This is a genomic window from Methanolobus vulcani (assembly GCF_006546655.1).
Classification (GTDB): domain Archaea; phylum Halobacteriota; class Methanosarcinia; order Methanosarcinales; family Methanosarcinaceae; genus Methanolobus; species Methanolobus vulcani_A.
The window spans coordinates 1-57,671 of record NZ_VIAQ01000008.1; the positions used below are offsets into that span (position 1 = coordinate 1).

44 protein-coding genes and 1 other RNA gene (1 of these 45 running past the window's edge) are annotated in these 57,671 nt (G+C 39.9%); 19 read left to right on the forward strand and 26 right to left on the reverse strand.

Features of this window, described 5'->3' with window-relative positions:
• Window positions 1-26: 26 nt before the first annotated feature.
• The 6 genes from FKV42_RS02510 to FKV42_RS02535 form a co-directional block, all read right to left on the reverse strand.
• Window positions 27-1,697, reverse strand: coding sequence for a coiled-coil domain-containing protein (locus tag FKV42_RS02510; RefSeq protein ID WP_196214023.1), 1,671 nt, complete (start codon window positions 1,695-1,697; stop codon window positions 27-29).
• Entirely contained in the window at window positions 1,694-2,731 is a 1,038-nt protein-coding gene (locus tag FKV42_RS02515; protein ID WP_154808676.1) for a rod shape-determining protein, read from the reverse strand. The genes FKV42_RS02510 and FKV42_RS02515 overlap by 4 nt, the downstream gene beginning before the upstream one ends.
• 233 nt (window positions 2,732-2,964) lie before the next feature.
• Window positions 2,965-3,858, reverse strand: a complete 894-nt coding sequence (locus FKV42_RS02520; protein WP_154808677.1) for a Ppx/GppA phosphatase family protein — start codon at window positions 3,856-3,858, stop codon at window positions 2,965-2,967.
• Window positions 3,855-5,927, reverse strand: coding sequence for a polyphosphate kinase 1 (gene ppk1 / locus FKV42_RS02525; RefSeq protein ID WP_154808678.1), 2,073 nt, complete (start codon window positions 5,925-5,927; stop codon window positions 3,855-3,857). Before ppk1 ends, FKV42_RS02520 begins: the two co-directional genes overlap by 4 nt.
• Window positions 5,928-6,083: 156 nt before the next feature.
• Window positions 6,084-8,003, reverse strand: a complete 1,920-nt coding sequence (locus FKV42_RS02530; protein ID WP_154808679.1) for a CHAD domain-containing protein — start codon at window positions 8,001-8,003, stop codon at window positions 6,084-6,086.
• Window positions 8,004-8,068: 65 nt separating this feature from the next.
• On the reverse strand, window positions 8,069-8,413 hold the full coding sequence (locus tag FKV42_RS02535; RefSeq protein WP_154808680.1) for a DUF362 domain-containing protein: 345 nt from the start codon (window positions 8,411-8,413) through the stop codon (window positions 8,069-8,071).
• A gap of 215 nt (window positions 8,414-8,628) precedes the next feature.
• Here FKV42_RS02535 and FKV42_RS02540 point away from each other — a divergent pair, with 215 nt between their 5' ends.
• The 3 genes from FKV42_RS02540 to FKV42_RS02550 all read left to right on the forward strand — a co-directional run bounded on the left by FKV42_RS02540 (window position 8,629) and on the right by FKV42_RS02550 (window position 15,873).
• Window positions 8,629-9,840, forward strand: a complete 1,212-nt coding sequence (locus FKV42_RS02540; RefSeq protein ID WP_154808681.1) for an MgtC/SapB family protein — start codon at window positions 8,629-8,631, stop codon at window positions 9,838-9,840.
• Window positions 9,841-9,849: 9 nt separating this feature from the next.
• Window positions 9,850-11,415, forward strand: a complete 1,566-nt coding sequence (gene pap, locus FKV42_RS02545; RefSeq protein ID WP_230375433.1) for a polyphosphate:AMP phosphotransferase — start codon at window positions 9,850-9,852, stop codon at window positions 11,413-11,415.
• 513 nt (window positions 11,416-11,928) lie between these two features.
• A complete protein-coding gene (locus FKV42_RS02550; protein ID WP_154808682.1) occupies window positions 11,929-15,873 on the forward strand; it encodes a PAS domain S-box protein in 3,945 nt (1,314 codons plus the stop codon).
• Window positions 15,874-15,915: 42 nt separating this feature from the next.
• Here FKV42_RS02550 and FKV42_RS02555 read toward each other — a convergent pair whose 3' ends face one another.
• From FKV42_RS02555 to FKV42_RS14070, 7 genes are all read right to left on the reverse strand, one after another.
• Entirely contained in the window at window positions 15,916-17,169 is a 1,254-nt protein-coding gene (locus tag FKV42_RS02555) for a CYTH domain-containing protein (protein WP_154808683.1), read from the reverse strand.
• A gap of 104 nt (window positions 17,170-17,273) precedes the next feature.
• Window positions 17,274-17,618 carry a GNAT family protein gene (locus tag FKV42_RS02560; protein ID WP_154808684.1) on the reverse strand — a complete coding sequence of 115 codons (345 nt, stop codon included), beginning with the start codon at window positions 17,616-17,618 and terminating at the stop codon, window positions 17,274-17,276.
• A gap of 29 nt (window positions 17,619-17,647) precedes the next feature.
• On the reverse strand, window positions 17,648-18,247 hold the full coding sequence (locus FKV42_RS02565; RefSeq protein ID WP_154808685.1) for a CheR family methyltransferase: 600 nt from the start codon (window positions 18,245-18,247) through the stop codon (window positions 17,648-17,650).
• Window positions 18,248-18,450: 203 nt separating this feature from the next.
• Window positions 18,451-18,942, reverse strand: coding sequence for a chemotaxis protein CheW (locus tag FKV42_RS02570; protein WP_154808686.1), 492 nt, complete (start codon window positions 18,940-18,942; stop codon window positions 18,451-18,453).
• A gap of 12 nt (window positions 18,943-18,954) precedes the next feature.
• A complete protein-coding gene (locus FKV42_RS02575) occupies window positions 18,955-22,710 on the reverse strand; it encodes a methyl-accepting chemotaxis protein (protein ID WP_154808687.1) in 3,756 nt (1,251 codons plus the stop codon).
• Window positions 22,711-22,919: 209 nt separating this feature from the next.
• A complete protein-coding gene (locus tag FKV42_RS14330; protein ID WP_394348034.1) occupies window positions 22,920-23,135 on the reverse strand; it encodes a chemotaxis protein CheW in 216 nt (71 codons plus the stop codon).
• 72 nt (window positions 23,136-23,207) lie between these two features.
• The gene (locus FKV42_RS14070; protein ID WP_230375435.1) at window positions 23,208-27,053 is read right to left on the reverse strand and encodes a methyl-accepting chemotaxis protein; all 3,846 of its coding nucleotides are present in this window, start codon (window positions 27,051-27,053) and stop codon (window positions 23,208-23,210) included.
• Between the two features lie 319 nt (window positions 27,054-27,372).
• On the opposite strand from FKV42_RS14070, the gene FKV42_RS02590 reads away from it, so the two are divergent.
• The 5 genes from FKV42_RS02590 (at window position 27,373) to FKV42_RS02610 (ending at window position 33,499) form a co-directional block, all read left to right on the forward strand.
• Window positions 27,373-28,434, forward strand: coding sequence for a PAS domain-containing protein (locus FKV42_RS02590; protein WP_154808690.1), 1,062 nt, complete (start codon window positions 27,373-27,375; stop codon window positions 28,432-28,434).
• Window positions 28,435-28,657: 223 nt separating this feature from the next.
• Window positions 28,658-30,382, forward strand: coding sequence for a sodium-extruding oxaloacetate decarboxylase subunit alpha (oadA, locus tag FKV42_RS02595; protein WP_154808691.1), 1,725 nt, complete (start codon window positions 28,658-28,660; stop codon window positions 30,380-30,382).
• 10 nt (window positions 30,383-30,392) lie between these two features.
• Complete coding sequence (locus FKV42_RS02600) at window positions 30,393-31,874, forward strand: acetyl-CoA carboxylase biotin carboxylase subunit (protein ID WP_154808692.1); 1,482 nt, start codon at window positions 30,393-30,395, stop codon at window positions 31,872-31,874.
• Between the two features lie 56 nt (window positions 31,875-31,930).
• The gene (locus FKV42_RS02605) at window positions 31,931-32,902 is read left to right on the forward strand and encodes a biotin--[acetyl-CoA-carboxylase] ligase (protein WP_230375437.1); all 972 of its coding nucleotides are present in this window, start codon (window positions 31,931-31,933) and stop codon (window positions 32,900-32,902) included.
• 75 nt (window positions 32,903-32,977) lie between these two features.
• Entirely contained in the window at window positions 32,978-33,499 is a 522-nt protein-coding gene (locus FKV42_RS02610) for an S-layer protein domain-containing protein (protein ID WP_196214024.1), read from the forward strand.
• A 54-nt stretch (window positions 33,500-33,553) separates the two neighbouring features.
• Here the strand turns inward: FKV42_RS02610 and FKV42_RS02615 are convergent, their stop codons facing one another.
• From FKV42_RS02615 to FKV42_RS02635, 5 genes are all read right to left on the reverse strand, one after another.
• Window positions 33,554-34,477 (reverse strand): coiled-coil protein, encoded by a 924-nt coding sequence (locus FKV42_RS02615; RefSeq protein ID WP_154808695.1) that lies wholly within the window; start codon window positions 34,475-34,477, stop codon window positions 33,554-33,556.
• Window positions 34,474-35,148 (reverse strand): hypothetical protein, encoded by a 675-nt coding sequence (locus FKV42_RS02620; protein WP_154808696.1) that lies wholly within the window; start codon window positions 35,146-35,148, stop codon window positions 34,474-34,476. The genes FKV42_RS02615 and FKV42_RS02620 overlap by 4 nt, the downstream gene beginning before the upstream one ends.
• A gap of 18 nt (window positions 35,149-35,166) precedes the next feature.
• Window positions 35,167-35,457, reverse strand: a complete 291-nt coding sequence (locus FKV42_RS02625; RefSeq protein ID WP_154808697.1) for a DUF424 domain-containing protein — start codon at window positions 35,455-35,457, stop codon at window positions 35,167-35,169.
• Between the two features lie 19 nt (window positions 35,458-35,476).
• Window positions 35,477-37,567, reverse strand: coding sequence for a minichromosome maintenance protein MCM (locus FKV42_RS02630; RefSeq protein ID WP_196214025.1), 2,091 nt, complete (start codon window positions 37,565-37,567; stop codon window positions 35,477-35,479).
• Between the two features lie 93 nt (window positions 37,568-37,660).
• The gene (locus tag FKV42_RS02635) at window positions 37,661-38,386 is read right to left on the reverse strand and encodes an RNA methyltransferase (RefSeq protein ID WP_154808699.1); all 726 of its coding nucleotides are present in this window, start codon (window positions 38,384-38,386) and stop codon (window positions 37,661-37,663) included.
• Between the two features lie 260 nt (window positions 38,387-38,646).
• On the opposite strand from FKV42_RS02635, the gene FKV42_RS02640 reads away from it, so the two are divergent.
• The 4 genes from FKV42_RS02640 to FKV42_RS02655 all read left to right on the forward strand — a co-directional run bounded on the left by FKV42_RS02640 (window position 38,647) and on the right by FKV42_RS02655 (window position 42,010).
• Window positions 38,647-39,438, forward strand: coding sequence for a respiratory nitrate reductase subunit gamma (locus FKV42_RS02640; RefSeq protein WP_154808700.1), 792 nt, complete (start codon window positions 38,647-38,649; stop codon window positions 39,436-39,438).
• A 1-nt stretch (window position 39,439) separates the two neighbouring features.
• Window positions 39,440-40,687, forward strand: coding sequence for a (Fe-S)-binding protein (locus FKV42_RS02645; protein WP_154808701.1), 1,248 nt, complete (start codon window positions 39,440-39,442; stop codon window positions 40,685-40,687).
• A 68-nt stretch (window positions 40,688-40,755) separates the two neighbouring features.
• Entirely contained in the window at window positions 40,756-41,397 is a 642-nt protein-coding gene (locus tag FKV42_RS02650; protein WP_154808702.1) for a DUF116 domain-containing protein, read from the forward strand.
• Window positions 41,390-42,010, forward strand: a complete 621-nt coding sequence (locus tag FKV42_RS02655; protein ID WP_154808816.1) for a DUF116 domain-containing protein — start codon at window positions 41,390-41,392, stop codon at window positions 42,008-42,010. The genes FKV42_RS02650 and FKV42_RS02655 overlap by 8 nt, the downstream gene beginning before the upstream one ends.
• 37 nt (window positions 42,011-42,047) lie before the next feature.
• Here FKV42_RS02655 and rnpB read toward each other — a convergent pair.
• An RNA gene (rnpB, locus tag FKV42_RS02660) (RNase P RNA component) lies at window positions 42,048-42,430 on the reverse strand.
• 189 nt (window positions 42,431-42,619) lie between these two features.
• Here rnpB and FKV42_RS02665 point away from each other — a divergent pair.
• Window positions 42,620-42,853 (forward strand): hypothetical protein, encoded by a 234-nt coding sequence (locus tag FKV42_RS02665; RefSeq protein WP_154808703.1) that lies wholly within the window; start codon window positions 42,620-42,622, stop codon window positions 42,851-42,853.
• A gap of 351 nt (window positions 42,854-43,204) precedes the next feature.
• On the opposite strand, the gene FKV42_RS02675 is transcribed toward FKV42_RS02665, so the two are convergent.
• The 3 genes from FKV42_RS02675 to FKV42_RS02685 all read right to left on the reverse strand — a co-directional run bounded on the left by FKV42_RS02675 (window position 43,205) and on the right by FKV42_RS02685 (window position 45,646).
• A complete protein-coding gene (locus FKV42_RS02675) occupies window positions 43,205-43,756 on the reverse strand; it encodes a TMEM165/GDT1 family protein (RefSeq protein ID WP_154808705.1) in 552 nt (183 codons plus the stop codon).
• A gap of 167 nt (window positions 43,757-43,923) precedes the next feature.
• Entirely contained in the window at window positions 43,924-44,130 is a 207-nt protein-coding gene (locus tag FKV42_RS02680; RefSeq protein WP_154808706.1) for a hypothetical protein, read from the reverse strand.
• Window positions 44,131-44,311: 181 nt separating this feature from the next.
• On the reverse strand, window positions 44,312-45,646 hold the full coding sequence (locus FKV42_RS02685; protein ID WP_154808707.1) for an RNA-guided endonuclease InsQ/TnpB family protein: 1,335 nt from the start codon (window positions 45,644-45,646) through the stop codon (window positions 44,312-44,314).
• A gap of 407 nt (window positions 45,647-46,053) precedes the next feature.
• Between FKV42_RS02685 and FKV42_RS02690 the strand changes: the two genes are divergently transcribed.
• The 5 genes from FKV42_RS02690 (at window position 46,054) to FKV42_RS02710 (ending at window position 53,571) form a co-directional block, all read left to right on the forward strand.
• Entirely contained in the window at window positions 46,054-49,695 is a 3,642-nt protein-coding gene (locus tag FKV42_RS02690) for a PAS domain S-box protein (protein WP_196214026.1), read from the forward strand.
• A gap of 378 nt (window positions 49,696-50,073) precedes the next feature.
• Window positions 50,074-51,216 (forward strand): methanogenesis marker 9 domain-containing protein, encoded by a 1,143-nt coding sequence (locus FKV42_RS02695; RefSeq protein WP_154808709.1) that lies wholly within the window; start codon window positions 50,074-50,076, stop codon window positions 51,214-51,216.
• 41 nt (window positions 51,217-51,257) lie between these two features.
• Window positions 51,258-52,214: a triphosphoribosyl-dephospho-CoA synthase gene (locus tag FKV42_RS02700; RefSeq protein WP_154808710.1), complete on the forward strand. Its 957-nt coding sequence runs from the start codon at window positions 51,258-51,260 to the stop codon at window positions 52,212-52,214.
• Complete coding sequence (locus FKV42_RS02705; protein ID WP_154808711.1) at window positions 52,214-52,801, forward strand: DUF447 domain-containing protein; 588 nt, start codon at window positions 52,214-52,216, stop codon at window positions 52,799-52,801. The genes FKV42_RS02700 and FKV42_RS02705 overlap by 1 nt, the downstream gene beginning before the upstream one ends.
• Window positions 52,802-52,866: 65 nt before the next feature.
• Entirely contained in the window at window positions 52,867-53,571 is a 705-nt protein-coding gene (locus FKV42_RS02710) for a dihydromethanopterin reductase (acceptor) (protein WP_154808712.1), read from the forward strand.
• A 23-nt stretch (window positions 53,572-53,594) separates the two neighbouring features.
• On the opposite strand, the gene FKV42_RS02715 is transcribed toward FKV42_RS02710, so the two are convergent.
• The 4 genes from FKV42_RS02715 to endA all read right to left on the reverse strand — a co-directional run bounded on the left by FKV42_RS02715 (window position 53,595) and on the right by endA (window position 57,319).
• Window positions 53,595-54,266 (reverse strand): CehA/McbA family metallohydrolase, encoded by a 672-nt coding sequence (locus FKV42_RS02715; RefSeq protein WP_154808713.1) that lies wholly within the window; start codon window positions 54,264-54,266, stop codon window positions 53,595-53,597.
• Between the two features lie 254 nt (window positions 54,267-54,520).
• Window positions 54,521-55,771 (reverse strand): GTPase HflX, encoded by a 1,251-nt coding sequence (gene hflX, locus FKV42_RS02720; protein WP_154808714.1) that lies wholly within the window; start codon window positions 55,769-55,771, stop codon window positions 54,521-54,523.
• A gap of 22 nt (window positions 55,772-55,793) precedes the next feature.
• Window positions 55,794-56,186: a DUF2209 domain-containing protein gene (locus FKV42_RS02725; RefSeq protein WP_154808715.1), complete on the reverse strand. Its 393-nt coding sequence runs from the start codon at window positions 56,184-56,186 to the stop codon at window positions 55,794-55,796.
• A gap of 74 nt (window positions 56,187-56,260) precedes the next feature.
• A complete protein-coding gene (gene endA, locus FKV42_RS02730) occupies window positions 56,261-57,319 on the reverse strand; it encodes a tRNA-intron lyase (protein ID WP_154808716.1) in 1,059 nt (352 codons plus the stop codon).
• 246 nt (window positions 57,320-57,565) lie between these two features.
• On the opposite strand from endA, the gene FKV42_RS02735 reads away from it, so the two are divergent.
• Window positions 57,566-57,671, forward strand: the 5' portion of a protein-coding gene (locus FKV42_RS02735; protein ID WP_154808717.1) for a glycosyltransferase. The gene runs 1,022 nt beyond the window's last position; only the first 106 of its 1,128 coding nucleotides appear in the window; the start codon lies at window positions 57,566-57,568; the stop codon falls past the right edge of the window.

Below are 57,671 nucleotides of genomic sequence, written 5' to 3' on the forward strand. Positions count from 1 at the left end.
CGAAGTTCTCTATAGTATTTATAGTATCACATGGGCTGTGTTTTGTCCATCAGTTCTATATTGGATTTTAGTATCTGTGAGAATACTTCGTTCTTCTTCACATCACATTTTGCTTCTTCAAGGTTTCTTTTAAGCTCTGTAACCGATGACTCAAGACTCTGTATATAGATTGTCTGCTGCTCAAGCTTATTATTTAGCTTCTTTATGTCAAGGTTCTGACGATGGATTGTGACATGATTGCCGATCTCATTATTTGTTTTCTCGATCATCTCGTCAAGTTCTTTTCTCTTATCTCCCATCTCGGCCAGCATTTTTTCCATCTCAGCCTCGAACTTTGAATTCTCGTTTCTCTTCTGGTCCAGATTCTCGCTTTCAGCTTTGATATCAGCTTTCTTTGCTTCAAGAGCTTTCATATCTTCCTGGAAAGCAAGTTCCTTTTCTTCGTGAGACCTCAGGTGCTCCTCATGCTTTAACTTGAGCTGTTCACGCTCAGCCTTGAACCCGTTTTTCATATCCTCAAAAGTCTTCTCGTAGGATTTGATCTTCTCTTCATGGTTCAGCTTGACCCTTTCATTTTCAGCCTCAAACTCAAGCTTTCTCTTCTCAAAGTTCTCCTCGCAGGCCCTGATCTCCTCTTCATGCTTTAATCTGATTTCTTCACGCTCAGCCTTGAACTCTGATTTCTTCTCATCGAAAGCCTTTATCTTCTCCTCAAAAGAAAGCTCCTTTTCCTGATGCTCTTTAAGCCTTTCTTCGTAGCTGGATACAGCACTCTCAAGTTCCTTTGCCTTGTTTCCAATATCCGAAATATCAGTCTGGATATGCTCTCTCATCTTTTCAATGGAAGATTGTTTCTCAGCAAGAAGTGATTCATCATCTTCTAGTTGTGTTTTAGCTGTCTGGATATCTGCCTTTTTTCTGTTGATCTCTTTTAGCTCTGAATAATATCCTGCCTTAATAACTTCAAGTGCTGCCTGGGAAGTTGCTTCACTGAACTCGATGGATAGCTCTTCTCCTTTTGAAAGCTGCTCCTCAAGTATCCTGCATTGTTCGTCCAGCTCAGACCTCTTTGCTGTGTATTGTTCAAATTCGGTTTTATAAGAGGATCTTAGGGAATCAAGTTCATCCATTTTAGTCTGGTATTCAGCAAAATCCTTCTCATGTTTCTGTCTGGATACTTCAAACTCTTTGATACGGGATTCAAGATTCTCGCGCTTCTTTTCAAACTCAGCGATCTCTTTTTCAAGATCATCTTTCTGATTCTGTGGAACAGCCTTCCTGGCTTTTTCTGTGGCTGATTTCAGGATTTCACACTTTTTTCGGAGTTGTTTTTCCTGCTGTGAATAATCGTTTTTTAGCTCATCGAGTTCTTTCTGTTTTTTCTCATACTCGCTAATATCTGCCTCATAGCGTTCTCTGATCCTAACAAGTTCTGCTTCCTTCTCAATAAGTCCCTCTATATTGAAATTGAAGCCTTCAGGGATATTGATTGTCTGAACTGTTTGAGTAGCATGATTGGTAAAAGTATCATCACTTCTTTCTGATGATGGCATATAATTCTGAGGACTTGAGGACGCAGTAGTATCTCCATTTTCATGTTCCTCTTTCATAACGGGTTTGCGGTAGATATTCGGGGTAAATCCCTTCGATGAATTTTCATTATCCTTATTCCTACCTGTTAAATTCAATGGATTCATACTATCATTTCCTTAGTTTTATTTTCAGCATTCAGCTGAGTCCAGAATTCCGGTGGCATATTCTTTGCAATTTCAAGAGCACCTTCTGAGATACCGTATACAGGATCTATGTCAGAAATGACTTTACCACCGCCAAGCACCCTCAGTTCGTTCTCGATGAAAGAATCAAGTCCCTCAAGGTCGCTGGTTCCTCCCAAAATATGGATGTTGTTCCTCAGTTTTTCACGCAGCTCCGGTTCAATATCAGATATCAGTTTAATAATTCCCGATACAATATCTGTCACAACGAACTCACACGCCAGTTGTAACTCTTCCATAATAGATTCCTGAACATTGCCACTTTCCAGAGGAACGTCAACAACACAGTTGTCTGAACCAGAACCCAGATGGCCGTGTTCTTCCTTCCATCCACTGGCAAGCTCCTCAGTTACCTTTGAATCTTCCCACCTTTCGCTGATAAGTTTCACGATCTCAGAATCAATGTCCTTTCCGGCACATGAGAGTCTCAGGCAATCATTTTCCCTGGGAACCTCACTGTCTATTATACAGATATCCGTTCTACTGTAGCCGATATCCACTATTATGGATTTGTCAGGAAGATTGTTCTTGTAGGATGCACAAAAGAGTTCATCAACAAGCATAGCACCTGAAAAAACCTCATTTGCAAGTTCAAGGAATTTGCGTTTGTATTCTTTGTTTGCATCTGAAGGAGTTCCAAGTATTGCAAAAGTATCTCTACTTGCATCAATATCATGCTTTTCAAGAATCGATCTCAGGAATTTTCTGCAAGCATCTATGTCTTCTTCTGTCCCAAGCTCACCTTTGAAAAGTTCTATTATATTCCCATCTGCCAGATCAAGCGCATCCTTTCCTGATATTACTTTTTGTTCCTGGCTGTTGCTGTTCTCATTGGAAAAAACAACTGTACTGCGTTCTGTGAATTTTTTACCTTCACTGGTACACACAGATGTTTTGAACATTCCTGCATCTATACCAATATACAGGCTGTTATCACTGGTTGTCTGATCTTCCATGTAATCAACTACTTGTTTTTAAGACCCACATGGAATTACAACAAAATACATGGGATCCATTTTCTTAATAAAAGTTGATTCGATTAAATCAGTATTTATATATTATGAACATAGGATTTGCCATCTATGGCTATATTTTTGCCAAATAAATTTCTATGTAATTAGAAAAAGGTACCAGCAAGCCATATGTTTCAAAAACAAACCATGTTCAAAAAACAGGGGAATTATGGGCGTTATTTTATATATGTATTCATATGTTTTTTATACAGTACATGTACTATTCCGTCAGCAAGACCCAGTTTTGGTACATGCATGTATTCAATGTCACCCCATTTCATAATGGAGTAATATATCTTAGAAGCAGGAACTATAACATCAGCCCTGTCAGGCTTTAAACCAAGTTTTATTATCCTTTGCTCCAGGGTAAATCCTTTCAGGTATTTTTTGAGCTGCTGAATGTCATCCCTTAAAAGGAGTGTACCGTCTTTTCTACCGGACATTCTGTAAAGTTTATTTATGTTGCCGCCACTTCCAATGGCATAATCAGGTGTGTGTTCATTGGTGACTTTCTTAACCCATTTCTTCATTTCATTCCAGTCATCCTTTGTCACAATACCTTCAAGCATTCGAATGGTTCCAATATTGAATGACCTGTATGCAAAGACCTCTTTTCCCTTAAACAGGATAAGTTCAGTACTTCCACCGCCAACATCCACATGCAGGTAAGTTGAATCGCTGCTTCCGATAATTTTCTCAATTCTGTTGGAATAGATTATTTTTGCTTCCTTCCTGCCGCTTATCACTTTCAGGTCAATGCCGCTTTTTTCCTTTATTTTGTCTATGATCTCGTCACTGTTATCTGCTTCCCGCATGGCTGAGGTGGCGCATGCCATGTAATCCAGTGGTTCATAGGCATCCATCAGGTATTTGAATCCCATCATGGTTTTTATGAGGCGTGCTTCTTTTTCCGGTGAGATATTATTGTGGATGAAAGCATCTTCACCAAGCCTGATTGGCATGCGTATAAACGATATCTTTTCAAAAACAGGCTCTATACCCTCAGAACCAACCTTTGACAGAAGAAGCCTGACAGCATTTGAACCAACATCTATGGCGGCAAATTTCATGAACTCTCCTCACTTTTCAGTTGCTTTTCAAGGAAAGCATATATGTCTTCCTGGGCACGGCAGGGTTTATGTTCATTTCTAACGTACTTGTTATTCTGGGTTTCGTTGATCATCCTGGCCTTTATATTGTCAGCGAACTGGATATTCATATGCTCTCTTAATTCATTTTTCAAAGAAACATCATATATTGGTGTTGCTACTTCTACACGCTTGTCAAGATTTCTTACCATCCAGTCAGCAGATGAGATGAAATATTTCTCTTCTTCATTGTTGCAGAAAATAAATATTCTGGAGTGCTCAAGATATTTGTCAACTATACTGATTACATCAATATTCTCACTTAGTCCTTCAACACCCGGAACAAGTGAACATATGCCTCTAATAACAAGCTTTATTTTGACACCTGCTTTACTGGCTTCATATAACTTGTTAATCATGTCACTGTCCACAAGGCTGTTCATCTTGGCATGGATGTATGCAGGTTTACCTTCTTTTGCGTTCTCAATTTCATTATCAATGAGTTTTTCAAATTTTTTACGCATTTGAAGTGGTGCAACAACAAGGTGTTCATAATCATAAATCTTGTAGTTATGCTCAAAGAAATCAAAGATTTTTTCAACCTCATGTGTGATGTCCTTATTTCTGGTCATCAACATGTGGTCACAGTAGAGTTTAGCAGTTGATTCATTGAAATTTCCGGTGCCTATGCAGGAATAGTGAACAGTATCTTCTCCTTCATTCCTGCTTATGTGGCAGAGTTTAGAATGCACTTTCAGACCAGGCACACCATCAATGATTCTTGCACCGGCATTTTCCAGTTTCTGTGTCCAGTAAATATTGGATTCTTCATCAAAACGTGCCTGAAGTTCAATAACAACAGTAACGGATTTCCCGTTTTTGATTGCGTTTATGAGTGCATTGACAACATTTGAATTGCGTGCAACCCTGTAAAGCGTGACTTTTATGCTTGTGACATTCGGGTCAATTGCAGCTTCTCTTAACAAATCTATGAAATAATCAAAAGATTGGTATGGATAGTGAAGAAGAATATCCTTTTCCCTGATAGCAGTAAGCATACTCTTATGACTTCTCAGGTCTTTATGTGGCAAAGGGTGCTTCTTTTCGTAATAGAATGATTCCGGTCCAATCTCCGGGAAACCCATGAAATCTTTTGCATTGTGATATTTACCACCTGGAACAAGGTTCTCGAAGTCCAGGATGTCCAGTCTTTTCAGAGTGAAATCAAGAAGATAATAAGGCATTTCCCTGTCATACACAAAACGCACTGGCTGGCCCTTTTTCCTTTCTTCAAGACTCTCTGATACCTTTTCAAAGAAACTCTTGGTTACATCATCATCAATATCAAGTTCAGCATCCCTTGTGAGTTTTATAGTGTATGCACCTATGGAATCATAATCAAAGGTTGAGAATATATCATCAAGTCCGAAACGGATGATATCATCAAGCATGATCACACATTTACGCCCGTCTGAATCCGGAAGATTGACAAAACGGGGAAGTACGTCTGCAGGAACTTCTATCAATGCAAATTTCGAGCTTTGAGGATCCCATTTCTTTCTGACATCGATAACCAGGTAAATTACCTGGTTTTTAAGGTAAGGGAAATCCGGAATATCCTTCAGCATTACAGGGATAAGACGTGGCCTGACCTTTTCCTGGAAATAGATTTTCAGGAATGTTTTCTGGTTATCATCAAGCTGGGTTTCATCAACGATAAAAATATTGTGAGTTTCAAGCTCCTTTGTCACGCTTGTGAAAGTTTTATCGAATTCATCTCTCAGTTCAAGTACGGTATTGTGCACCTCTTTCATAACTTTCTTCGGTGATACACCTACCATTGCTTTTGATTTTACACCTGCATCTATCATTCTTTGCAGGGTACCGACTCTCACACTGAAGAATTCATCAAGATTGGATGAGAATATTCCAAGGAATTTCAGACGTTCAAGTAAGGGGACACCGGGGTCCTTTGCTTCCTGTAACACTCTTGCGTTGAAAGAAAGCCAGCTGATTTCCCTGTTGACATATTCATTTACTTCATTTGACATAAAATTCATGTTTTTCAGTTTTGAAAACGTTAGAAAGCTGTTGTGTTTTGATAAAACAACAGTGATTCTATTATATAACACTTCATACAGTTTCATATATAGTAGTATATAGCACAATATAGCTTACATAATCAATACAATTCAAGTGGCAAGCGGTCAGGAGTTATAAATTCCTGCAATTGCCTGTGAAAACCTTACGCTGAAATCAGGGTCAATAACCTTAGACCATGCATCCGGGAATGAATCCAGCAAGGATACAAGTTCCTTTTTCCTGTATTCAATATATGCATCAACTCCGGGATAGTCCCTGATACTGACAGAGTCCTTCTTTCCGTGTGTCTCTCCCCACACGCCATATCTCTCAAAGTTCTCAAGCATTTCAAGTGCAACCACAGTATCATGCATGTCACCAAGATTATCCTGAAGGCCTTTGAGGTCTTTTATAAGGCTCTTTGATTCAGAACCAAGAACTTCCTTGAAGAACTCAATTGTATAACGCAGTATTTTCACATCTATTCTCAGCTGGTGGTACTTTTCAAGGTACGGATCAATTGTTGTGTCGTCAGTAAGTATATCACCATATGCTCTCACAGTTGCAAGCTGGGAATAAAGGAGCAAAGGCAGTACATCTGCAACTCTGGCTGGTATAGGTTCGCCATTTTTCTTTGCAGCTTTCATCTTCCATGCTTTCTTTTTCAGCAGATAATCTGCAAAGTTCTTTTTGAATTTATTATAACGTGATTCATCAAGGTACACAAGCATATTGCCACGATGCTTTGCTCTTTCAATGAGAATGGAATCTGTAAGAGGTTCAATTTCCATCACTCTCTCAGGTGGCTGTGCCGCAAGATAGTGATCGATCTTCTCAAGGAATACATCCATGTCACGTACTGTTCCCAGTGTCCTTCTTATGGATTTTACGTCCTTGTAATAGGAAGACATCTCTTTCATATTGAGATAGTCTTCAAGAACCTCTACAACAGAACGCATTCTCATTGCAGCAACTCTCATATCATGGAGTTCTTCAATATCCCTGCCAATCTTCGTACCTCTCTCATGTTCGATCATCTGGCCAAAGTTGTACATGAGGACTTTGCGTGCAGCTTCACGCATGGTATCGTCAGATTTGATATCTGTCTTTTTAAGTGACCTGAATTCTGCATAAGGAACAATAAAATCCTGTACATCAGCTGTTTCATTTGAAGAAAGCTCTTTTTCAGGCGAATATTCTGTTTTTTCGTCCTCTTTATCTTGAGTTTCTTCAATATCTTCAATCTCTTTTTCAATTTCAGGTTCAATAAGCTCAGCTATCTCGGGGAATTGTGTTGTTTCAAGATACGTAGTTTCTTCTTGTTCATCGTTGACATTACATATTTTTATGTCTTCGTCGCCGAATGCATCTATTGCAGTTTTAATTTCAGTAATGGAAATGGATTTTTCCTCATTGGGTTCCATAAACAGGGACTCCGGATGTTTTTCTTCTGAAGTGGTATTAATAAGGTAAGTATTTTCATTATCACTGGTGCCCGTAAGAAAAGCAGGCTCGTAGGTGCCAGATGTGATATTTGTCATTAGAATTCCTGCAAAGGTTGTAAGGACAGAACAATCATTGTGTTGCTTTTCAATAGGTTTAACATCATCTTTTTGCGGAGTAAGTTCCTGTTGTCTGGAATCTCCCAGTGCCTGCAGGAAATAATTTACAAAGATATTGATGAGCAGCAGGAAAATACCAATTGAATATGCTACTATTGCATAACTGACCTTTGGATAGACCCAGTTATCAGGGAAAGATGTCATGAAAACAAATAGTCCGATTGCGGATAATAACAGACCTGCAAGGAAAGAATAGTTTCGTGAAAGCTTCTGGCGTATTCCTGCGACATTGATTCCTGAAAGGATTAGAACCACACCAGTAGCAAGTAACATGCACACAACCAGAATGGTTTCTGTACCTGAACCACGGTTGAGCCTGCTAACGATGGCAAAAAGCAGTCCTGTCATGCATGACACCAGGCCTGCAAGAAAACCCAGTGATGCCGCTAAGGAGTATTTCTTTACAAATACATCCGATGACATTGTTCTCCCCTCAGCAAATATGATCTTCTCCTCATTATTCTGGTTATGTTTTCTATGATTGTAAATTAAAGTTTAATTCGTTTCAGTTCTTTTATCGTTCCGCGAATAATCTCCTGTTCGCGTTTAAGTTGTCGCAGCTGACTCTTGATCAGACGCTTCTTTGCACGCTTATTTTTAGATTTTTCAAGTGAGTTTTTTGCGGATTTAAGATTTTCATAGATTTTGAATTTCACAACGTCTTTGTCTTTGAGTATTGCTTTGACAGGGCATATTTTGATGCATTTTCCACAATTAATGCATTTTCCTTCTTCGATCAAGGCTTTTCCTTTTGCCATGTAAATGGCATCCACAGGGCATTTTTTAATGCACTTTTTACATGACACACATTTAACTTTATTAACCCATGGCATGATAGTTAAACCTCATTACTAATTTGTCAAGCAAATATAAAAATATGTAGTAATACATGTATTATAGTTAGTTATGCAGCCATCTGCATGCTACTATAATTGAACCCGCTTTGAGCAGGCATCAGAATAACTTCTTCAGGAGGGATGATATTATAAGTATTCAACCGGGCATTGATCCGTTATATGCCACTATACTGGAAAAAATTGTACTTTCAATGATGATAGGCATACTTATCGGTCTTGAAAGGGAACACTGGCGTGCTGACAAGAAGATATTCGCTGGTGTCAGGACTTTTTCCATAACGTGTATTGCCGGTACTCTTGCAGCATTCCTGGTTGATTATATTGGCATGTGGATACTCATACTGACAACATTGCTGGTGGTATTTGCCTCAGCTTCCCTGATTTACCTGGTCAATATCCTCAAGGGAAAATCAGGTCTTACAACAGCTATTGCGTTGTTCTGTACATACCTTTTGGGAATAATCGTTGCCGAGGGTCTTTATCTAATAGCCATAGTTACAGGTTTGCTAATAACTTTCCTGCTTATTGAGAAAAAACCACTTCATTCATTTGCAGAACACCTCTCTGATGAAGATATTAGCAGTGCACTCAAATTCCTTGCAGTTGCTTTTGTATTGTATCCTATAATGCCTGAAGAACCGATCTTTGGAATAATAAATCTCAAGCAATCCATACTTATTGTTGTGCTTGTTTCTTTCATTAGTTTTGTCAGTTATGTCTCCCTGAAAAAAATGGGTCCCAAAGGAGGCATCCCCTACTCAGGTTTCTTTGGAGGTTTCATTAGCAGTGAAGCAACAGTTGCAGCCCTTGCAGGCCTGTCAAAAAAAGGTCCTTTGCTAAAAGATTCGGTTCACATCGGTTCTTTATTGTCGGTTGTATCCATGATTATCAGTAACACTATAATTGCACTGATAGCAGACCCAACAGCTCAGACAGCTATGATCATGGCTCCTCCTTTCATTATAATGGGAATAGTGGCTCTTGCATTTGTGGCGATCAAATGGAAAAATACAATAAATCCTCAGGAGACGATCGAGATAGGGTCTCCTTTTGCTCTTGGTCCGGCATTTAAGTTCGGTGCTGTTTTTACAATTCTGCTCATTATTGCAAATTATGCAAATGTATATGGGGGAGCAGAAGGAACCTATATAACTGCACTGGGCGGTATAGTAAGTAGCTCTGCAGTTACTGCTTCCGTTGCAGCCCTTGCTTTTTCAGGTAATATCTCCATTCATACTGCCGGTATTACAGCTGTACTTGCAGGTCTTGTAAGCACTCTTAATAAGCCGCTATATATCAAAGTCAGCGGTTCACCGGAGTTTTTCAGGACAGCAATATTATCTTTCATAGTTATTGCACTGGCCGGAGCAGCCACCTTGCTTGTATGGAGTTTCTATATCTGATATATATAAATGAAAATAATTTCTCTCAATATAACTATATATTCAAAGATAATTGATAATGAAGATGATAATATGCTTGAAAATGTAGATCTTACCAAAACTCTTCCAAAGGATGAATATAAAATGCTAATGGAAGACCTGAAAATACGGATGGGGGAACTACAGCGAAAAGCGTGGAAAATGGATATTCCAATTATTATTGTTTTTGAGGGATGGCATGCTTCAGGTATGTCTGAGATCATCAACAGGTTTCTTCTTACATTAAATCCAATGGGCTTTAACCTGCACACCACCGGAAGACCCTGTTACCAGGAAGAACAGAAGCCTCTGTTGTGGCGTTTCTGGACAAAGATTCCGGAAAAAGGCAGAATGGTAATTTTTGACAGAAGCTGGTATCGCAGAATTATCATTGAACATAACAAGAAGGGTAAAACCAATAAGAATATGCAAAAATGCCTTTCCAATCTTAACTATTTTGAAAGACAGCTCACAGACGGCGGTTACCTTGTGATAAAACTGTTCCTGCACATAAGCAAGGAAGAACAGGATAAAAGATATCAGGAAATGAAGGATATAGGAATCCCCCAGTTTATTATTGAAGAGGAAGAAAGAGATTACCTGGATGGATATGATAAATATCTGCCACTAATTGAGGGGATCCTTGAAAAAACAGATCGCTCTTTTGCACCCTGGACAATTGTAGAAGCAAATGACAGGGATTTTGCAACCGTCAAAGTACTGGCAAAGGTCATAGAATCCATAGAATACAAGATACAGGATATTGAAAACAAGGCATTGGTGGAACAAAACCATAAGAATAACGATTGTATTATTCCCAATATCGACTCTTCCATTCTGGAAAAGATCGATCTTGATAAGAGTCTCACTTATGAGGAGTACAAGAAAGAAAAGAAAAAATGCCAGAAAAAACTGAAAACTCTACAGTATGACCTTTTTAGAAACAGGATATCACTTATTGTTGTATTTGAAGGCTGGGATGCCTCCGGTAAGGGCGGTAGTATCAGGCGACTTGTTAAGGAACTAAATCCAAGACTTTACCAGGTAACTCCTGTAGGTGTGCCCACTCCTGATGAACTTCGACGTCATTACCTGTGGAGATTCTACAACCAGATCCCTGAGGCTGGTCACATTGGAATATATGACCGAAGCTGGTACGGAAGAGTGCTGGTTGAGAGAGTTGAAGATCTCTGTAATTTTGAGGAATGGAAGCGTGCCTACAGGGAGATCAATGAATTTGAAGAAACTCTTTCCAATTACGGTACTATAATTGTCAAATTTTGGATGCACATTGATAAGGATGAGCAGCTTAAAAGGTTTAAACAGCGTGAAGATACAGAATATAAGCAATGGAAGATAACTCCTGACGATTGGCGCAATCGTGAGAAATGGGATCTCTATCTTGATGCTGCCGATGAGATGCTGAAAAAAACCAGTACTACATGGGCGCCCTGGACTATTGTGGAGTCCAATGACAAGTACTATTCCCGAATCAAAATTATGAACACGGTCATTGACCGTATTGAAAATACGCTAAGGGAACGCGGGCTTCAGTAATTATTTTAAGATACTTCACGACAATCCGGTTGATTGAGAAGTAGCAGATTATTCTTTATCCGTCTTCTTATCTGAAGCGAACAAGAATGCTCTGATTTATTTTCTATTTTCTTTTATTTCCATGCAAGAAAAGATTGATAAAGGCATGCATATAACTACATACAACTATTAACGATACTAATCAGGTACAACCTTGTATTTGCAAAAAATATTTGCAAGTGCATTTGGATTTTATGGCCTGGAAACGGGTAATATTCACATTTTTGTATCTGGTCATGTATTTTATATTAATCTGTGTATAAATTGCACTGGAAACAGGGGGGTACTTATGACCAATATAACCACTCAATATACAAAAATACTGATATAGACGGCAAATATATAATATAAGGTGTATTAATATGTGTGTTTCTATTCAAAAGATGAACTCCATGATATAGTATAATATCTTACATTTCAAAACCCCGGTGAAACAAGAATAAGTGGTTCTAAACAGCAGCGAATGAGGGAAAAATGAAAGATAAAACCAATTCCGAAGATTTCATATTTAATACAAAAACAGTTGGCACCCAGTTATTCAACAATGATTATGCAGTTATGTTACTTGTTGATCCTGAAAATCTGCACATTATTGATGCCAACAATGCTGCTTCCACTTATTACGGCTGGTCATCTGAAGAACTTTTACAGAAGAAAATGAGTCAAATAGATATACTGTCTGAAGAAGAGCTTAAAGCTGAAATTTCTAAAGCAAAAAAAGGACTTAAAAATCATTTTACTTTCAGGCATCAACTGCGTAATCATGAGATTCACGATGTTGAGATTTGTGCAATTCCGATAAATACTGACGAAAAAACCTTGCTATGCTTTATAGTTCAGGATGTAACTAAAACAAAACAGTTAGAAGAAGAACTTAACTTTGAGGAAGCCAGGTTAAGAAGCATCCATGAGATATTGGTATCAAAACACGACTCTATACAGGATTTCCTTGATTTTACTCTCAATGAAGCTATAAAACTAACGAATAGTAAAATTGGTTACATCTATTATTATAATGAAAAAAGAGAACAGTTCATTTTAAACACATGGTCTCAAGACGTTATGAAGAAATGTGAGATCACAGAACCTCAGACGATATATGATCTTAAGGAAACAGGTATTTGGGGCGAAGCGGTCAGGCAACGTAAAACGATAATTATAAATGATTTTCATGCTCCAAACCCTTTGAAAAAAGGCTATCCACAAGGCCATGTCAAACTTCATAAGTTCATGACTGTGCCAATTTTTAAGAACAACAAGATCGTTGCTGTGATCGGTGTTGCCAACAAAGAATCAAATTATAATGATAGCGATTCTCTGCAGCTTACTTTACTTATGGATTCCGTATGGAACATCATAGGAAAGATAGGAGCTGAGAATGCACTAAAAGAAAGTGAAATGAAATTCAGAGGACTTTTTGAAAACGATATTAGTGGTGTGGGAATCCACAAAATGGTTTTTAATGATAATGGTGACCCAATTGATTATATCTTCCTTGATGCAAACGAAGCATTCGGAAAACATACCGGACTGAAAGTAACCGATATCATAGAAAAACGTGTTACTGAAGTTCTTCCGGGTATTGAGGAAACTTCTTTGATAGAAACATATGGAAATGTCGTACTAACTGGAAAACCTGTTATTTTTGAAACATATTCACCACAATTGAATAAGCACTATAGTGTTAGTGCGCATAAAGTTGACAATGATTCTTTTGCTGCTGTATTCCAGGACATTACCGAGCGTAAACAAGCAGAAAATGCTATTATTGAGAGAGAGGAGCAATACAGGACTCTTTTCACAGAGGCGCCGATCTCAATAATAATACATGACAGGATAAGCGGAGAGATTATAGATGCCAATCCTAAAACCTGCGAAATGTATGGTTTTTCTTCACTTGAGGAGCTAAAAACAAATGATTTCTGGATCGAGCCACCATATTCTTTTGACGATGCACTGAGGTGGATACATAAAGCTGCAGATGAAGGAACTCAGGAATTTGAATGGTTCAACAGAAAGGTAACAGGAGAACCTTTTTGGGAGCATGTTCGATTGAGCCCTGTGACTATCAATGGTGTGGAAAGGGTCATGGCGACAACAATAGATATAACTGAACGTAAAAATGCAGAGATCGCACTAAAGAATAGTGAGGGACAACTGCGTACTTTAATAGATTCTATTCCTGATCTTGTATGGCTAAAAGATGTTAATGGAGTCTATCTTTCGTGCAATTATAAATTTGAACGCTTCTTTGGAGCAAAGGAAGAAGAGATATTTGGAAAAACGGATTATGACTTTGTTGATAAAGAGCTTGCAGATTTCTTCAGACAAAAGGATATTGAAGCATTAGAAGCTGGCCGACCTTCTGTTAATGAGGAATTGATCACCTATGCGGATGACGGTCACGAAGAAAATCTGGAAACCATTAAAAGCCCTATGTATGATTCCAGTGGAAAACTCATAGGGGTGCTTGGTGTTGGCAGGGACATTTCTGAAAGGAAAAAAGCTGAAAAGGATATTTCAGAAGAACGTAAACGTCTGTCTAACATCATTGAAGGTACAAATGTCGGGACCTGGGAATGGAATATACAGACCGGTGAAACTTTATTCAATGACCGATGGGCCGAAATAATTGGTTATACTCTGGATGAACTGACTTCACTTGATATTCAAACATGGAGGAAACTAGTCCATCCTCTGGATATGAAAAGAGCAGATATCCTTCTTAACAAACATTTTGCAGGTGTTTTAGAATACTATGAACACGAAGCACGCATACGACACAAGAATGGGGATTGGATATGGGTACATGACCGTGGTAAGGTTATAGAGTGGGATGAAGATAACAATCCGCTTCTCATGTATGGAACTCATTCAGACATTACAGAGAAAAAGAGAGCTGAAAAGAAAATCGAAGAAGAACGTACTAGAAGGAACATCTTCGTTGAACAATCAAATGATGGAATTGTTGTTGTTAATGACAAAGGTGAGGTTGTTGAGGCAAACCAGAAATATGCGAATATGCTGGGCTATTCTATGGATGAAGTTCTCCAATTACACGTATGGGACTGGGAATACATTTCATCACCTGAAGAAATTCTTGAGATAATAAACGATATTGATGAGTCCGGATTTACATTTGAGACATGCCACCGTCGTAAAAATGGGGCTTTGATCGATGTGGAAGTTAGTTCGAACGGAGCGATTATCGACGGTCAGAAACTGGCTTTTTGTGTTTGCAGGGACATTACTGACAGAAAGAGAGCGGAGGAAATGTTGAGGCAGGCTCAACAGAAGTACAGGCAGGCATATAAGTTATTGCAGGAAGTTATTGAAAGTCCAAGGGATGTTGTCATATTCGCCCTTGATAAAAATTATCATTACATTACTTTTAATGAAAATCATCAACATATAATGGAACATATATGGGGGGCCAGAATAGAAATTGGTTCCTGTATGCTGGATTACATCAAACATCCAGAAGACGTGGAAAAGGCAAAAGCTAACTTTGATAGAGTACTTGCAGGAGAAGCCTTCACAACTGTAGAAGACTATGGTGATTCCTTAGCCGAAAGAAAATGGTATGAGAATGTTTATAGTCCCCTTGAAGATGATGAAGGAAATATTATCGGGCTTACGTTGTTCATAACTGACATAACTGAAAGAAAGCAGGCTGAAATGGCTCTTCTTCAAGCCAAAGCCCTTGCTGAAGAATCCAATAAAATAAAATCAGAATTCATTGCAAATATGAGCCATGAACTCCGCACACCTCTTAATTCAGTTATTGGTTTCTCACAGGTACTAAATGATAAAATATTCGGGGAGTTGAATGACAAACAAACAGAGTATGTTGGCAATATAGTAAAAAGTGGAAATCATCTGTTAGAATTGATCAATGATATCCTTGATATTTCAAAAATAGAATCTGGCAGTATGGACTATGATCCCGAAACAATTGATCTTTATTTAGAGATATATGAGGTCATATCATTGATGGCTCCTCTTTTCAAAGAGAAAGAGCATGATTTTGAAGTCAATATTGAATATGAGAAACTGGAAATCAATGCTGATAAGTTAAAGATCAAACAGATAATTTTTAATCTTCTTAGCAATGCTATCAAATTCACACCTGAAAAAGGTAAAGTGCAGCTCAAATCTAAAATATTGGATGGCAATGTTCAGATATCCATATGTGATAATGGCATAGGTATTCCTCCAGACAAGCAAAAAGTTATATTTGATCCATTTAAACAGGTTAGTTCATTCATAAACCGCAGTCATGGTGGAACAGGGTTAGGGCTTGCAATTGTCAAACATTATATAGAGATGCATTCAGGAGAGATCCATGTTGAAAGCAATGTTGGCGAGGGTAGTACTTTTACTATTACAATACCAATAAATCAGATTAATGATCTGTAAGGATATCAACTTCAAAATGAAAACGAACGGGGGGAGCGGGCTTCAGTAATCTTCCCTGAAATATATGTCCCTATCAAAAAGAAGGCGCCAGAGGTCCGCTTTTGTGTCTGCTCTGTCTGCATCAATGCTGGCTCCTTTTCCGGTTATTTTTACGATGATATCTTCCTTTGTGAGATCGATCTCAGCAATTGTACTTCCCATTCTGCTGTAATCCAAACCATCAGCCATTCTTAGTATGGCTGCAAGTTTGAGCATATCATCCTGCATCTGTGAGGGAAGTGATAGGAATTCCTTTTTCATGGATAGTTTATCCAGTTTTCTCCGGTCTATTCTTTTCTTATGCAGGAATGTCATCCATGGAAGAAAAGCATAGAGTGGATATGGAAGTTCATCAGGGCATGTCTCTGAGAGAATATCCCTGCCAACCTTATGATGTTCCTTTGCATCGGTCATGACTCCGATATCGTGAACAATCGAGCTAATTCTTAGAGTATGCAGCAATTCATTGCGTAAATGATGTATGCTTTTCAGTTCATTAAAAAGCCTGTAGGAATTTTCTGCAACTCTCCTTGCATGTTCTCTCTCAATACCATATTCCTCTATCATTTCTTTGAGCGGAGAAATATTGACAGTTCTATTTTCACTGTCTATATTGTAGTTCAATATGTTTGCATTCTTCCTTACATTTTCCATAAAAAGTTCAAGGCCATTATCGAACTTTGAACTACTTCCAGGAGTAAGTCCCTCATCATCCCTGAGATATTCAGCTATTCTGTTCAGTTCTGCTTCAGTGCCTTCACCTGTAAGTTCCACTTCCAGTTCAAGATAACTTTTCTTGCTTTTCTCGCAGGTAAGAACCACATCGTCAAAGCTCATCTCTGCAATCTCTCTCTGGTCAATGCTCAGTGGGATATCTGTCCTTTTGTGCGTTACAGTAAACAAAGGAAACAGTTCTCCGGAGCTAATGATTGAAAGTACTCTTTTTTTGAGAATACAATTATCCCAATCTTTTACAGGCAGCTTCTCAGTAAGTGTGAACTCAACTTCTTCCCTCATATGTATAAGAGAAGTTGATGTTGAAAGTGATTTTAGTGTATAGGTTACTTTCTCCCCTTTCTCACGGCAGCGAAATGAAAAACCTGAAGCGTAAATAGCCATATCCATTGTATCAAGATAGGTATCAGTGAATTCTTTATCTACTGACTTGCCGGTGCTGAATCCTGCAACAGATGTGATACCTTTGAGTTTTTCAAAGATATCTCGTTCAGATATGAGGAACTTAGCTTCAATTTCCATACTGAGAAATATGTGTCAAAACTAAAAAGGTTTACTTACATTAATGCAGAAAAATAGAAATGAATAACTGTAATTGGATTTGAATGAATAATTAGAGCATTTAATCAGGTATTAGCTCCAGAAACCGGACATGTTTTCATGAATATGTAGGAGCCATCTCCTCTGTTGACAAATCCCATCTTTTCCCAGAAACCAATTGCTGTAGGTCTTACTCTGTCAGCAACAATAGTGCCAAATTGTGATTTGAAAAAGTCAATTGTTCTTTTTCCGTAATGTTTGCCTTCAAATTCCGGGAAAATGGTGATGGAGTAGATTATAAGGACGTTACCTTCCACCTTGCCCCTGGTTTTTCCTACTCTTTTATCTCTTCTGTCTATATTCATCCACCTGCATTCTGAACCCTTTGTAGGTGGAAGCAGCGTGAATTTTAGTTCCTGGGGCATGTTCATAACCTTTCTATCTGATGTGTAAAATATGACTAGTTCAGTTTACGGTACAATTGTGCGTTTGCAACTACCGGTTCGAAGTACTCCTGGAGTTCAGCTGGCATTTTCTGGGTTTGTTCTGTTGCGAAATAGCCACTGTCAAGTGAATCATGGAACATCTGCATGACTTCTACTCTTTCGGCTTCTGTGAAGTGCAGAAGGACATTTTTGCAGAGAATTAGGTTTAGTCCTGACCTTATCGGTTTCATGTCAAGAAGGTTATGCTTTTTAAAATCCACACTTCTTCTGATCTCATCGGATATCTGGAAGTGGTCTGACTCATCTGCTGCTGAGAAATACTTGTCAAATATTGGCTTTGGTATTCTCTGAACCATTTCTCTTGGGTAGATTCCTTCTTTGATAATGTCACCAAAGAGGTTACTGTTATCAATATCAGTTGCGTGTATTTTCACATTCCTGAAGGTCATTCCCATATTCTCTCTTAATACTATGGCCAATGAGTACGGTTCAGGGCCCATTGCACAACCTGCGTCCCATATATGTATATATCTCCGGCTTCTGAGCTCTGGAATTACGTAATCTCTGATCATTTCCAGCGTTTGCATGTCCCTGAAGAAATAAGTAAATGCCATAATTTTTCCTCTCCTATATTAAAAGAATTACGTGCTCATTTATATATTCTCGTTATTATATATACATAATGTTTCAAAGTCAATGAAGTATGATCATGCTTAATGATAATGGTAGGTAAATTAAGAGATTGAAAAACAAAGTAAAGAGTATTTTTGAGTAGATAAAAAAAGTCTAAAAAATAAAAAGAGAAAATCCTGCCTGATCAGGCAAGATTTGCTATCTCTGCAACTTCCTTCTTGTTCATGACCTTTGCAAGGTCAAGAAGGATCAGAAGGCGGTCATCAATCTTTCCAACACCGGTAATGTATTCGCGGCTGATGGTTGAAGTCACAAGTTCAGGTGCAGGATCAACACTTGATTTTGGAATTCTCAGGACCTCATTAACTGAATCGACTATCATTCCAACAACATTCTCGCCTATCTCAACGACAATGATGCGTGAATTAGAGTCAATTTCCTTTGAAGTAAGGTTGAATCTTTTATCAAGGTTAATGACAACGATAATCCTGCCACGAAGGTTGATTACTCCCTCAACGAATTCAGGAGATTGTGGGATCTGAGTGATCTCCGGCATCCTGATTATTTCCTGCACTTTCATTATCTCTACGCCAAATTCTTCGCCACCCAACTGGAAAACTACCATTTGTAATAATTCATCAGTCGGGCCATTTCCGGATATTGAAACATCTTCCATTTTTTCATCTCATTATACGAGGATATGTTCCTCGGTCTCTATTTCTTCCCTTTTCTCTGGGCTGGCAGTATTCCCGCCTTTCATGGAAACGGATTCTAAAATAAATTTATCAACTACAGCTTTCATATCACCTGCAAGACTTGAAAGGTCTTCTGCTGATCTGGAAAGTTCCTGCATTGTTGCGGTCTGCTGTTCGACAGCTGCGGATGCTTCTTGGGTTCCTGCAGCAGATTCTTCTGATATGGCACTTACTTCTTCAACAGAGGAAGTGACTTCTTCAATTGAAGCAGACTGCTCCTGAGCTGCTGCTGCAATATCCTGTACCATATGTGCGATGGTGTTTCCGGATTCGACTACATTCTGGATAATGGCAGCAGCTTCTTGAAGGGCAGTTGCTCCGAGCTCAACTTCTTCTGAACCCTGCTGCATTGATGTAACCGCATTCTGTGTTCCTTCCTGGATCTCACCAATAAGGCCTGATATCTGTTTAGCTGCATTACCTGAATCTTCAGCAAGCTTCCTTACTTCATCTGCAACCACAGCGAATCCACGACCATGTTCTCCTGCACGTGCTGCTTCAATAGCTGCGTTCAGTGCAAGAAGGTTGGTCTGGTCTGCAATATTGGTAATAAGGCTCACGATTTCACCAATCTGTTTGGATTTACCGTCAAGCTGCATAATTACATTTGATGATTCACCAGTAGCTTCTTTGATAGAATCCATCTTCATAACAAGATCTTTAGTAGTTAGACCAAGGGTGTTAATCAGCTCATTTGAATCCTTTGCAGTCTCGGCTGCTTTCTGTGAGTTAGTTGCAACTTCCTGCACTGTCATGGTCATATCAACCATTGCACGTGAGACTTCTTCAGTCTTTGATGCCTGGCTCTGTGCTCCTTTTGATATTTCAGATACAGTGTCAGATATCTGATACGAGGCAGATGTCATCTCTTCAACTGATGCTGACATCTCTTCGGATGTAGATGCAACATTTCTGGAGCTGTCAAGGACAATAGAAACAACATTATTCAATGACTTTCTTGCATTTTCGATACCATCTGTCAGCTTCTTGATGTCATTTTCAGCAACAATGGTAAGTGGTTTTGAGAGATCATTATTTGAAATTGCATCAAGAACGGCACTTGATTCTTCAATCAGACCCTGCAGCTTATCACCAAATGTATTAAGAGCATCAGCAAAGTTCTTGAAATCACCGTTAGCTTCTAATTCAAACCTTGCATTGAGAAGGCCCTGACTGTATTCATCGACTATGCGCATTGCTTCATTTACAGGCGCTGCCAGTGCATCAAATGCCACATTCACAGTGCTGATCGCATCACTGAAACGTCCTTCAAAACGAGAATAATCTGCTCTGTAAGCCAGATCTCCAGCTTCTGCTGCATTACCGAGTTTTATGAACTCATCAACTATGCCTTCTATGTTGCTCATCATTGTGATATAACATGGAATGAGTTCATCATTATCTGAGCGTTTTCCGATTTTCTTGAGATTCTCAAGGTCATTAAGATCACCCACTGCTATTTTCTTATTTATATCCATTACGTGGGTGATTCTGTCAAGAATACCGTTTGTAGCTGATGCCACTTCTGCATAGATTCCCTGGTAATTTCCTTCAACTTTTCTTGTATGGTCATTGTTAACCATGACCTGTAGGACTTCATTTGCTTCTACAAGACCGCCAAGACCATCAATACAATCATTGATATTATTCTTGAGCATATTGAAGTCTCCCTGATATTCCTCTGTGATCTTTTCAGGAATTTCTCCTCTGGATATCTGTGCAACATAATCTGCAGCTACGTTCAATGGATCAATGACTGCATCAAGTGTATCATTAACTCCCTGTACAATTATCTGGTAATCTCCCAGATGCTTGGACGCATCTGCTCTTGTATCCAGGCTTCCTTCTACTGCAGCGTTTGAAAGCATTTCCACGTCTTCAATCATTTCTCCGACTGCTGCCGTTACTTTCTGCAGGTTGTCATTAATCTGTACGAAGTTTGATCTTGACTCTACAGTGTTCTCATTACCAGTTTCTACTGTAAGGTCAAGTGCAAGGTTTCCTTGTGCCAGTAAGTTGAGGTTTGCTGATAGGCGGTCTACTTCCACCTTAGTATATTCATTGTTCTGCAGTATGGCTGTGAGGTCAGTTACTGTCTCAACATAACCGATCGGTTCACCTTTTCTGTTCTTCAGGAAAGCAGTATCCTGTTTACATTTAAGATCATACCAGTCGAAATAACTCTCTTTAACTCCTTTTTGTAACTTTTTAATACCACAGTTTTCTGTATTACAGATATTGGCACCTGCACTGCTACATGGCATTCCTTTTGCCTGGCATCTTTCAGTGACAACTCCCTGATTAACCATCAGCTCTTCAAATGCCTTGTTCAGGAATACCCAGTTCATATCATTATCTATTACATGTATTGGGAATGGTACTGCATCAATAATAGCTTCATACCAGTCAGTCTTATCAACAACAGTATCAAGGGTTCTGTTTATTCCATTTACAACAGTGCGGAAGTCTCCTTGATGTCTGGTTTCATCAGCACGTACATCAAGCTGATCATTGATGGCAGCCTGTGCCAGCATCTCAGTGTCTTCTATCAAAGCATTTACAGCATCAATGCACTGGTTGAGGTTGTTTTTGATCTCATTGAAGTCACCATTATATTCTTCTGTTATCTTTTCAGGAATATCTCCTTTTGAAATGCGGTCAATGTATTCTGCATTCACATTAAGTGGGGCGACCAGGGCATCAAATGCATCGTTTACAGTAACAATAGCTTCCTGGAAAAGACCATCAAATTCCGAAGCATCCACTCTGTAATCCAGAGTTCCGGCTTCAGCAGCCTGCCCAAGTTCAATGAATTCATCTGCCATTCCTTTAACAGTTTCCATGAGCCTGATGGTGTATGGCAATAACTTGTCGTTCTCTGAACGCTTTCCAGCCTGTTTGTATCTTGGAAGGTCGCTGAAGTCACCTTTTGCCATATACTCAAATGTACGCTGGATATTCAGTAGTCTGTTGCGAACCTCATTGACTGCGTATGCGTTGTCTTTGAAAATTCCATCGTATTCTCCTTCAACTCCAGTTTCAAAGTCATTGCCAGCCATTTTGAGCAGAACATCTGTGCTTTCGTTCAATGGTTTTGCCATAGAGTCAAGAGTATTGTTCAGGTTCTCTATGATGGTCCTGAATTTTCCGCCATGTCTGGTGGCATCTGCACGGATATCAATGTTGCCTTCTGATCCGGCTTTTGCCAGCATGTCTGAATCTTCGATAAGAGCATTGATAGCATCTACGCAAAGGTTGAGATTGTCTTTAAGCTCGTTGTAACTGCCTTTGAATTCTTTTGTGATTTTAGGAGGAATATCTCCGTTAGAAAGGCGGGTTACATACTTTGATGCAGCCATAAATGGAGTTACAATTGCATCGGTCATTTTGTTGATTCCTGCTGCAAGATCTCTGAATTCTCCTTCAAAGTCTTCAGGTTTTATTCTCACGTCAAGTTGACCTTCAACTGTTGCATTCACCATCTGGTTTACTTGCTTTGATAGTTCCTGTTGCTGTTCAGCTTCATTTTTCCATCCTGCAGCTTTTTCCAGAAAAGCGTTCAATGCTTCTGTCATCTCTTTCTCGGTGCCTGTTGACTCAGCGCCCAGTCTAATGTCTGACCTGCCTTCTTCAAAAGAGTCCAGAACACCGATAATTTCACTATATAACTTGTTGTTTTTCCCTAACATGTTTTCACCCTATAAAAAGTCGAATTGCATGTGTTTAACTTTTACACATTCACTTCGTATTATGCCAACTACTAGTTCTGTATAATTATAATTATGCAGATTTAAAGATGAATATAATTATATAAAAACATATCTTTAAAAACTATATTATTGCACAAATATATTCATTGGAATTTGCGGATAGTGTTTTTATTATTATAATACTTATTCTAAAATAAATCACGATATCCAGAATTTATAATACTCAATTGTTCATCTTTTCCTAATATCTTTCTGGAATCTATCAATAGAAGAAGACAATCGTCAAGTTTACCTACGCAGGCACATGGAGATTGTAGAATTCTGAACGGTTCAGGGATATGTATTATTTCCTTTACGTTCATAATGTCCATTCCAAATTCTTCACCCTGTAAATTGAAAAACAACTACCAGAAGCGTATCTCTGGTAGTTGTAGATATATTTGAAAACGTACCCTTCGATTCAAAAATCTTTCTTATCAGACCAATGCGGCGTTCTTTAGGGAGGATTCATCGCTTTCTGTATTTTCAGACTCAGTATCGTTATCCATTCCGGATTCTGTACTAACTGTTTTGAACCGGTTGACCACTCTTTTCATGTCTTTTGCAATATCCGATAACTCATCAGCAGAGTTTGCAAGTTCATGCATTGAAGATGTTTGTTCCTGAACGGCAGCTGCTGTTTCTTCTGTTCCTGCTGCTGTTTCTTCTGAAATTGCTGCGACCTCTTCTACGGACGATGCCACCTGTTCAATGGCAGCAGACTGCTCTTCAGCAGCTGCAGCGATGTCCTCAACCATCCTGGTGATGTCATTCACAGCAGTGATCACCTGCTCGATTTCTTTAACACCCTCTCCTAATGATTCGGCACCCCTTGTAACTTCTGTGGTACCCATTTCCATAGAGGCAACTGCTTCAGAAGTACCATTCTGGATCTCATGAATAAGGTCTGCAATCTGTTTTGCAGCATTTCCTGAATCTTCTGCAAGTTTTCGGACCTCATCCGCCACAACAGCAAATCCACGACCATGTTCTCCTGCACGTGCTGCTTCAATAGCTGCATTCAGGGCAAGCAGGTTTGTCTGGTCAGCGATGTTTGTGATGAGATTGACGATCTCGCCGATACGGTTTGATTTTTCTTCCAGGTTATTGATTACAGTTGCAGAACCGGATACTGCATCTTTAATGCCGTCCATCATTATGAGAAGTTCGTTGCTGGTCCTTCCAAGTTCGGTCATTCTCTGGTTGGATTCGCGGGCATGGCTTGCAACATTCTGTGAATTAGATGCAACATCCTGAATACTCTGTGTCATGTGCTGCATGGTACGTGATACTTCTTCTGTTTTGACAGACTGGTCCTGTGATCCGCGTGATATCTCTTCCACTGTTCCAGCAACTTCATTTGCTGATGAGTTTAGCTGTGTGGTCGCTGCTGACATATTTTCTGCAGTGGTCACAACTAGCTCTGCAACGTTCATTACGTGTGAAACAACATCGTTGAGTGACATACGTGCACTTTCAATACCATCGGTAAGCTTTTCGAACTCTCCAACGGATTCTACAGAAATCCCTCTTGTAAGATTGTCCTTTGATATCTCCGACAAAACCTCACTGGTATCATTAATTAGTTTCTGGATGTTATCCCCAAATGAGTTCAGGGTATTTGCCAGTTCTTCAAAGTCACCGTTCATCTCCATTGTAATTCTGGCATCAAGATCGCCTTTTGTATATGAATCCAGCACATCACAACTTATGTTCAATGGAGTAATAATGGCATCCAGTGTATTGTTAAAGCCGGCAACTATCCTGGCAAAATCGCCTCCATGCTTTGAATCATCAGCACGAACTGAAAGTTGTCCATTTACGCCCGCTTGTGCCAGTAATTGAGAATCCTTTACGAGGAGATTAATTGCATCAATGCAGGTATTGATATTGTTCTTAATCTCATTGAAGTCTCCATAATAAGTGTCAGTGATATAAGCAGGGATCTCACCTTTGGATATTCTGTCAATGTATTCAGCCGCAACATTCAGAGGACTGATGACAGCATCAAGGGTATTATTTACACCTTCAACAATGGCACGGAAATCTCCCTGATGCTTAGTTTCATCAGCACGGATATCGAGTCTACCTTCGACAGCGGCTTCCGCCAGCATATTCGCATCGCTGATCATGGCATTGATGGCATCGATACATTGGTTAAGGTTGTCCTTGATTTCACAGAAATCACCATTACACTCATCAGTAATCTTTTCAGGAATATCTCCGTGAGCTATTCTGTCAACATATTCTGCAGCAACATTCAGTGGACCAATGACAGCATCAAGAGTATTATTTACACCTTCAACAATGGCACGGTAGTCACCACCGTGTCTGGATGCATTGGCGCGGGTATCGAGTCTACCTTCGATAGCGGCTTCTGCAAGCATGTTTGCATCGCAAACAAGTTCATTGACTGCATCAATACATTGGTTAAGGTTGTTCTTGATTTCATTGAAATCTCCATAGTATTCATCTGTGATCTTTTCAGGTATGTCGCCCTTTGAGATACGATCAATATACTCTGCTGCTACATTTAATGGGCCAATAAAAGAGTCAAGAGTTTCGTTCACAGCATTGACAATGTCCCTTGGGTTGCCTTCAAACTGGTTTATGTCGGCACGTGCATCAAGTCTGCCGTTAACCGCTGCATCTGCAAGTTTTAGTACTTCCTTTGTGACATTGACTTCAGAGGTCATATCCATTACATATTCAAGACCACCGATGATCTCTCCCTCACTGTTTTTTAAAGGAGTTGCAGTATAGCGAATTGGTAAATCTCCTGATAGAAGATGTGCTACCGTATCTGCTGAAGAAACTGATCCATTATCCATGGCTCTGGCAACACGACAGTTTTCTGTTTGGCAGTGTGGGGTGTTGAATAGTTCGTAACATTTCATTCCATTGCATTCAACAGCAGTTTTTCCTACTGCATTGGCCCCGGCAGGATTCATAAATGTGACATTGAACTCTTTGTCCACTGCCATTACCGGAGCTGGAATCCTATTAAGAAGTTCTACTTTAGAACTGGAATCTTCAAGAGCATTCTTAACTATTGTCTGGTCCATAAATATTTCAAGGGAACCTATGATCATTCCTTCTCTGTTCTTCAGTGGAACACCGCTGCAAGTAATATGTACGTCTTTTCCAAGGTTTGCAACGGCTTCTCCATGTTCTGTTAAATCTGAGATCATAGAGCGTGTACATACGCAGTTGTCGGTCTTGCATACATTAGTATTATAATGGTCGTAGCATTTAGTGCCAACCATGGAGCCAGCTGTGAGGTTCACTGTTTCTGCTGCTTTTGTGTTGACATAATTAACGTTGTAATCACGGTCAATAATCATGAATGGGACCGGGATACTATCTATATGGCCCACGAGTGTCCCTACAATATGGTTCATACCTTCTACAAGTCTGGCATATTCACCATTGAATTTTGCACAATCCGCACGGGTTTCCAGCTTCCCTTCGATTGCAGCATCTGTAATGAGCTCAGCTTCTTCAAGTAATGAGTTGATAGAATCTATACAAAGGTTAAGGTTATTCTTTATCTCATTGAAGTCCCCGCTATAAGAATCTGTAATCTTCTGCGGAATATCTCCTTTTGATATGCGGTCAATATATTCTGCTGCAACATTCAGTGGACCAATAAATGCGTCCAGACAGCCGTTGACTCCTTCTACAACTTTGCGGAAATCTCCATTGTGCCTGCCAGCATCAGCGCGCATGTCAAGTTGTCCTTCAACTCCTGCCTGTGCCAGCATGATAGAATCTTCTACCAGTGCATTGACAGCGTCAATACACATATTGAGGTTGTTTTTTATCTCGTTGAAGTCACCTTTATATTCATCAGTAATTTTCTCAGGAATATCTCCTTTTGATATGCGGTCTATGTATTCTGCTGAAACATTGAGTGGTCCCATAACAGCATCAAGAAGCTTGTTTACGCCTGTCAGTATATCTTTGCAATTGCCACTAAATCCAGATGTGTCTCCGCGAGCATCAAGCTTTCCCTCTACTATAGATTCAATTAGATTCATTATCTGGTCAATAAGCATTTGATTATGGAAATCTTCAGCTTCTTTCAGTTCAATAATACTTCTTTTTTGCGCAACTTCATTTTTTAAGGCAAAGTAGTCATTCAAAAAAGAGTTTAGTGATTGTGCAACTTGATCATCCTGTTTTGAATTTTTAGGAGAGACTCTGGCTTCAGAATCACCGGAGTTTACCGCATCAAGTACATTGATAAGCTCTGTTTTTAATTTATCATTCATTCCTAGCATAAAATTCACCCTTCCATTCACAATTAACTGCTTTTTGCGTATCTGTTTATGGGATTTTTGTTTGTGCTTCCCATTTGACAGGCATCTTTGCATTGCAAAAGAATATTATAACAATAATATATATAAATATATCTTGAATATAAAATTTATTAAGGACCATATTAGGTTATGAATGCAATTTCTGTGCACGATTTTTGAGTAAGTGATAAGTTAACAAATATCTAAGTGACAATAACAATCTATACGGTTGTGTATAATTCTAAATGATGAACTTTTACTCGTAATACTTATGAACCGGGGGCAATATACCATTATATAAATGGACTTATACAAACACGAAACTACTAAGATAAAATCACTTCTAAAGGAAAATCCTCGTGGCATGAGTGTCACGGATATTTCCAGAAATATTGGAATTAACCGGAATACGGTTGCCAAATATCTGGAACTTTTAAGGATTAGCGGACACATCGAAATGGAAAATATTGGTACTGCAAAAGTCTATTTTTTATCTCAGAGAATACCTGTTTCAACATTGCTTAATTTTTCATCAGATTATATTGTAGTTATCGATGATAGCAACAAGGTAGTTCAGGCAAATGACAGATTTATGGAACTGACACAAAATTCCAAAAGCAATATTCAGGGCAAAAAGTTATGTGATGTATTTCCTCCAATGATTTCCAACAAGACTTTGCTTGATAGTATAAAGGATGCCAGGAAAGGTGATGATCAGGTAGAAACCTTAGACCTGTTTGTTGACAATGAGTTGTGTTTTTTCAAGACCAAAATAATTCCTTCTACCTTCGATGACGGAGAAATTGGTGTCACTCTGATCATGGAAAACATTACAGAGGAAATAAATTCCAGAAACCTTCTCAGAATGCAACAGGAAGAACTTGAAATACTGGTCTCACGTAGGACATCTGAACTTGAAAAAGCTAATGAGATGCTTAAAAAGGAGATTGCTGATAGAATTAAGATGGAAGAAGTGCTGATGGAAAGTGAAAAGAAATATCGCCTTCTTGCTGAAAATACCTTTGACAGCATATGGCAATTGAATGAAGATCTCGTATTTATCTATGCAAATCCTGCCACAACAGACATAAATCATTTTGAGACTGAAGACTTTATCGGAACAAAACTTCAGGATCATTTTCCAGATAATGAAATGAAAAAGATAAGTGAGACCATGGGCAATAAATTAAAGGATGGTTCTGATAGGGAATATGCTAGGATTGAAACAGTGGCCTATGACAAAAACAAAAATCTTGTTCCCATAGAAATTTATGCAAAAATGCTTTTCGATGAAAATGGAAAGTTTTGCGGTTATCAGGGGACTACTAAGAAAAGAATAGTCTTAGATAAACCTGGTAAATAAGTTCATAATGAAACATTTTGTTCCTTTATGCTAACTACGTATAATCCTGATATCTCTTTTTCTTTCTTTATGAATCATGATTGTGTGCACCTGTTGATTTATAAATGCTCACCAGAAACTACATAAAAGAACATGATATATAAGGTACAATTTCATCTGGAAATTAGATGATTCTCTATCATATTGACTATTATACTATTATAAATACTCCCGGAGGATTCCCATGAAAGTAAAAATAACTGAAACTATTCTTCGAGATGCGCATCAATCCCTCATTGCCACAAGAATGCGCACCCGCAACATGCTCCCGATCGTGGATAAGCTCGACCAGGTCGGATACTATTCTTTAGAGATGTGGGGCGGAGCAACATTTGACAGTTCTATAAGGTATCTGAACGAAGATCCATGGGAGAGACTAAGAGAACTTAAAAAACATATGCAAGAAACTCCTGCACAGATGCTGCTCAGGGGGCAGAACCTTGTAGGTTACAGGCACTATTCCGATGATGTTGTTGAGAAGTTCGTAAAGAAAGCTTATGAGAATGGTATTGATATTTTCAGGGTATTTGATGCTGTAAACGATATACGCAACATGGAAAAAGCTATCACTGTAGCTAAGAAGGAAGGGGCACACGTACAGGGCACAATTGCGTATACCATCAGTCCTGTTCATACTGTTGAGAAATATGTGGAGCTTGCAACGGGTCTTGCAGAGCTTGGATGTGATTCACTTTGTATCAAGGATATGGCAGGCCTTATTTCACCACAGCAGGCATACGATCTTGTGAAGGCACTTAAGGCAGAGGTCAATCTCCCTGTTGATCTGCACGCTCACTGTACTTCAGGTATGGCTCCAATGAGCTATATGGCTGCATGCAGAGCAGGTGTAGATATTCTTGACACTGCACTTTCTCCATTTGCGTGGGGAACATCACAGCCACCAACAGAGTCTATTGTAGCTTCACTTGCTGAGACGGGGCGTGCTACCGGGCTTGATCTTGAACTTATATCTGAGATTTCACAATATTTCAAGGATCTCAAGGAAGAATATCGTTGCATACTAAATCCAATTTCTGAGCAGGTCGATACCAATGTCCTGCTTTACCAGATCCCGGGTGGAATGCTTTCAAACCTTGTATCCCAGCTTAAAGAACAGAATGCACTTGATAAGTATGAGGATGTGCTCAAGGAAATGCCACTTGTCCGTGCAGAACTTGGTTATCCGCCACTTGTTACACCTACAAGCCAGATCGTAGGTACTCAGGCAGTTCTTAATGTACTCATGGGTGAAAGATATAAGGTAATTCCAAAAGAGGTTAAGGATTATGTTCGTGGTCTTTATGGAAGACCACCACAGAAGATCAGTGACGAGATAGTTGCCAAGATCATTGGTGACGAAGAGCCTATCACATGCAGGCCTGCTGACCTTATCGCTCCGGAATATGAGAAAGCTAAAAAGGAAGCAGAGGAAATGGGCATTGTCAAGAAGGAAGAAGATATCCTGACATACGCACTCTATCCTGCAATTGCTCCTGCTTTCCTCAAGGGTGAACTTGAGGAGGAGAAACTTACACCTATCATGGAGAAAAATCCATGTGCTGCATCTGACATGACCGGCATACCAACAGACTATAAAGTTGAGATCGATGGTGAGGTCTTCAACGTAAAGGTCAATCCGGTTGGTGGTTCCGTACAGGTTGTTGAATCAGCTGATAAGCCAACCGCAGACTCTGTGCCGGGAGCTGTAACAAGCCACATGCAGGGAATGGTACTCTCTGTTGAGGTAAACGTAGGAGATTCCATCAGCGAGGGTGACACTGTATGTGTTATTGAAGCTATGAAAATGGAGAATGCAATTCATGCACCACATGGCGGAACCGTTAAGGCTATACTGATTTCAGAGGGTGATGCTGTGAAATCAGGTGATGTACTTTTGAGTATTGAGTAGGTGAACAGACATGTTCAAGAAAGTACTTATCGCTAACAGGGGTGAGATAGCAATTCGTGCAATGCGTGCATGTCGTGAACTCGGTGTGCAGACCGTTGCAGTACACTCAGAAGCTGACAAGAATGCTCTTTTTGCAAAGTATGCAGATGAAGCATATAATATCGGACCTGCACCATCCAGTCAGAGTTACCTCAATGGTGACAAAATAATAGAAGTTGCACTTGAATGCGGAGCAGAGGGAATTCATCCCGGATATGGTTTCCTTTCCGAGAATGCTAAATTTGCCCGCAAGTGCGAGGATGCAGGTATTACATTTATTGGCCCTTCCAGCAAGGCTATTGAGCAGATGGGTAGTAAGATAGCTGCCAGAAATACTATGATAGAAGCTGGAGTACCTGTGGTTCCAGGAACCAACGAAGCAATCTCTGATCCGGAGGAAGCTGCAGATCTTGCAGATGATATTGGCTACCCTGTAATTATCAAGGCATCTGCAGGTGGCGGTGGAATTGGAATGAAAATTGTCCATTCCAGGGATGATTTTAACACTGCACTTAGTTCAATCCAGTCCGTAGCAGAATCCGCTTTTGGTGATTCTACCGTATTTATAGAAAAATATGTTGAGGAACCAAGGCATATTGAGTTCCAGATTCTTGCCGATAAATATGGTGATGCTGTTTATGTCATGGAAAGGGAGTGTTCTATCCAGCGTAGGCATCAGAAGCTTATAGAAGAGGCTCCATCTCCGGTAATGACGCCGGAACTGCGTAAGAAGATGGGAGAAACTGCTGTAAAGGCTGCAAAAGCAATCGGTTATGAGAATGCAGGTACAGTTGAGTTCCTTTACTCAAAGGGTGATTTCTACTTCCTCGAGGTTAACACAAGACTTCAGGTAGAACACACTATCAGTGAGATGATCACAGGTATAGACCTTGCAAAACAACAGCTCCATATTGCATGCGGGAAACCATTGCCATTCAAGCAGGAAGATATCAGCATTCGTGGATGGGCTATTGAGTGTCGTATAAATGCCGAGGACCCACTGAATGATTTTGCTCCATCACCTGGAAAGATAAGAAGATACCGTTCTGCAGGAGGACCTGGCATAAGGGTCGACAGTGGTGTTCACATGGGTTATACTATTTCACCTTATTATGATTCAATGATCTCCAAGCTCTGTGCATGGGGAAGTGACAGGAACGAGGCAATTGACAGGATGCAGCGTGCTCTCTATGAGTATATTGTTGATGGGGTAACCACCAATATACCATTCCACAAGGCTGTTCTGAGACATCCTGCATTCAGGGACGGTAATCTCACCACTCATTTCATAGAAGACTACAACATCATTGATGATGTCAGAAAGGTTGTTGAGGAAGATTCTGCCAAAGGGGCAACACTTGCATCAGCACTTTCTAATCAGGATCAAAAAGTTGCTGCGGTAACTGCTGCTGTAAGTTCATATGTGAATGCTGCCAAAAAACAGACAAGATAATAAACTTTGGCAGCGTATGTTTAATCCGGGAGTAAACATCATGTGGTGGAATGCCTGTGAATGATAATAAGAAAGCAATTATCAGCATATTAAGGAAATCTGAAGGGACTCCGGTGTCCGGGCAGGAAATCGGGGAAAAGTTAGGCATTACCAGGGCTATGGTGTGGAAGTACATTAAAGCTCTCAGAAAAGAAGGTTATGATGTCCGTTCTTCTCCCAAGACCGGATATATACTGGACTCCTGTCCTGATAAGATCGATCCTGAGATGCTGCAAAGCATTCTTAAGACCACTCTCATTGGTAGTGATGTACATTATTATTCCGAGCTGGAATCCACCAATAATACAGCACGTGAGATTGCACCTCAGGTTTCAGAGGGCACTGTCATAATTGCAGAGACTCAGAAAAGCGGAAGAGGTCGACTGGGTAAAGAATGGCAGTCTGTTTCAGGTGGATTATGGCTTTCTCTTATTCTTAAACCTTCAATTCCTCTTGAGAACCTATCAAGGGTAACTCTTGTTGCAGGTATTGCAGTTACCAATGCTCTTAGAAGTATGGGTGTGGATGCTCATATCAAATGGCCTAATGATGTACTTGTCAAAGGTAAGAAGATATGTGGAATACTCACAGAGGTCAGTGCTGAAATTGGAAAAGTAGATTATGTTATTCTTGGTATCGGTATCAATGTAAATGTCAAGCTTTCTGAGCTAACAGATGATGTAAGAAGAAATTCGACCAGTGTTTCAAATGAAATGGGAAAACCACTTGACAGAACCTCTTTCCTTGCTTCTCTTCTTTATGAACTTGAACAGCAATATATAAGGTTCAAGACAAGGCAGTTTGCTGAGATTGTAGATGAGTGGATTAATCTTTCAGATACAATTGGAAGAAATGTAAGAGTAAAGACTCCTGCCATGCTCATTGAAGGAAAAGCAATTGGAATTACTGAAAAAGGTGCACTTGTAGTTCTTGATCAAAATGACAAAAAACACGAGATTATTGCCGGTAATTGTCGTTACAGTGATTAATTGGTGAAGTGACCTTTTATGATTTTTCTGAAAAGAACCTTTTATGTGTTCTTCATCTTGCTTTTTTTAAGTACAATGATAATAGTGGTTAATGCCGAACCTTTACTTATCAATGAAGCTCTGGGAATGGATCTGGATGAAGATACTGTGTTGATCAATGGTACAGGAATATTTCTGACAACAGGCGATTCCTGGGATTTTTATCAGGATTATTCATTGAATGTCATAAGCGTCAATCAGGATCAAAAGAAGGTGTGGGTGAAGCTTTTACATGATGATGAATTATTGCAGGATGATATCCTGTCTGAAGGTGAATTTTTTGTATATTCCAAAAGTTCCGAAATCCTGAATATTACGGTAGATACCATCTATATAAGCCCCGGTGGGGAACTTATCACTTTCAAACCAGTGTATCAATATCTGGATGATGATTATCCGGAACCGGAGATCGAAGAAACGACAGATGATCCTGTTCAGGAAGAAGGCCAGAATTCATCAATTACTCCATCTTCTACCCGGGCTGACGGATTTACTATATTTCAGGCACTTGCATGTATATCTGCATTAGTATTGTGCAGGGTTGTAATTAATAAGTGAAAAAAGTGCAAATATAGAGAAAAAATTAAAATAAAAAAGTCAGAAAGGGAATGATCAGAACTTCAGATTTCCCTTTTCCATAAGGACTTTAAGGTCTTCAAGGCTCAGGCGGCCGCTCTTTTCAAGTTTTTCTTTTGCAACTACAAGATGTTCTTCCTGTTTCTTGTCATCTTTTTCAACCTGAATATCATTGAGCTTGCTGAGATAGACATCGAGTTCCTCTCTGAGTACTGCTATCTTCTTTTTGAGAGGATCGATCTTCTCTCTGATAGGTGCGGTTACAGCATATTTCTCGGAAATTTGTGAGTGAGCAGTATCGGCTGCTTTTCTCAGTTCATCTGCCTGATTGTAGAATTCGATCATTGCAAGATGGTATTTCTGTGACTCTTCAGCAAGCTTGCCAATCTCACTACCGAAATCCTCTCTGGACTCAAACACTTCCTTTGATTCCGCATAGGTTTCCATCAGTTTCTCATGCATTGCATTAGCATCAAAAGCTGCTCCCAGACGCTCTTTCAGGTCATGTAGTCTTCCAAAAAGGTCTATTTCATGTTTCAGAGGGATGTCTGCGTTAAGGAATAGTTCAAGGTCGGCTGCATAAGCTTTGGATAATGTTTCAACACTTCCCTTGGACAGTTTGTTGAGTTCGTCTCTTTTTGTTTTGAACTCGCTAATATTATCAGAAAACATGCGGCTCTTTTCATTGACTACATTGCGTGATGCTTTAAGTGAAGAGATCTTTGCGTTAATCTCATCTCTTTTGGACTTTACATCACGTGCTTTTCCAACGAGTTCCCTGACCTGGGCGTTCAGCTTGTCCCTTTTCTGCTTCAGATCATCAGTATTTGTGCGGTGAAGTTTTAGTTCGCGGAAAATACCTTTTAGTTCACGTTCATGGTGGCCTATCTGGGTACGAAGATCGTTCACCTTATTTTTGAGGTCTTTTTCATTCATTGATGAAACATCGATATCACTCATGCTTCAACCTCCTGTTTGTCGCTGGTAAGTGGCTGCTTTTCCCAGTATCCCTGGGCTTCCTTATGACTGTTGATCCTGTTCTCTAGCCATTTGTAACGTGGTTCGATCTCTTTTATTCCTTCTTCATAGGATGACATGTTGCTGTTGAATTTTTCTTCAGAACTGTCTATTGAGCTCATTTCTATTTTGTATCCAAGAGCATCTTTTATTCTGTCTCTAATTGTTGAAAGGCGGTCATTGATACCTGTTGCCTTTGAGCCCAGTGCTGAAATATCCTGCAGGATGGACTCTACATGTTTTTGTTCCTCTTCAGGACTTAGTGAACCTTTCACTTTGGCCAGTTTATCCATAACATGAGATTTTTCACGGGAAAAATCCTCGGTAGATATTGATTCAGCAAGTTCGTCCAGCAACTTTTCTGCCTGATGGTAGAATAACTGTCTCTTTTCAGCCAGTATTTCTATCTTCTCCATAACTTCAGTTCTGTTCTTATTAGAAGAATCGATGTTTTCCTGGAGTTCTTTCATTTTGCTTCCAAGCTCATTGAATTCAGTAGTATATTCATCAATGTACTTTTTGTGTTTCATCACAACAGCTTCAATAAGCTCTTTCCTGTCATAGGTATGTGGCGCATTGTTCTCCGCACCCTGATCTGCCATGTCGTTATTCATAACAAAACCTCGTAGCAATTATATCCGAAATACCTGGGCATGTGCTACTTCATTAATGATCTTTACATTATCCTTATCTACAACCCCACATTCAATGGCACAGGAAACCGCTTTATCCCCAAAGATGTTAACATTGCCGGCTTTTGAAAGAACATCAACTGCCTCTTCTCTGGATATGAGTTCTCCTTTGTAGAATTCTTCAGTTATAGTAACCTTTATGTTACCTTCTTTAAGAGTCTTTCCAATCAGTTCTCTGTCACATAGGGCAACGATTGTGTTGTCGCCTGATTTATGGATTTTCAGATACATGGGGTCACTTCACATTAGTCTAAACTACTTTTACATGTTCTTTGTCGGGCTTTATCAGGTCTCCGCCACGTCTCATACGTGCTATAAGATCCTCTACATGCTGCCGGTCTACTCCCTGATTCTGGGCTTCTGCATAGACCTCTTCAAGTGGGGCTTTTCCACCGGGATGTTTCTCACCGACTGATTTTATGATATCTTTGATTATCTTGATCCTGTCTCTCTGGCTCTTGCTTGTACCGGAGGCAATAACATCCACATCGAATGCCCCTGTATCCGGATCGACACCAACCTGCCTGAGGCATGAATATGTGATTCTTGTAGTTCTTTTTGCATCGTCAAGTGTTGCAACATTACTGAGTCTTAAACGTGCACTGGCTTCTGCAAGTCTTACAAGAGCTTCAAGCTGACGTGCTGTAACGGGAACAGGTGCGTCCTTTCCGTCTCCCATCCTTCGCAGGTCCATATAGAATTTCACCAGATGATCACGTGCGTCATCTTCCAGTACGGGAAAAATGTTTCTCCTTGAGTATGCAACGTATTTTCTTAGGAAATCAGGATCTATTACAGGTTTGATGACTTCCATATGGACATCTACCTGTTCCTGGGTTATATTACTTGAAGGCAGGTTCTTGCGCTGTTCGGACAGTTCACCTGCATAGTGTGATTTGAGTATGTGCTTTGCGATCTTTGAATCCATGTCCTCATTTGGAGTATCCAGAAGGACAAATATCATATCAAACCTTGAAATGAGGGCTGGAGGCATGTTGATCTGCTGGGCAATACCTTCGTACCTGTCAAAACGACCATATTTCGGGTTAGCTGCACCAAGCAGGGCACAACGGGATTTCAGTGTGGCAAGGATGCCGGCTTTTGCAACACTGATTGTCTGCTGTTCCATTGCTTCGTGGAGTGCACTTTTATCTTCAGTGCTCATCTTATCCATTTCGTCCACTGCGGCAATTCCCATGTCCGCCATTACGAGTGCACCAGCTTCCAGTGTCCAGCGTCCGTCTCCAAGATCATCACGAACGGCTGCTGCGGTAAGACCACTTGATGATGCACTTTTACCGGATGCAAAAACACCACGTGGTGAGAGTTTTACCATATACCTGAGTAACTGACTTTTAGCTACGCCCGGGTCTCCCATAAAGAGCATGTGAATATCCCCACGCACCCTTGACCCGTCAGGGAGATGTTTTGCAACACCTGAGAATAACTGAAGTGAAAGGGCTTCTTTCACATCTTCATAACCGTAAATAGAAGGAGCAATGGACCCTATAACTTTCTGGTATATCTCAGGATCACGGCTAAGGGCAAGTATTTCTTCTTCTTCTTCTGGTGTAATTTCAAGCTCATCGAACTCAAGATCAGTATATTCGATGGAGTTTGCATGCAATACAAGGTCATAAAAAGTAGATTTGCCTTCTTTAGTAGATCTTTGGTGCGACCGAAGAACTCCATTGATTATAACTCGGTCACCAGGTTTTACAATACCTGCGAGGTCGTCTTCGATATCAACATCAAGACTCTGTGGCTGTGCGCCGCCTTTCAGGTTCTCTGGAGATTCCTGTATCTGTAATTTCTGGGCATCAACGAAAACAGATTCCTGAATCATTATTTTAAACGGACCTTTTTTACCACAAGTTTCATTTTCACAAAATTCAGGTGCGTCGAATTTTGTTTCAGGTTGTGGTGCCATCATCACATGTTCACAGCGCATGCATTTCAAAGCAGCAACAACAATTCTTGGACGGACTTCTGTAGCTTTTCGTACCATTCCTTCAATGGCAACAAATTGCAAAAGGTGCTTACTTCTCAAGTCCCTGTTTGGAATTTTGTTTGGTATTTTTACAAAACGTACCTTTGCATCAATGAGTTTCTTTTCTACTGGAAGGTCAATTTGCTGAAGTGCGTTGTTTGCACTTGGCAGTACCTCATCAGGATTAAAAAGAAGCTCATTTGCTATTTCTCTGTCAAAAACATCAAGATCGTAGAAATCCACTTCCAGACTGCGCTGGTCAGGATAGTTGTTAGCCAGTTGAAGAATGCTATCCCAATAGTATTTTTTCAGGAAAACTACGAATTTTTCGTCCCACTTACCTTCAGTCATGTTCAATCAATAATTAATTAAAAATCATTTAGGGAATCCAACATGGGTTTCAAATGATATGAACATTTCGAAACACATCCCTTACTGTCAATTCTAATTCTCATAATCGGCATCATCATCTTCGCAATTATTACCGGATTTTCTCTGTATTTTCCTGAGAATACCATGCAATGTGTGGACTTCCCTTGAGAGCAGGCAGGACCGTCCGAATATCCTTTTAAGCATGAGATTTGTTTTTTCCTTTTTGTGTTCAGGGTAGTCTATATCATCAAGGAGTTCTGCAAGGTGTTCATAGAGTATTCTCATATCCCTTGAGTCTGCCAGAGGTGCCTGTGCACTTTTGATGCTACTGAACTCATAGAGGACAACCGCAACGGCATGGGATAGATTCATGACAGGATAGATTTCCGATGTGGGAATTGTCATTATCATGTCGCATTTTTTAAGTTCTTCTCTGGTGAATCCGTTGTCTTCTCTTCCAAAAAGCACTGCAACTTTTCCACTGCGACCTGAGAGACGCTCTTTCATTTCTTTTGGGGAATAACCGGGTACTCTGAGGTGCAGGTCGAATCTCGAACCTGCAATTCCTGTAGTACCTATTATAATACTGCAATCCTCTATGGCCTCATCTAGAGTTGAAACTCTCTTTGCGTTTTCCAGCAGGTCCCTTGCATGGGATGACATTGCCCTTGCCTCTCCTTCAAGTTTGCAGGGATTTACAAGTACAAGGTCAGAGAATCCGAAATTCTTCATCGCTCTTGTAACTGAACCTACATTTCCCTGATATAGAGGTTCAACGAGCACTATTCTAAGGTCCATTTGTAAAGTCTACCTATTGCTTCATTTTTGCTTTTTGCCTAGTTAAGCAGGTGACGACATATAAGGTTAATTAATTATTTTCAATCAATTGTGTGGATATTAAGCACAACAAAAGGTCAGCCGATGTAGATTTTGATGATGAAAATCTTTAAATAATATCGGCACCACAATCATGCAAACCAAACTGGTTACTTTAGAGTAAAGAATAGTTTGTTTTTATAATAATTATATATTTATAATAACATCAGGAGAAGAAAAATATGGATTATTTTGCCGGTGTAACCGATGCACTAAGGGTTACTTTTGTGCAGATGATGCTCATTTCCTTTATTGCCATGGGTATTTTTGTTGTAGGAATGTACATTAACTTAAAGAAATGGGGTATGGGCTCCACAGGATATGGCGCAGCTCCATCTAAGAGTATAATGGCCTTCCCTAAAATGCTCATGTATCAGATGAGTGAGCATGCACACGTTCACAATCAGTCTGTTCTTGAAACATTTGTCCTTGACATCCTTTTCCAGAGAAGGATCCTGAGAAGAAGCCCTCTCAGATGGTTTATGCACTTCACTATTTTCGTTGGCTGGATGGTTCTTTTTGCGATGTCCGGTGCGATGTTCGCTGTTGAAATGATACACTTGATAGGTGAGAAGGTAGGATATGCTCATGATCTTCCATGGTTCATGATACCTGAAACATTCAGGGAACTGCTTTCAGTACCAAACGATGTATTCAGTTACATTTTACTCATTGGTATCATCATTGCTATCTACAGAAGGCTTTTTGTTGCAAAGGTAAGAGAAGCAACAATCGCATACGATTCTATTCTTCTTATCGGACTTACTCTCATTACAATTTCAGGGTTTGTTGCAGATGGTATCAGGACCGGAAGGCTCTGGGGACTCGGAATTGACTCCGAACTCGCACCACCAATGGCACTTTTCCACGTGGTAATTTCACTTCTGTTCTGTATCGCATACATCCCATTCAGTAAATATATCCATGTGATTGCGATACCACTCGCACTCCTTGCAAACAAGGGAGGAGAATAAAATGGCAAAACGTGAACCATCCATTACAACTGAAAACTTTACAGCAGTCCAGCTTATGGAACTGGATTCATGCAGTCGCTGTGGCGAATGTGTGGAATGGTGTCCAACATACGATGCATCCGGACAGGATCCGGGACTTGCACCAAGGGACAAGATCCTCAGATGGAGAGAATACATGAACCAGTCCTACGGACTTCGTGCAAAGCTCTTCGGTCCAAAGGAGATCTCTGAGGACGATATCGAACAGTTCAAGAACGATGTATATGGCTGTACCACCTGCGGAATGTGTGCAACAGTCTGTGAATCAGGAATCAACACTGTAGAAATCTGGGAATCCATGCGTGCAAACCTTGTAAAGCGTGGTAACGGTCCTTTTGGTAAGCAGGGTGCTTTCCTTAAGCTCATCGGTGAGTACAAGAACCCTTACATGGCTGACAACAAGGACAGAACCAACTGGTTCCCTGAAGACATCAAGATCGAAGACAAGGCAGAGATTCTCTATTTCGGAGGATGTACTGCAGAACTCAGGCAGAGAAAACTTGCACTTGCAACTGCACGTGTACTCAATAAGCTGGGAATCAAATTCACAATGCTTGGTGAAGATGAGATCTGCTGTGGTTCAGCACTTATCAGGACCGGGCAGTACTACATAAATGACATCGCAAAGGAAAATGCACAGAAGAATGTAGATAACATTGTAGCAAAGGGTTCAAAGATTGTACTCTATGCATGTGCAGGATGTTTCAGGGCTTCTAAAGTAGACTGGCCAAGACTTACCGGAAAGGAACTTCCATTTAAGGTAATGCACATCACAGAGTACCTACAGGACCTTATTGAGAAAGGAGAAATCCAGTGGGAGAAATCCGTTGACAAGAAGGTCACATACCACGACCCATGTCACCTTGGTCGCCACGTTGGTGTTTTTGAACCACCAAGAGCAGTACTCGAAGCAATTCCAGGCATCGAGTTTGTTGAAATGGACAGGATCAAAGAGAACCAGCGCTGCTGTGGAGCAGGCGGTGGTGTAAAAGCAGGTATTCCTGACCTTGCACTCGGTGTTGCTTCAACCCGTGTTGAAGATGCACTTGCAACAAATGCAGATCTCCTTTCAAGCGCATGTCCATTCTGTAAGAGAAACCTCAGCGATGGAAGAGACGCAATAGGTGCAAAGGAACTTGAGGTTGAGGATGTCATTGTTCTGACTGCAGAAGCAATGGGAATTGACCTTAGTGACACACCAGATGAGTGATTTAATCACTCTATCTTTTTATTTTTAGGGCAAACAGAATATACTTATTCGTACTATTTACCTTTCTCATGCAAATCCCTTATGAATTACTTGGTAAAGTCTTTATTTTTGTAGCTTTAGCTGCTCTTTTAGTGCTATTAATAGCTTTATTACTGGGTGCTTACAGCTTTAAAAAGCATAAAATACTATTTCCCAATTTTGTCCTGTTCATTCTCTATCTCTTTTACGGACCAGCAAAATGGATATGCAGGGTATTTGGTATCAAGGACACATTAGTTGATGAAATTGTTGTAGAGGTGCGTAATGCCGTAATGCTTGATCAGTTCAAAGAGATCAAAAGTGGAAGGGTTGTGTTCCTTCCTCAGTGTCTAAGACATCCTAACTGTAAGGCACGTTGTGATCCTTTAATGGGGTATGAATGTAAGATGTGTGGTCTTTGTGATATCGGAACTATATGTAAAGCTGCAAAAGAAAGGAACTTTGAGGTCTATGTTATTCCCGGTGGAAGTTTTGTGAAGAAAATTATCAAAGCGCGCCGTCCGGAAAGCTGTATCGGAGTAGCATGCTATCCTGAACTGGCAGAATCCATGCAGGGTGCATCTCCTTTTATGATTGTACAGGGTGTTTCACTTTTGCAGGATGGATGCTACAATACACAAGTTGATGTTGCTGAGGTCATAAGGAAAATGGAGGAATGCGATGATGTATAGGGCAATTGGCATTATTGTCTTTCTCTTGATTGTTATATCAGTCCTGCTGGCAACAATAGCACTGCTGGTTAGTCGTATCAGCCTGAACAGACATGTATGGCTTGCGGGATTTTTTGCAGGCATACTGGATTTCTTCTATATGCCACTGAAATATTTCTTCTACAAGTTTTCAGATCCGCGTATTCTTGATAAATGGATGGTTTCTCTTAAAAATATCTCCAACAGGAATAGTTTTAAGAAAACCGATAGACGAATGATCATTGCTCCTCATTGTATGAGGCATATTGATTGTCCTGCATCGTCAAAGAGAACTGGTATTCAATGTATTTCATGTGGTAAATGTGTATTCACAAGGCTCAGGGAAGATGCACCAAAATATGGATATGACCTTTACATCGTAACCGGTTCCTCCTTTGTCAAACACATTATTAAAGAAAAGGACTATGATGCAGCTTTACTAATTGCCTGTGATTATGAACTGAACAAGGTCATGATGGGACTTAAGGGCAAGAAACTGATTACTTATGGAATCCCTATGCTAAATGACGGATGTTTCAACACAGAAGTTGAATACGAGAACGTGATCGAAACTCTTGAAATGCTCGTAAAGTAACCTGGTAAAACAGATCATAATTAACAGGTAGATTATTGAGTGAGGAGAGTAAGCTCCCTTCTGTTGATGCAATACATTCATTCCGACCTGGCAGAATGATGCGCTCAAAAGAGCTGCATTGACGGCATTCGGCTACGCGTACATAAACTTCAGGAATGGTCTAAACAACCATTGCCCCTTACTACTGACTTGCACCCACGAGGATTCGCCGTTCCATCCGTGTTCCATGAGACCTCAGCTTTTCAGCATCATTGCATTGACATGGTACGGTATCGTTTCTGTGCCAGCATGTGCGGAGCACATGAGTTGCAAAGCAACTGCCCGGGCTCTCGCCCGATGCCCTTTACAGGCATTCGTGTGTTTAGAAGGTGGGGAGACTTTCCTCAGGTCAAATGACCCGGCGGCCGTCCTTCCTCTCTCAATGAATGAGATGAAATCAAATGATATATAGCTTATGATAATAGCATGGTAATTAGTAGTTTTCCTTTATAATAGCGTTTTAATTTAATGCTCTTTTGAAATGTCATATATTGTTTAAATATAACCTGTCTTATAAAAATAGTTCATGACAATTCGCAACATATATATGTAATCCAATGAAACATTAAAATGGTTGGTATGAAATACAATAAGTATCTCATAATAGGTATTACACTGTTGACGGTACTATTTCTATTCATATTCTCTGGAGCTGTTTCTGGAACAGATGCCGAGTTGTTTGGTATCGATGGATTCAATACTGCAGAACATGGGTTAGGAGTATTAATGCTGGGTATAGGGCTTCCCTTATTGCTTGCAGCTATTTACGTTGCTTTCAGGGCAAAAAAGGATAATTCGCCTTAAATTAAAGCAAAAAATATCAATTTTGATTAAAAATTGGAATAATGGCCTAGAGTTTAAGCACTCCACAGCCACAGCCACGCGTGAGCAGGAAATCCATTTTGGAAATAATCTCTTCCTGATGGAATTCTGATAGTGATTCAAACTCTTCCTTGTGCTCAGTCATGACATGCTCCTTCATTCTTTCCTTTGCTTTTTTTGGGTCATTGTCAATGACTATGAAATCATCATTAAAGCCAAGATCCTTACACCTGAGTATATGTACTATTTTAAAACCTCCCTAATGAATGTTTAAACTTCTATCATATTAATTTTTGTTTTGACTGCAAAAAAGGAAGTAAAAATAACCGTACTTCAGAAGAAGAATGAAATACCGATTACAATAAAGAGTAAACCAGCTGCTCTGGAAATTGTGTTTTTATTAATCTTTTCCATAAGTATTTTGCCAACGTATACTGCCATTGAAGAAAGCAGGAATAGTGCAAGGACAACACCTATGAATACCATCACTGGATTATATTGAGTTGCAAAAAGTGCAGACGCAAGTTGTGTTTTGTCACCCATTTCTGATATAAGGATAAGGCCAAATCCAGACATAAAAGGAGTTTTTAGTTCGTAGGAACCATCTTCATCATCTTCATCTTTGTTGACCAGTGTCATCACGCCGAATATGATGAACATAACTCCGGCACCAATACGCACGTAATCCATCGGTATTCTGTTTGCAATAATATTTCCAAGAAGGATTGCCAGGCCATCTGTCAGAATAAAGGCCAGCATCACTCCGGCAAGTAAACGAGTGTAGTCTCTTGTTTTTGTGGACAAAACGAGTACGGCTAATTGCGTCTTATCACCCAGTTCCGCCAGGCCAACAAGAAAGAATGGGATAAGGATATCCTGTATCATGCTGGCTAAAATGGTGTTTTTCATATAAATGTTTCTAACTTTCGCCTGAATGTAAAATAATTAAACTATAAAAGTACATTCAATATCATTTAATGGATAAACAAAGTAAGCTTCATGCTTACTTCCTTTTCCATTTTCCTTATAATCTAATTTTACAAAAAGAATAATTAGTCCTCAACTTCAAGAGCCTGGATGATGTCATGGACTGTAAATTCGCCTCTGGCAACCCTGAGAACCATCGGATAAATGAAAGAACAATCATCAATCGCATTCCAGCGCTTCTCTCCTACGGTTCTTATTACCTCATCCATTATCTTTCCACACTCATCACAATACTTTGTATCACTTTCAATGCCACAAACAATACAGTTCATAAATTAACCTCCACATTTATGTTATTCATAGACTCGTGTCTGTATGAATCTATGGTTATTTTAAACGTGGGTGCTGATAGTATATAGGTTTTAAGCTGACTGGATTTGCAGGCAAACTGTGAACTACTCCTCCCTGCCAGCCTTCGGTTGTCGAGGAAGGAGCTTCCTACGAGTATAAGTCTCATTTCATAATCATTCTGTTGGGAATGATTCCGATCAACAAACCTGTTTGTCGTAGATTATCAATCATTGATTGATAGCTTGTCCACAAAGCATTATGTTTGAAATACCTTAAGAGAATATTCACGCTACTATTCATATCTCTGTCAAGAATGTTACCACAACAATCACATTCATATGTTCTGTAACCAAGTGGCATATCCTTGATAGTTCCGCAAACACAACATTTCTTAGAGGTATAAGATTCATCAATTCTTATTACTCTCTTACCCAAGCTTTCAGCTTTGTAGGTTAAGAATTGAGCAAATCTTCCTATATGTCCTGAATTATGAGTACCACGATTGGTACTCTTATCTTTTTTACTTGCTTTAGGCTTCTTTGAAGCCATTTGCTTAACATCAAGTTTACCAATAATGATGGTATTAGCATCCGTATTTTCAACTATATTTCTGGTAATTTTATGCTGGTTATCTTTCAACTGATTAGATGATTTCCTTTTCATTCTGACTAAATTCTTATTCAGTCGTTTCCATTTCCTGCTTCTATTTTTACAATGATCTCTTCGAGATTGGATTGATTGGATCTTAGACTCCCAATACTTGTCTGGTCTTCTATTCTTTAATTCCTTGAATTTACCATCGGAATCAACCATTGTTTGTTTTGAACTACCAATATCAATAGCAAGATAACTATTATTATTACAATGTTTTACTGCAGGTACTTCATAAGTAATTGAAATATAGAATTCTTTGTCTTTCTGATAGATATTTACCTGATCAATATCAGTAGCTTTACTAAATATTTGTTTTTCAAGCAGAATAGCTGGAAGTTCAAATATCAAAGGTATTTTAGAAGGATGTTTGTGTGAGAAATCAATATAGATCTTGTCTTGTTCTGAATACTCAATTTCTGGTTTATGAATCCTGGTATCCATTGATTTACTTACAAGAACATTATCATTGGAATCAGTTATACTAAATCCTGATTGATTGTAGATCATCGTAGTAAAATACTTCTTACCTTTGAATCCAGGAGGTCTTGCTTTGGTATCTTTATTCTTAATTAAGTTGAAAAAAGACTTATAATCATTATCAAGACACTTCAAACATCCTTGTAGTACTTTGGAATATACTATTTTATAATCAGGATATTTTTGCTTAATTTCAGGTAACTTATTTTGCTGTTGAATATAACCAATTTTAGTCTTATTTCGATATGCATCCTGACGTTCTTTCAAACCAAAATTATAAATTAGTCTACATTTTTCTGATAAATCCCATAGAACAGATTCCTGTTCTGGAGTAGACTGTATTTTAATTGATAATGTCAGTTGCATAGAAAATACCCGATTTATATTATGGTTTAAGATTATTTAATTGTTGGTAGTTGATACTGTTTTTTGATTGGTTTATGACGCTTTCATCCCCCACCTGTCGCTACGCTCCGAGGAAGGGGACTTCTCGCTCTTGAGTTAAAACAGCATCTATGTAGAAAAACGATTGGAATCATGGTCAGTAGCTATTAATTTAGTAGTGGTCGGGTTTTATAAATTTATTCATGATAGGCCAGTACTATTTTATACAGTTGCCTGAATATTATTTATTTCTTTTTGAAATGCACAATTCTACAATAATGTCTTTATATAATTACTAATATTAATAACCCATTCAACTAATATGAAATAATATTCTTTTTGTGCCATCTTTGCTCAAAAAAGTATAATGTTTCATAAGGAGAATGTTAATGTCAGGTATATCTGTTAATGAGGGCTTTGAAGAAGAACAACTAAACAACTTGGTGAAACTCCTGCAATATGGACATGATTCATTTGAGGATTTCGTTGATGATGCACTCTATGAGGCAATAGGGATAAGCCGGAGTAAGATGGCCTGTATTTACTATTACAATGAAGAGCAAAGGGAGTTCACACTGAGAACTTGGTCAAAAGACATCATGAGTGGCTGTACCATTTCTAATCCCGATACTTTCTGTAAACTGGAGGATACAGATATATGGGAAGATCTGGTACGGCAACGAAAAGCAATAACTGTAAATGATCCTGATGATGGTGATCCGTTGAAAAATGGATATCCTGGAGGACACATTGAAATTTTCAGATATATGGCAGTTCCTGCCTTCACAAACAAGGGGCTTGTTGGCGTTCTTGTAGTTGCCAACAAGGAATCGGATTACAATGAAATCGATCAACTTCAGCTTACCATGTTCACTGATCACATGTGGAGCATTGCAGAACGTAGAAAGGCTGAGGAGGCGCTGGAACAAAGCGCAGGGTACAGGCAGGCATACAATATAATGAATGGTGTCATTGAAGGTTCTAAAGATGTTGCTATATTCGCTATTGACCGGGAATACAGGTACATAACTTTCAACACCAAGCACCAGACAATAATGAAGCGCAGATGGGGAGTCCGAATTAAGGTTGGAGATAATATCCTCGATTGTATCAGGAACTCTGAAGTTAGGGAGAATACAAAAGAGAACTTCGACCAGGCATTTACAGGCGAAGTGTTCACAGTGCCCGAAGAATATAAGGATCTGACACTCAACATGCAATGGTATGAGAACCGATACAGTCCCCTCAGGGATGCGGATAGAAATATCATAGGATTATCTGCGATTCTAACAAATGTAACCGAACGCAAGGAAGCAGAGAATAAGTTAAAGGAAAATGAGGAAAAGCTCAGGTTGTTCATAGAGCATGCACCGGTTTCCTTAGCAATGTTCGATCATGACATGCAATATATAGCCGTTAGCCGCCGATGGATAAGAGATTATTCCCTTGATGACCAGAATATCATAGGAGAATCCCATTACGAACTATTTCCGGAAACTCCTGATGAATGGAAGGAGATACATTACAGGGCTCTGAAAGGAGAAGTAACACCCATCGAAGAAACGTGTGTTACGAGGACAGATGGAAAAGCACAGTGGATACGCGGGGAAGTCAGGCCATGGATGGCCTCAGACGGGACGGTTGGCGGTATCATACATTTCTCTGAAGAGATCACAGAACGTAAAGAAGCTGAAGAACGAATAAAACGCAGTGAAGAGAGATTCAGGTCCCTTTTTGAACATTCAAATGACGCTATAATAATTCATGATCTTAACGGACAGATCATAAATATGAACTGTAAGACACGTGAGATACTGGGCTACGACGAAGAACAATTGAAATATAGATCGATCACAGATCTCGTCCTTCCAGAGGATAGGGATAACTTTATACAAAAGCTCGGCAGGATAGTTTCAGAAGGGACAGCACGTTCGGAATCAAGACTGGTTGGAAGCGATGGCAGGACCATCCACATGGATATAAGCGGGTCATTGATCCTGACAAAGGATAAACTTATCCAGGCTGTAGCAAGAGACATAACAGACAGGGTCCAGGCGGAAAAAGCTGTGCTTGAGGCAAAGATAGAAGCCGAGGCCGCCAGCCGTACAAAGAGCGAGTTCTTGGCAAATATGTCCCATGAGATACGCACCCCGATGAACGGCGTGATCGGGATGACTAATCTGCTTCTTGATACCGAACTGGACGAAGAGCAACGGCACTATGTGGAGACGGTCCAGAGAAGCGGGGAAGCACTGCTTGAACTTATAAATGACATATTGGATCTTTCAAAGATAGAAGCTGGAAAACTTGAGATCGAAGAGCTGGACATAAACCTTAATACTGTATTGGAAGATGTCGCACACTTGCTTTCGGTAAGAGCACAGGAGAATGGACTGGAACTGATCTGTATTGCCGACCCGGAAGTCCCGACTGATATCATAGCAGACCCTGTCAGACTGAAACAGATACTTATAAACCTTGGTGGTAATGCGATAAAATTCACACATAAAGGAGAAGTAGCAATAAGGGTCACACTTGAAAAAGAAACCGAATCACATGCAACATTGCATTTCTCAGTAAAGGATACAGGCATTGGAATACCAGAATCTAAAATAGCGATCTTATTTGACAAATTCAGCCAGGTGGATGCTTCAACGACCCGTAAGTATGGGGGCACAGGACTGGGGCTTGCAATCTCCAGACAGCTTGTTGATATGATGAACGGTCAAATAGATGTGAATAGCCAGGAAGGTCTTGGTTCAGAGTTCTGGTTCAGTATCACATTTGAAAAGCATCCCGGCAAGGGGATCAAAAATAAATCCTATCCTATGCCGGATGGACTTCGCGTTCTGGTCATTGATGATAACGCAACCAACCGGGAGATACTTGTAAAATTACTTCGTTCATGGAATGCAAATGTGGAAGAAGCTGAAGATGGACCTACGGCACTATCTGCTTTTTATAAAGCTTCTGATAAAGGTGAGCCTTTCCAGATGGCTCTGGTCGATATGCAAATGCCTGGCATGGATGGTGAATCACTGGCACGCGTCATTAAATCGGATAATAATCTCAAGGACATTTCATTGATAATGTTGAGTTCTATTGGAAGAGCCCCTGCTGACTGGTCAGGACCTCAGTCTAATTTTGCGGCATATCTTAACAAACCCGTCATAGCATCCGAACTCCACAATAAAATGACTGAAGTATTCAACAAAGAAGAAAATATGAACAAAACGAAGGTCAGCACTAAAAATCCTGAAACATACAATTTGTCTGGTATCAATGCTAAAATATTGCTTGTAGAGGACAACATTATCAATCAGAACGTTGCGCAGAGTATGCTGCATAAACTTGGTCTTGAAGCAGATGTGGCTGAAAATGGAAGGGAAGCAATAGAAGCGCTTGAAAAAGAAAAATATGACCTGGTTCTTATGGATGTGCAGATGCCCGAAATGGACGGACTGGAAGCTACCCGCCTTATACGTGACAGGACATCATCAGTCCTTGATCATGAAGTACCTATAATTGCAATGACTGCACATGCAATGAAAGGCGACAGGGAACAATGCATTGAAGCAGGCATGAGTGACTACCTATCAAAACCTATAAAGATCCAGCCACTTGTTGAGACTCTCGGTAACTGGTTAACAAATATAACTGAAGATATGCCGGCAGACGCATCCCATGAAGTGACGATTGACCCACAGATATTTGACAGACAGTTATTAATGGAAAATGTTATGGAGGATATAGATCTAGCAAGAAAGATCGTAGGGATCTTCCTGAAAAATGCACCTTCACAGATAGAAAACCTGAAGAGGGCCATTGAAGATGAGAACGCAGATCTTATTAGAAGTTGTGCGCACTCTGTAAAAGGTGCTTCTGCGAGTGTCGGGGGAATGACACTAAGTCGTTTAGCTGCTGAGATTGAAATGGCAGGAAAACTTGAAGAAATAGATGGTTTGCAGGAAAAAATACCAGAAATGGATAGGAAATATGAACTGCTTGTTGAGGAATTGGACAAAATGTAAAATAGCTGCCTGCATAATTGCTGCTCCTGTGAAAATGAGATGTCGATGCCATGTTCATCCTTGAGGTGAACTTCGCACTCAGCGTGAGGTTGCAGATGTTACCGATGTAACTGAAGTTACATACATAACAGGTACAAATAACGTGCAGAAAAACCGGGTATTAAGCTCATTGTCTATTAGCTATGTTCTACAAGAATAACCACAAGCCATAGCAACACATTGAATTTTGATTGATTTGCATTACTGTTTTATTTTAAAGATTTTCTACAAAACCAAAATAAGGCGCAATTTTAATAATAGAACCTATCATTATTCAGCGACATAGAATCATATTCAAATCAATGTTTATAGATATTAAATTTACTTGAGGTAAAAAAAGTGTCTGATGATCTTTTTGATATTAAAGTAGGAGATTTCTCTTTTAGAAATCCAATAGCTCTTGCACCCATGGGAGGAATAACAAACAGCACTTTTGCAAATGAGAATGCAAAAGATGCCGGACTTGTGATCCTTGGGGGATACAATCTTGACTCTGCAACCCAGAAAGCTGCTGCGGAAATAGTTTCCCGTGGAAGAAATGAGTTTGAGTCTCATGAACCTCTTAAGCTCGTAGAAGACGAGATAAAAGCTGTGAACGAAGGACCTGTTGTCGGGATCAATGTTAGAAGTTCAACTATCGAACCTCTCATCAAGGTAGCAGAGGTCGTAAGAGATGCCGGTGCCATACTCGAACTCGATGCACATTGCAGGCAGAAGGAATTAACAGATATTGGTGTAGGGCAGGCATTACTAAGTGACCTACCAAAGCTCAGCGAGTGGATCTCCAAAATAAAGGAAACAGGTGTGGTTCTCTCTGTAAAGATACGTGCTAATGTTGTGGATGATGTTGAACTTGTTAAAGCAATAGAAGCTGCTGGTGCTGATATTCTTCATCTTGATGCCATGAAAGAAGGTGCCGGTGCAGACCTTAAACTCATAAAGGAAGTACGTGACTCTACCAGAATGTTCCTTATCTGCAACAACTCTGTCACAGATATTAAGACGGCAAAGGATATGTTCACAAGAGGGGCTGACATGGTTTCCGTTGCACGTGCTGTTCTTGAAGACCCTGGCATAATAAGTCAGCTTGTTAACAGGATCTCAATACAGCAGGAAGACATGGGCTGGTATAACGCACCTAAACATGTCTGCCGCGGCGAAGGCGACCTCAGGGGACTTGCATTCTGTTGCCTGCCTGTAAAACCATGTCCTGTTCATAACACTATTGCAAAGCTCGGTTACTCTGCACAGGAATTTGCAGATATAAAGAATGAGTTTGCAAAAGGTACAATGCTTGAATATGGTGATAGCACATGTTTTGGCAGTCTTGTCTGGTGCTGTAAAATATCAAAACCATGCTACCTGAGAGACGGTGTGCTGGAAACTCTTGGTCTTTCCGATTCAGAATACATGCGCCTTAAAAAGGAACTTGCAGATTACATTCTGGGCCATGCTAAAAAGCCAGTCAACAGTCAGGCATGAGTGGGAAAATCAAAATCATATTTTAATTAGAAAAGGTACAGATGATCGATTCTCTCTACACAATTGACAGAGGAGCTTATCCTCTACCGGCACACATTGCACGGTGCGCACAGCTTGCCATGTGTCTTGAGGTTTCTTCTTCACCTAAACCCGGGAATATTGACAGGTTCAGTGATTACGAGGACACGAGATATGAGCATTTCCTTGCATCTGCAAGTGCTGTTTATCCTGTCATACAGGAAGCAGTTTCCTGTGAGAGTGGTGTAGGGAGACTTCTCAAGAGTGCAGTTACTGAAAGCATGCGCTGGCAGAAAGGTGGCAATACACATTTTGGAGCTTTCCTGCTATTGATACCCTTTGCAATGGCTGCCGGAGAATTGTTTGAGGAAGATGAGACATTTACCATCCTTCAACTGACAGAGTCCGCTTACAGGATAGCTAAAAATACCACAACTGCGGACTCAGTGGATTTCTACAGTTGTTTTGATGATGCAGGTGTCAAGGTCAATTCCGTGGATGAGTTCGATCTTCAAAGTAGTAGTGCTATTGATGAACTCCATGAAAAGGACATGAGCTTGTACAAGCTTATGGATATTGCAAGGGGTTATGATATCATAGCCAATGAATGGGTTACTGGTTTTAAGAGATGTGCCCGTTGTGCGGAGCTTATAATTGATGGCATGAATGGTCTGGAGTCCCCAAAACTGCAGGCTGATATTAATAACGTTACTGTTTATGCATTCCTGAAGATACTTTCTGAGAATGAAGATACATTCATAAGCACCAAATATGATACGGATACGGCTCTTTATGTATCAGGGAGGGCAAAAGAGATACTTGAGGAAATGTATAATATCGGTGAAGACTTTAATAGTATATTATCATTGATTAAGAAATTGGATCAGGAACTCCTTCAAAAGAAGATAAATCCTGGTTCTACAGCAGATATAGTCATCGCAGGTTTGTTCATAGCATTACTTGCCGGAGTTCGATTTTAATGCACATAAAATTGAATCTTGAGGATTACGGAATATACGAAGGCATTTCAGAAACCATTGTTACAACAAACAGGGGATGGTCTATGAATGCTGCACCCATGGGAATTATTCGCAGAAATGACAAACTGTTTGTGCGTCTTTTTAAAGGTTCCACAACCTATGACAATGTATTGTCAGAAAAAATCCTTGTTGCAAATACTACCTGGGATGCCATCACTTTTGTAAACTCCACATTTTCAGACCTGAAGGATTCTGAATTTGAATCCATCAATGTTAATGGAAGGACTATTGTAGTTCTCAGGGAAGCACAGTGCTGGGTGGCTTTTGAATGCATTAATATTAAACTGACATCCGATGCTCTTGTTGCTGAACTTATTCCTTTGAGAACACATGTCAATAAATGTCGTATAAGAGCTCCCAATCGCGGGCTTTTTGCTGTAATAGAGGCATGCATCCACGCAACCAGATACCAGCTTACAGGTGAGAACAAATACCTCAAACTCATCAAAGCCTATGGTGATATTGTGGACAAATGTGGCGGAGAAAAAGAAAAGGAAGCCATGAAACTACTTTATGGTTACCTGTGATCTTCCAGATTTAAAGTAAATCCGGTATATTAAAGTATATAATACAGAAGGACTATTTTCTTCCTATGACAAAAACGATAGCATGGGGAATTACCGGAGCCGGTCATTTTCTGACATCAACTTTTGATATATTCAGACAGATGAAAAATGAATATGATATCAGAGTGAACACTTTCCTCTCCAGTGCCGCTGAAGAGGTTGTGAGGATGTACGGGCTTGAGCAGGAACTGGAAAAAATATCATGCGGAGAATACCTTGAGGAAGTCTTCCTTGAAACTCAACAGGGTAAGAGCTGGCCTAAAACAGGACGTTTCCTTCTTGACAAATATGATGCTCTTGTGGTCTCACCAGCTACATCAAATACCGTTTCCAAGATAGCGCACGGTACGGCAGATTCACTTGTGAGCAACGCTGTTGCCCAAGCTGTAAAAGGTGGTGTGCCGGTCTATGTGGTTCCTGTTGATATTGCAGGTGTAGTGATATCAGAGTTACCTTATGGCATTGCCAGGGAAAAATGCCAGAAATGTGACCCATGTCCTCCAAGGGATAATTGTCCGAATAGTGCTATAACTGATCAGATTGACCTGCTCAAATGCAACGGATGCGGTATATGCAAGGACCTCTGCAAGTTCAACGCGATAAAAGGCGGTCCTGTAGAATTGAAGGTAAGGGATATCGATGCACGGAATGTGGAGATTATAAGGGGACTTGAAGGCATTACTATACTGGAAAAACCGGAATACATACCTTCTATCATGGATGAAATATAAGCTAAAATCACATCTGCTTATTTTTATCTCATTCCAAGGCGTCTTCCAAGTTTGTTGATGTGCCCTATGAACATTTGTTTTACAACAAATGACACCGGTGTTTTTCTACCACCTGATTTAGTTCTTCCTGCTCTGATAGCATCCAGCACTTCCTTAGCAGTTGTGGCATCAGTATTAATTTCAGTATATGATCGACCAACCATTTCCGCTTCGTGGGCATCACTTCCTCCAACCATAGGGAATTCAAGCTCTTCCGCAGCTTTCCGTGCCTTGTTGTTGGGTCCATCAGTTACACATCTTGAATTCAGGACTTCGATTGCATCTGCATCCAGTCCTTCAATGTAACCTATTCCGTGTGATGTCAGTTTGAAAGGATGTGGAATGATAACAACTGCACCCTGCTGACGTGCTTTTTTTATTGTTTCTTCGGGGCTGAGTCCTGATTCAATAGGTTCATGGACACCGAGCACAAGAATATGGCCTTTTGAAGAGCTAACTTCAACACCCGGAATCACAATAAGTTTTGAATCAATTTCTTCTGCTCTTTTTGCGCAGGCAAACCCGCCTTCTATGCGGTCATGGTCGCATATTGCAAAACCATCAAGCCCATTTTCAGCAGCATGTTTTAGAATTTCATCCAGACTGGCGTTGCTGTCTTTAGAATAGCAGGAATGAACGTGAAGATCGAACTTCATGTAAGCATCTTGGGTCTACAGGTTAATAAAGATTTTTTATACTCAAAGCTTAAAAATCAGATAGAATGAAGGTATATATTGAGTTTTAGAAAATACTGCGAACGGGGATAGAATTTTGGTGGTTGGGTGGTTGGATAGGATTGGTGGTACATTAGAGTGTTTCACCCGTTCGCATACATACTAACTACTTGATAGCATATATATATAACGCTGTGAATAATATCTTCCTTAAAAATTACAGCTGTATATACATATCATAATAGTTCATTCACTAAAGATATGGCTTTATTTATAACCTTATCCCTTGCTTCAAAATCAATTGAAATTACATCAGTGTAATTGATATCATGAACAAGCCCCTCATCATAAATCCATGCAACAAGTGACATGCCCTCTTCAGTTAGCGGTATTGTGAGTTTTACCCTTTTCCATTCAGGTAAGAGATTTCGGATCTGTTCTTTAAGTTCTTCAAATCCAAAACCGGTTTTTGCAGATACAGCAACAGAATTTGGAGCAAGGTATACAAGACTGTCCATCTTTTCACGCAGTTCTTCATCTGTTATAAGGTCAATCTTGTTAAAAACAGTTACAATAGCTACCTCTTGCAACTGGTCCCACATTGTTTCATGGCATACAAGCAGTTTTTTGCGTATAACTTCAAACGGCTCGGAAGAATCCACTACAAGAAGAACGACATCTGCAAGGAATATTTCATCAAGTGTTGACCTGAAAGCATCAACCATCCAGTGTGGAAGATCCTCTATAAAACCTACAGTATCCGTGACAAGGATATCACGTCCCCGGACTTTAAGTGATCTGGTTGTGGGCAATAGAGTTGTGAACAACATATTCTTTGATTCGACAGTTTCATCCACAAGCGCATTAAAAAGAGTGCTTTTCCCGGCATTGGTATAACCGGCAAGTGCTGCAAGTGAGAAGCCCTTTGAATGACGGTGTGCCCGTAAAGATTCATTATCCTTCTGTATGCTATCAAGCTCATTTCGGATGCGGGTCATTCGGTTTTTGATATCCTGGGCATATGAATCCTCATAGCCACCAAGTCCCATAAACCCCGGTCTTTCATCCTTTTTCAGGATAGAGATCACTGCTCTGGCACGCGGGAGTTCATATTCCAGTCTTGCCAGTTCTACTTGCAATTTAGAACGATGGGTAGTTGCTCTGGTTGCAAATATCTCAAGGATAAGCTGAAATTTATCAATGGTTTCACAGCGGCATGTTTCTGAAATATTGTATATCTGCATGGTGCTCAGAGGATTGTGGAATATTATCTTATCCGGTTTCAGGTCTGAGACTATCTGTGCAAGTTCCTCAACCTTTCCTCTGCCAAGATGATATTTGCGGTCAGGATTACGTGTTTGTGTCATTTCGGAAATTACTTCGTAACCTGCAGCTCCGGCAAGCTCCCGAAGTTCATTCATTTGAAGCTCATTCTTTTCATCTTCATACCGTGGCTCATTCCGCTTAACTAAAACAGCACGCATCATGTGGATACCTGTTTGAGATAATTCACTGGATTCCCAGTTCTTTTAAAAGAAGCTTCCGTGAACTAAGAGATGCATGGTGAGCGATCTCAATACATCTTCTTTCACTGAGTGATTCCTGATATTTAATATCCTGAGTGAACATACTGTTAATTAACCATTGGGGCTTATTATAGAAATCACCTGCTTCTGTGACAATAGTTCCGCCGAATTGCAGTTCAGAGACAGTAGTTTCTACCATTTTGACAACAAAAGGGACATCAGGTGCTGATTTGCTCCTGAAAGACCTCAGAACAATCTGGTTGACTTTCTCGATGTGGTCAGCAGTAACAGAAGCAGCAACTGCTGCACATACCATGAGATATTCATCATTTACTTTGTGTCTGCCGGAAATATCCACTGCAATAATATCAAACATCTTCTAAAGCAAAGACGTGTATATTATATAAGTATGAGCAGTTTTAGATCATTCCCGGTTCATATATGCTATAATCACATCTTTATTCTGCCAATATCGATGTACTCGATTTTTTCAGCAAATTCTACTGCATAGAGCATCTGTTTTCTGACACTGTTTGCAAGTCTGATGGCCCTTGACATAACAGGGAGTAAGAATTCATGATCATGAGGAATTGCATGTATAAGGTAGTTTGAGTGAGGAAGTTTGTCAGTTGTATGCACTTCACTGTAAACCCTGAAATGCGTACCAAACTTAAAACCGGTTTTAGGGACAAATCCTCTGCTGCGAAGGTCTACATAGGCACTGTACTTGCGTGTAAAATCAGGGTCAATAGAGGCTGCAATTTCGGAGAATTTAGAGATTTCAGGAATGTTTTCTCCATTGCTGTTCTTTATCTCTATAATACCGTTATCAAGCAGGTATGCAGATTCCACAAGCGATAACTGAAGGCGCTCATTATCAAGTGGTTTACCGTAAAAGCCGTTTTCGTAAAGAAGTCTGGATGTTTCGCCGTCCCAGACAAGAACACGGTCTTCGAGCATTGTTACTGAGGCCGGCTGTTCCAGAGGGAGAGTTTGTTCCATTTCTCCTTTGATGTCCAGTCTTTTTACCTCGTAATATGTGATGTCACTTTCCTCGTCAACGATGGCAAGTATCATTTGCTTGCGAACGTTAAGTGCGGCATTATACTGGGTGAGCAGATCTTTCAGTAGCATTGGCACACGTTCTGACCTGACGTAAACGAACATCTTTGCCTGTGTCTTTCCAGGATGTCCTCCTCTTGGATATACCCTGAAATCAGTTACACTGGGCTGGACATAATAACCTCTCTCACGGAGGTCTTTGTAAACAATGTATTTCAGCTCAAAGAATTGCTGTCTTTTTGATGCTTCTGTAAAAAACTCTTCAAATCCAAGGTTCTTTTCATCCAGAGTTATCTCGAGCTTGTTCTTGTAAAGCAGATATGCAGCTTCAACGAGTGTGAGCTCAAGAACATCGCCCTTTGGACGACCATAGTATCCGGTATTGTAAAGCTCGTTGATAGCCTTTTTTCCGGATTTTACCTTTTCTTTGACAAGTTTTCCGATCAAATATATTCACCTGAAATAAATAAGAATGCATTTAAGAGTGTATAGGGATTCAAATATTGTACTATATATTTAACCGTGGTGGACTGTAATCTGTGATTTAAGATGGGGTTAATTTATTAAGATGGTACACAAAATAACAAAATAAAGATATTAAAAGTCCTTCTAAGGTGGGGTTAGACGGAACTCAGTCATGGAATACTGGATAAACTTGAAGAGATAGGTGAAGTAGACGTAGTAATAGGCATCATGACAAAGGACGTTGAACCTACAATACTTCACGTGATGAACGTTGTAAGGGAAGGAGTATTACAATATCTTTCACAGTACAGAACACTAATTGTCGTTGCAGATG

Bases quoted from the DNA above. Each gene is read 5' to 3' on its own strand.
- FKV42_RS02620 (WP_154808696.1), bottom strand. From the start codon at position 35,148: ATGAATAACGACATGGCAGATCAGGGTGCGGAGAACAATGCGCCACAT.
- FKV42_RS02515 (WP_154808676.1), bottom strand. From the start codon at position 2,731: ATGGAAGATCAGACAACCAGTGATAACAGCCTGTATATTGGTATAGAT.
- FKV42_RS02565 (WP_154808685.1), bottom strand. From the start codon at position 18,247: ATGGCATTTACTTATTTCTTCAGGGACATGCAAACGCTGGAAATGATC.
- FKV42_RS14070 (WP_230375435.1), bottom strand. From the start codon at position 27,053: ATGCTAGGAATGAATGATAAATTAAAAACAGAGCTTATCAATGTACTT.
- FKV42_RS02690 (WP_196214026.1), top strand. From the start codon at position 46,054: ATGTCAGGTATATCTGTTAATGAGGGCTTTGAAGAAGAACAACTAAAC.
- FKV42_RS02520 (WP_154808677.1), bottom strand. From the start codon at position 3,858: ATGAAATTTGCCGCCATAGATGTTGGTTCAAATGCTGTCAGGCTTCTT.
- FKV42_RS02625 (WP_154808697.1), bottom strand. From the start codon at position 35,457: ATGTATCTGAAAATCCATAAATCAGGCGACAACACAATCGTTGCCCTA.
- hflX (WP_154808714.1), bottom strand. From the start codon at position 55,771: ATGATGCGTGCTGTTTTAGTTAAGCGGAATGAGCCACGGTATGAAGAT.
- FKV42_RS02705 (WP_154808711.1), top strand. From the start codon at position 52,214: ATGCACATAAAATTGAATCTTGAGGATTACGGAATATACGAAGGCATT.
- FKV42_RS02635 (WP_154808699.1), bottom strand. From the start codon at position 38,386: ATGGACCTTAGAATAGTGCTCGTTGAACCTCTATATCAGGGAAATGTA.
- FKV42_RS02550 (WP_154808682.1), top strand. From the start codon at position 11,929: ATGAAAGATAAAACCAATTCCGAAGATTTCATATTTAATACAAAAACA.
- FKV42_RS02630 (WP_196214025.1), bottom strand. From the start codon at position 37,567: ATGACTGAAGGTAAGTGGGACGAAAAATTCGTAGTTTTCCTGAAAAAA.
- FKV42_RS02700 (WP_154808710.1), top strand. From the start codon at position 51,258: ATGATCGATTCTCTCTACACAATTGACAGAGGAGCTTATCCTCTACCG.
- FKV42_RS02645 (WP_154808701.1), top strand. From the start codon at position 39,440: ATGGCAAAACGTGAACCATCCATTACAACTGAAAACTTTACAGCAGTC.
- FKV42_RS02510 (WP_196214023.1), bottom strand. From the start codon at position 1,697: ATGAATCCATTGAATTTAACAGGTAGGAATAAGGATAATGAAAATTCA.
- FKV42_RS02590 (WP_154808690.1), top strand. From the start codon at position 27,373: ATGGACTTATACAAACACGAAACTACTAAGATAAAATCACTTCTAAAG.
- FKV42_RS02555 (WP_154808683.1), bottom strand. From the start codon at position 17,169: ATGGAAATTGAAGCTAAGTTCCTCATATCTGAACGAGATATCTTTGAA.
- FKV42_RS02640 (WP_154808700.1), top strand. From the start codon at position 38,647: ATGGATTATTTTGCCGGTGTAACCGATGCACTAAGGGTTACTTTTGTG.
- FKV42_RS02600 (WP_154808692.1), top strand. From the start codon at position 30,393: ATGTTCAAGAAAGTACTTATCGCTAACAGGGGTGAGATAGCAATTCGT.
- FKV42_RS02575 (WP_154808687.1), bottom strand. From the start codon at position 22,710: ATGTTAGGGAAAAACAACAAGTTATATAGTGAAATTATCGGTGTTCTG.
- FKV42_RS02725 (WP_154808715.1), bottom strand. From the start codon at position 56,186: ATGTTTGATATTATTGCAGTGGATATTTCCGGCAGACACAAAGTAAAT.
- FKV42_RS02715 (WP_154808713.1), bottom strand. From the start codon at position 54,266: ATGAAGTTCGATCTTCACGTTCATTCCTGCTATTCTAAAGACAGCAAC.
- FKV42_RS02685 (WP_154808707.1), bottom strand. From the start codon at position 45,646: ATGCAACTGACATTATCAATTAAAATACAGTCTACTCCAGAACAGGAA.
- FKV42_RS02535 (WP_154808680.1), bottom strand. From the start codon at position 8,413: ATGCCATGGGTTAATAAAGTTAAATGTGTGTCATGTAAAAAGTGCATT.
- FKV42_RS02680 (WP_154808706.1), bottom strand. From the start codon at position 44,130: ATGAACTGTATTGTTTGTGGCATTGAAAGTGATACAAAGTATTGTGAT.
- FKV42_RS02560 (WP_154808684.1), bottom strand. From the start codon at position 17,618: ATGAACATGCCCCAGGAACTAAAATTCACGCTGCTTCCACCTACAAAG.
- pap (WP_230375433.1), top strand. From the start codon at position 9,850: ATGAAAATAATTTCTCTCAATATAACTATATATTCAAAGATAATTGAT.
- ppk1 (WP_154808678.1), bottom strand. From the start codon at position 5,927: ATGTCAAATGAAGTAAATGAATATGTCAACAGGGAAATCAGCTGGCTT.
- oadA (WP_154808691.1), top strand. From the start codon at position 28,658: ATGAAAGTAAAAATAACTGAAACTATTCTTCGAGATGCGCATCAATCC.
- FKV42_RS02570 (WP_154808686.1), bottom strand. From the start codon at position 18,942: ATGGAAGATGTTTCAATATCCGGAAATGGCCCGACTGATGAATTATTA.
- FKV42_RS02540 (WP_154808681.1), top strand. From the start codon at position 8,629: ATGATGATAGGCATACTTATCGGTCTTGAAAGGGAACACTGGCGTGCT.
- FKV42_RS02665 (WP_154808703.1), top strand. From the start codon at position 42,620: ATGGTTGGTATGAAATACAATAAGTATCTCATAATAGGTATTACACTG.
- FKV42_RS02650 (WP_154808702.1), top strand. From the start codon at position 40,756: ATGCAAATCCCTTATGAATTACTTGGTAAAGTCTTTATTTTTGTAGCT.
- FKV42_RS02615 (WP_154808695.1), bottom strand. From the start codon at position 34,477: ATGAGTGATATCGATGTTTCATCAATGAATGAAAAAGACCTCAAAAAT.
- FKV42_RS02710 (WP_154808712.1), top strand. From the start codon at position 52,867: ATGACAAAAACGATAGCATGGGGAATTACCGGAGCCGGTCATTTTCTG.
- FKV42_RS02655 (WP_154808816.1), top strand. From the start codon at position 41,390: ATGTATAGGGCAATTGGCATTATTGTCTTTCTCTTGATTGTTATATCA.
- FKV42_RS02675 (WP_154808705.1), bottom strand. From the start codon at position 43,756: ATGATACAGGATATCCTTATCCCATTCTTTCTTGTTGGCCTGGCGGAA.
- FKV42_RS02610 (WP_196214024.1), top strand. From the start codon at position 32,978: ATGATAATAGTGGTTAATGCCGAACCTTTACTTATCAATGAAGCTCTG.
- FKV42_RS02530 (WP_154808679.1), bottom strand. From the start codon at position 8,003: ATGTCATCGGATGTATTTGTAAAGAAATACTCCTTAGCGGCATCACTG.